The 57,199-nt window shown below is 74.4% G+C and carries 47 protein-coding genes and 1 tRNA gene (2 of these 48 running past the window's edge); 17 read left to right on the top strand and 31 right to left on the bottom strand.

Annotation, left to right across the window (positions count from 1 at the left end):
- Both EV189_RS01075 and clpB read left to right on the top strand, forming a co-directional pair.
- A protein-coding gene (locus EV189_RS01075; protein WP_130491107.1) for an NPCBM/NEW2 domain-containing protein crosses the window boundary here: on the top strand, nucleotides 1-251 show its final stretch. Its footprint begins 1,582 nt before the window's first position; only the last 251 of its 1,833 coding nucleotides appear in the window; its start codon lies off the left edge, out of view; it ends in the stop codon at nucleotides 249-251.
- A gap of 125 nt (nucleotides 252-376) precedes the next feature.
- Nucleotides 377-2,986, top strand: a complete 2,610-nt coding sequence (gene clpB, locus EV189_RS01070) for an ATP-dependent chaperone ClpB (protein ID WP_130491106.1) — start codon at nucleotides 377-379, stop codon at nucleotides 2,984-2,986.
- A gap of 69 nt (nucleotides 2,987-3,055) precedes the next feature.
- Here the strand turns inward: clpB and EV189_RS01065 are convergent, their stop codons facing one another.
- Genes EV189_RS01065 through EV189_RS01050 form a run of 4 tightly spaced genes read right to left on the bottom strand, consistent with a single transcriptional unit; the run spans nucleotide 3,056 to nucleotide 8,322 of the window.
- Nucleotides 3,056-4,648: a methyl-accepting chemotaxis protein gene (locus EV189_RS01065; protein WP_130491105.1), complete on the bottom strand. Its 1,593-nt coding sequence runs from the start codon at nucleotides 4,646-4,648 to the stop codon at nucleotides 3,056-3,058.
- Between the two features lie 46 nt (nucleotides 4,649-4,694).
- Nucleotides 4,695-5,957, bottom strand: a complete 1,263-nt coding sequence (locus tag EV189_RS01060; RefSeq protein ID WP_130491104.1) for an ROK family transcriptional regulator — start codon at nucleotides 5,955-5,957, stop codon at nucleotides 4,695-4,697.
- Between the two features lie 20 nt (nucleotides 5,958-5,977).
- Nucleotides 5,978-6,952: an aldo/keto reductase gene (locus EV189_RS01055; RefSeq protein WP_130491103.1), complete on the bottom strand. Its 975-nt coding sequence runs from the start codon at nucleotides 6,950-6,952 to the stop codon at nucleotides 5,978-5,980.
- A gap of 38 nt (nucleotides 6,953-6,990) precedes the next feature.
- Entirely contained in the window at nucleotides 6,991-8,322 is a 1,332-nt protein-coding gene (locus EV189_RS01050; protein ID WP_130491102.1) for an alpha-L-fucosidase, read from the bottom strand.
- A 60-nt stretch (nucleotides 8,323-8,382) separates the two neighbouring features.
- Between EV189_RS01050 and EV189_RS01045 the strand changes: the two genes are divergently transcribed.
- A complete protein-coding gene (locus EV189_RS01045; protein WP_130491101.1) occupies nucleotides 8,383-8,817 on the top strand; it encodes a VOC family protein in 435 nt (144 codons plus the stop codon).
- 4 nt (nucleotides 8,818-8,821) lie between these two features.
- On the opposite strand, the gene EV189_RS01040 is transcribed toward EV189_RS01045, so the two are convergent.
- Nucleotides 8,822-9,520, bottom strand: coding sequence for an alpha/beta fold hydrolase (locus tag EV189_RS01040; protein ID WP_130491100.1), 699 nt, complete (start codon nucleotides 9,518-9,520; stop codon nucleotides 8,822-8,824).
- 67 nt (nucleotides 9,521-9,587) lie between these two features.
- Here EV189_RS01040 and EV189_RS01035 point away from each other — a divergent pair, with 67 nt between their 5' ends.
- The gene (locus EV189_RS01035; RefSeq protein ID WP_130491099.1) at nucleotides 9,588-10,127 is read left to right on the top strand and encodes a TetR/AcrR family transcriptional regulator; all 540 of its coding nucleotides are present in this window, start codon (nucleotides 9,588-9,590) and stop codon (nucleotides 10,125-10,127) included.
- 64 nt (nucleotides 10,128-10,191) lie between these two features.
- Here the strand turns inward: EV189_RS01035 and EV189_RS01030 are convergent, their stop codons facing one another.
- Entirely contained in the window at nucleotides 10,192-10,983 is a 792-nt protein-coding gene (locus tag EV189_RS01030) for a hypothetical protein (protein WP_130491098.1), read from the bottom strand.
- Nucleotides 10,984-11,141: 158 nt separating this feature from the next.
- The gene (gene fdhD, locus EV189_RS01025) at nucleotides 11,142-11,966 is read right to left on the bottom strand and encodes a formate dehydrogenase accessory sulfurtransferase FdhD (RefSeq protein ID WP_130491097.1); all 825 of its coding nucleotides are present in this window, start codon (nucleotides 11,964-11,966) and stop codon (nucleotides 11,142-11,144) included.
- A 36-nt stretch (nucleotides 11,967-12,002) separates the two neighbouring features.
- On the opposite strand from fdhD, the gene EV189_RS01020 reads away from it, so the two are divergent.
- Both EV189_RS01020 and selD read left to right on the top strand, forming a co-directional pair.
- Entirely contained in the window at nucleotides 12,003-12,455 is a 453-nt protein-coding gene (locus tag EV189_RS01020) for a GatB/YqeY domain-containing protein (RefSeq protein ID WP_130491096.1), read from the top strand.
- Entirely contained in the window at nucleotides 12,452-13,453 is a 1,002-nt protein-coding gene (gene selD, locus EV189_RS01015) for a selenide, water dikinase SelD (RefSeq protein ID WP_130491095.1), read from the top strand. The genes EV189_RS01020 and selD overlap by 4 nt, the downstream gene beginning before the upstream one ends.
- Here the strand turns inward: selD and EV189_RS01010 are convergent.
- From EV189_RS01010 to fdh, 5 genes are read right to left on the bottom strand one after another with little or no spacing between them, the layout of a single operon-like run.
- Nucleotides 13,434-14,333, bottom strand: a complete 900-nt coding sequence (locus tag EV189_RS01010; protein WP_130491094.1) for a formate/nitrite transporter family protein — start codon at nucleotides 14,331-14,333, stop codon at nucleotides 13,434-13,436. The genes selD and EV189_RS01010 overlap by 20 nt on opposite strands.
- A 54-nt stretch (nucleotides 14,334-14,387) precedes the next feature.
- Nucleotides 14,388-15,704 (bottom strand): M15 family metallopeptidase, encoded by a 1,317-nt coding sequence (locus EV189_RS01005; RefSeq protein WP_130491093.1) that lies wholly within the window; start codon nucleotides 15,702-15,704, stop codon nucleotides 14,388-14,390.
- Nucleotides 15,705-15,708: 4 nt separating this feature from the next.
- Nucleotides 15,709-16,848: an NrfD/PsrC family molybdoenzyme membrane anchor subunit gene (nrfD, locus tag EV189_RS01000; RefSeq protein WP_231115955.1), complete on the bottom strand. Its 1,140-nt coding sequence runs from the start codon at nucleotides 16,846-16,848 to the stop codon at nucleotides 15,709-15,711.
- Nucleotides 16,845-17,924, bottom strand: a complete 1,080-nt coding sequence (locus tag EV189_RS00995) for a 4Fe-4S dicluster domain-containing protein (protein WP_130491092.1) — start codon at nucleotides 17,922-17,924, stop codon at nucleotides 16,845-16,847. The genes nrfD and EV189_RS00995 overlap by 4 nt, the downstream gene beginning before the upstream one ends.
- Nucleotide 17,925: 1 nt before the next feature.
- Nucleotides 17,926-21,258 (bottom strand): formate dehydrogenase, encoded by a 3,333-nt coding sequence (gene fdh / locus EV189_RS00990; RefSeq protein WP_269204156.1) that lies wholly within the window; start codon nucleotides 21,256-21,258, stop codon nucleotides 17,926-17,928.
- 158 nt (nucleotides 21,259-21,416) lie between these two features.
- Here fdh and EV189_RS00980 point away from each other — a divergent pair, with 158 nt between their 5' ends.
- The 5 genes from EV189_RS00980 to selB all read left to right on the top strand — a co-directional run bounded on the left by EV189_RS00980 (nucleotide 21,417) and on the right by selB (nucleotide 28,704).
- Entirely contained in the window at nucleotides 21,417-24,422 is a 3,006-nt protein-coding gene (locus tag EV189_RS00980) for an EAL domain-containing protein (RefSeq protein WP_130491089.1), read from the top strand.
- A gap of 58 nt (nucleotides 24,423-24,480) precedes the next feature.
- Entirely contained in the window at nucleotides 24,481-25,566 is a 1,086-nt protein-coding gene (locus EV189_RS00975; RefSeq protein ID WP_130491088.1) for a Gfo/Idh/MocA family protein, read from the top strand.
- 10 nt (nucleotides 25,567-25,576) lie between these two features.
- Nucleotides 25,577-25,670: transfer RNA gene (locus EV189_RS00970), tRNA-Sec, on the top strand.
- 29 nt (nucleotides 25,671-25,699) lie between these two features.
- Nucleotides 25,700-26,983, top strand: coding sequence for an L-seryl-tRNA(Sec) selenium transferase (selA, locus tag EV189_RS00965; protein ID WP_130491087.1), 1,284 nt, complete (start codon nucleotides 25,700-25,702; stop codon nucleotides 26,981-26,983).
- Entirely contained in the window at nucleotides 26,983-28,704 is a 1,722-nt protein-coding gene (gene selB, locus EV189_RS00960; RefSeq protein ID WP_130491086.1) for a selenocysteine-specific translation elongation factor, read from the top strand. Before selA ends, selB begins: the two co-directional genes overlap by 1 nt.
- Nucleotides 28,705-28,947: 243 nt before the next feature.
- On the opposite strand, the gene EV189_RS00955 is transcribed toward selB, so the two are convergent.
- The 4 genes from EV189_RS00955 to EV189_RS00940 form a co-directional block, all read right to left on the bottom strand.
- Entirely contained in the window at nucleotides 28,948-30,552 is a 1,605-nt protein-coding gene (locus tag EV189_RS00955) for a methyl-accepting chemotaxis protein (protein WP_130491085.1), read from the bottom strand.
- A gap of 116 nt (nucleotides 30,553-30,668) precedes the next feature.
- The gene (gene mctP, locus EV189_RS00950; RefSeq protein WP_130491084.1) at nucleotides 30,669-32,267 is read right to left on the bottom strand and encodes a monocarboxylate uptake permease MctP; all 1,599 of its coding nucleotides are present in this window, start codon (nucleotides 32,265-32,267) and stop codon (nucleotides 30,669-30,671) included.
- A complete protein-coding gene (locus EV189_RS00945) occupies nucleotides 32,264-32,488 on the bottom strand; it encodes a DUF3311 domain-containing protein (RefSeq protein ID WP_130491083.1) in 225 nt (74 codons plus the stop codon). Before EV189_RS00945 ends, mctP begins: the two co-directional genes overlap by 4 nt.
- 38 nt (nucleotides 32,489-32,526) lie before the next feature.
- The gene (locus EV189_RS00940) at nucleotides 32,527-33,219 is read right to left on the bottom strand and encodes a DUF2470 domain-containing protein (protein WP_165400064.1); all 693 of its coding nucleotides are present in this window, start codon (nucleotides 33,217-33,219) and stop codon (nucleotides 32,527-32,529) included.
- Between the two features lie 65 nt (nucleotides 33,220-33,284).
- On the opposite strand from EV189_RS00940, the gene rpsD reads away from it, so the two are divergent.
- The gene (rpsD, locus tag EV189_RS00935) at nucleotides 33,285-33,893 is read left to right on the top strand and encodes a 30S ribosomal protein S4 (RefSeq protein WP_130491081.1); all 609 of its coding nucleotides are present in this window, start codon (nucleotides 33,285-33,287) and stop codon (nucleotides 33,891-33,893) included.
- 65 nt (nucleotides 33,894-33,958) lie between these two features.
- Here rpsD and EV189_RS00930 read toward each other — a convergent pair whose 3' ends face one another.
- From EV189_RS00930 to EV189_RS00905, 6 genes are all read right to left on the bottom strand, one after another.
- The gene (locus EV189_RS00930; RefSeq protein ID WP_130491080.1) at nucleotides 33,959-35,116 is read right to left on the bottom strand and encodes a pyridoxal phosphate-dependent aminotransferase; all 1,158 of its coding nucleotides are present in this window, start codon (nucleotides 35,114-35,116) and stop codon (nucleotides 33,959-33,961) included.
- Between the two features lie 17 nt (nucleotides 35,117-35,133).
- Nucleotides 35,134-36,195 carry an ABC transporter ATP-binding protein gene (locus EV189_RS00925; RefSeq protein WP_130491079.1) on the bottom strand — a complete coding sequence of 354 codons (1,062 nt, stop codon included), beginning with the start codon at nucleotides 36,193-36,195 and terminating at the stop codon, nucleotides 35,134-35,136.
- Nucleotides 36,192-36,992 carry a molybdate ABC transporter permease subunit gene (gene modB / locus EV189_RS00920; protein WP_130491078.1) on the bottom strand — a complete coding sequence of 267 codons (801 nt, stop codon included), beginning with the start codon at nucleotides 36,990-36,992 and terminating at the stop codon, nucleotides 36,192-36,194. The genes EV189_RS00925 and modB overlap by 4 nt, the downstream gene beginning before the upstream one ends.
- A gap of 3 nt (nucleotides 36,993-36,995) precedes the next feature.
- Entirely contained in the window at nucleotides 36,996-37,790 is a 795-nt protein-coding gene (gene modA / locus EV189_RS00915) for a molybdate ABC transporter substrate-binding protein (RefSeq protein WP_130491077.1), read from the bottom strand.
- Nucleotides 37,787-38,176, bottom strand: coding sequence for a TOBE domain-containing protein (locus EV189_RS00910; RefSeq protein ID WP_407938101.1), 390 nt, complete (start codon nucleotides 38,174-38,176; stop codon nucleotides 37,787-37,789). Before EV189_RS00910 ends, modA begins: the two co-directional genes overlap by 4 nt.
- Before the next feature lie 136 nt (nucleotides 38,177-38,312).
- Nucleotides 38,313-42,359, bottom strand: a complete 4,047-nt coding sequence (locus EV189_RS00905; protein ID WP_130491075.1) for a bifunctional nitrate reductase/sulfite reductase flavoprotein subunit alpha — start codon at nucleotides 42,357-42,359, stop codon at nucleotides 38,313-38,315.
- A 157-nt stretch (nucleotides 42,360-42,516) separates the two neighbouring features.
- Here EV189_RS00905 and EV189_RS00900 point away from each other — a divergent pair, with 157 nt between their 5' ends.
- Both EV189_RS00900 and EV189_RS00895 read left to right on the top strand, forming a co-directional pair.
- Nucleotides 42,517-43,260 carry an SDR family NAD(P)-dependent oxidoreductase gene (locus EV189_RS00900; RefSeq protein ID WP_130491074.1) on the top strand — a complete coding sequence of 248 codons (744 nt, stop codon included), beginning with the start codon at nucleotides 42,517-42,519 and terminating at the stop codon, nucleotides 43,258-43,260.
- A gap of 139 nt (nucleotides 43,261-43,399) precedes the next feature.
- Entirely contained in the window at nucleotides 43,400-44,329 is a 930-nt protein-coding gene (locus tag EV189_RS00895; RefSeq protein ID WP_130491073.1) for an aldo/keto reductase, read from the top strand.
- A 4-nt stretch (nucleotides 44,330-44,333) separates the two neighbouring features.
- Here the strand turns inward: EV189_RS00895 and EV189_RS00890 are convergent, their stop codons facing one another.
- Nucleotides 44,334-45,680 (bottom strand): cytochrome P450, encoded by a 1,347-nt coding sequence (locus EV189_RS00890; protein ID WP_130491072.1) that lies wholly within the window; start codon nucleotides 45,678-45,680, stop codon nucleotides 44,334-44,336.
- Between the two features lie 113 nt (nucleotides 45,681-45,793).
- On the opposite strand from EV189_RS00890, the gene EV189_RS00885 reads away from it, so the two are divergent.
- Nucleotides 45,794-47,392 (top strand): peptide ABC transporter substrate-binding protein, encoded by a 1,599-nt coding sequence (locus EV189_RS00885; RefSeq protein ID WP_165400063.1) that lies wholly within the window; start codon nucleotides 45,794-45,796, stop codon nucleotides 47,390-47,392.
- Nucleotides 47,393-47,415: 23 nt separating this feature from the next.
- Complete coding sequence (gene pyrE / locus EV189_RS00880; protein ID WP_130491070.1) at nucleotides 47,416-47,949, top strand: orotate phosphoribosyltransferase; 534 nt, start codon at nucleotides 47,416-47,418, stop codon at nucleotides 47,947-47,949.
- A 13-nt stretch (nucleotides 47,950-47,962) separates the two neighbouring features.
- Here the strand turns inward: pyrE and EV189_RS00875 are convergent, their stop codons facing one another.
- The 3 genes from EV189_RS00875 to EV189_RS00865 all read right to left on the bottom strand — a co-directional run bounded on the left by EV189_RS00875 (nucleotide 47,963) and on the right by EV189_RS00865 (nucleotide 52,644).
- Nucleotides 47,963-49,027 (bottom strand): NADH:flavin oxidoreductase/NADH oxidase, encoded by a 1,065-nt coding sequence (locus EV189_RS00875; RefSeq protein WP_130491069.1) that lies wholly within the window; start codon nucleotides 49,025-49,027, stop codon nucleotides 47,963-47,965.
- Between the two features lie 57 nt (nucleotides 49,028-49,084).
- Nucleotides 49,085-51,235 carry a glycoside hydrolase family 15 protein gene (locus EV189_RS00870; RefSeq protein WP_130491890.1) on the bottom strand — a complete coding sequence of 717 codons (2,151 nt, stop codon included), beginning with the start codon at nucleotides 51,233-51,235 and terminating at the stop codon, nucleotides 49,085-49,087.
- 167 nt (nucleotides 51,236-51,402) lie between these two features.
- Complete coding sequence (locus EV189_RS00865; RefSeq protein ID WP_130491068.1) at nucleotides 51,403-52,644, bottom strand: ROK family transcriptional regulator; 1,242 nt, start codon at nucleotides 52,642-52,644, stop codon at nucleotides 51,403-51,405.
- Nucleotides 52,645-52,798: 154 nt separating this feature from the next.
- On the opposite strand from EV189_RS00865, the gene EV189_RS00860 reads away from it, so the two are divergent.
- A complete protein-coding gene (locus EV189_RS00860; protein WP_130491067.1) occupies nucleotides 52,799-53,059 on the top strand; it encodes a hypothetical protein in 261 nt (86 codons plus the stop codon).
- A 370-nt stretch (nucleotides 53,060-53,429) separates the two neighbouring features.
- On the opposite strand, the gene EV189_RS00855 is transcribed toward EV189_RS00860, so the two are convergent.
- The 5 genes in view from EV189_RS00855 to EV189_RS00835 are tightly spaced (at most 29 nt apart) and all read right to left on the bottom strand, a layout consistent with a single transcriptional unit that may run on beyond the window.
- Nucleotides 53,430-54,104, bottom strand: coding sequence for a DedA family protein (locus EV189_RS00855; protein WP_130491066.1), 675 nt, complete (start codon nucleotides 54,102-54,104; stop codon nucleotides 53,430-53,432).
- A 9-nt stretch (nucleotides 54,105-54,113) separates the two neighbouring features.
- Entirely contained in the window at nucleotides 54,114-54,710 is a 597-nt protein-coding gene (locus EV189_RS00850; protein WP_130491065.1) for a DedA family protein, read from the bottom strand.
- 3 nt (nucleotides 54,711-54,713) lie between these two features.
- On the bottom strand, nucleotides 54,714-55,475 hold the full coding sequence (locus tag EV189_RS00845; RefSeq protein WP_130491064.1) for an SDR family NAD(P)-dependent oxidoreductase: 762 nt from the start codon (nucleotides 55,473-55,475) through the stop codon (nucleotides 54,714-54,716).
- Between the two features lie 29 nt (nucleotides 55,476-55,504).
- A complete protein-coding gene (locus EV189_RS00840) occupies nucleotides 55,505-56,764 on the bottom strand; it encodes a glycosyltransferase (protein ID WP_130491063.1) in 1,260 nt (419 codons plus the stop codon).
- Nucleotides 56,751-57,199, bottom strand: partial view of a hypothetical protein gene (locus tag EV189_RS00835; RefSeq protein ID WP_130491062.1) — the final stretch only. Its footprint extends 2,008 nt past the window's final position; only the last 449 of its 2,457 coding nucleotides appear in the window; its start codon lies beyond the right edge, outside the window; the stop codon is at nucleotides 56,751-56,753. Before EV189_RS00835 ends, EV189_RS00840 begins: the two co-directional genes overlap by 14 nt.

The following is a 57,199-nucleotide window of genomic DNA, read 5'->3' as shown; positions in this document are numbered from 1 at the left end:
GCGGGGCGAAGACCTTCACCACCGTCGTCGGCGTCGACGACGAGGTGGGCGCCCACGGCAGCGTCCGCTTCCAGCTGTTCAACGGCAGCACGCTGCTCGCCGACTCCGGCCTGGTCCGCGGCACCGACGGCGGCAAGGTGCTGACCGCCTCGCTGGCGGGCGTCAGCACGCTGCGCCTCGTCGTCAGCACCGGCGGCGACAGCAAGGACTACGACCACGCCGACTGGGCGGGCGCGCAGCTGCTCAAGTAGCGCTCCGGCAGAGTTGAGCGGAATGCACTCAACTCTGGGTACGTTGGGAGTGCCAGGAGGCACGCTCGCCGCCGCCTCCTGGCAGCCCTGACGGACCCTCGAGACGCCGGAGACCCCCCACCACGATGGACACCAGCTCGTTCACCACCCGCAGCGAGGAAGCGCTCGCGGACGCCGTCCGCCGCGCCTCCGCCGCCGGCTCGGCCCAGGTCGAGCCGGTCCACGTCCTCCTCGCGCTGCTGGCGCAGGACGGCACCGTCGTGCCCCCGCTGCTGACCGCGGTGGGCGCGGACCCCGGCACCGTGCGCGCCCGCGCGGAGCAGCTCGCCGCCCGGATCCCGAGCGCCAGCGGCTCCAGCGTGGCCGCCCCGCAGATCAGCCGGCCGACCTACGACGCGCTCTCCAGCGCCGGCGAGGCTGCCCGCCACCTCGGTGACACCTTCGTCTCCACCGAGCACCTGCTCGTCGGCCTGGCCCGCAGCGGCGGGGAGGTCGCGACGCTGCTGACCACGCTCGGCGCGACCCCGGAGGGCCTGCTCGACGGCTTCGCCGGCGTGCGCGGCGCCACCAAGGTGAGCTCGAAGGACCCGGAGGCGACCTACCAGGCCCTGGAGAAGTACGGCGTGGACCTCACCGCCCGCGCGCGCGGCGGCGAGCTCGACCCCGTCATCGGCCGCGACAGCGAGATCCGCCGGGTCGTGCAGGTGCTCTCCCGGCGCACCAAGAACAACCCGGTCCTCATCGGCGAGCCCGGCGTCGGCAAGACCGCCGTCGTCGAGGGGCTCGCGCAGCGGATCGTCGCCGGCGACGTCCCGGAGAGCCTCAAGGGCAAGAAGCTCGTGGCGCTCGACCTCGCGGCGATGGTCGCGGGTGCGAAGTACCGCGGCGAGTTCGAGGAGCGGCTCAAGGCCGTCCTCGCCGAGATCCAGCAGTCCGAGGGCCAGGTCGTCACCTTCATCGACGAGCTGCACACGGTCGTCGGCGCGGGTGCCGGCGGCGAGGGCGCGATGGACGCGGGCAACATGCTCAAGCCGATGCTCGCGCGCGGCGAGCTCCGGCTCGTCGGCGCGACGACGCTCGACGAGTACCGCGAGCACATCGAGAAGGACCCCGCGCTCGAGCGCCGCTTCCAGCAGGTGCTGGTCGGCGAGCCGAGCGTGGAGGACACCATCGGCATCCTCCGCGGCCTGCGCGGGCGCTACGAGGCGCACCACAAGGTGGCCATCAGCGACGCCGCCCTCGTCGCCGCCGCGACGCTGTCCGACCGCTACATCACCTCCCGCTTCCTGCCCGACAAGGCGATCGACCTCGTCGACGAGGCGGGGTCGCGGCTGCGCATGGAGATCGACTCGAAGCCCGTCGAGATCGACGAGCTGCAGCGCGCGGTCGACCGGCTGCGCATGGAGGAGATGGCCCTCGAGCGCGAGGACGACCCGGCGTCGCAGGAGCGGTTGGCTGCCCTGCGCAAGAGGCTGGCCGACGACAACGAGCGGCTGACCGCGCTGAACCTGCGCTGGGAGCAGGAGAAGTCCGGGCTCAACAAGGTCGGCGCGCTGAAGGAGCGGCTCGACGACCTGCGCGGGCAGGCCGAGCGCGCCCAGCGCGACGGGGACTTCGAGTCCGCCTCGCGGCTGATGTACGCCGAGATCCCCGCCCTGGAGCGGGACCTCGCCGCGGCCCAGGACGCCGAGCGCCACACCGACGTCATGGTCAAGGAGGAGGTCGGCCCGGACGACGTCGCCGACGTCGTGGCGGCCTGGACCGGCATCCCCGCCGGCCGGCTGCTCGAGGGCGAGACCGCGAAGCTGCTGCGGATGGAGGAGGAGCTGGGCCGCCGCCTCATCGGCCAGCGCCAGGCGGTGCAGGCCGTCTCCGACGCCGTACGCCGTGCCCGGGCCGGCATCTCCGACCCGAACCGCCCCACCGGGTCGTTCCTCTTCCTCGGCCCGACGGGCGTCGGCAAGACCGAGCTCGCGAAGGCCCTGGCGGACTTCCTCTTCGACGACGAGCGCGCGATGGTGCGCATCGACATGAGCGAGTACGCCGAGAAGCACTCGGTCTCCCGGCTCGTCGGCGCGCCCCCCGGCTACGTCGGCTACGAGGAGGGCGGCCAGCTCACCGAGGCGGTGCGCCGGCGTCCGTACTCCGTCGTGCTGCTCGACGAGGTCGAGAAGGCGCACCCCGAGGTGTTCGACGTCCTCCTGCAGGTGCTCGACGACGGCCGCCTCACCGACGGGCAGGGCCGCACGGTCGACTTCCGCAACGTCATCCTCGTGCTGACCTCGAACCTCGGGTCGGTCTACCTGGTCGACTCGACGATGTCCGAGGAGGCCAAGCGCGAGGCCGTGATGGGGGTCGTGCGCGGGACCTTCCGGCCGGAGTTCCTCAACCGGCTCGACGAGGTCGTGGTCTTCGACGCGCTCGGCACGGAGGAGCTCGGCCGCATCGTCGAGCTGCAGATCGCTGCGCTCCAGCGGCGCCTCGACGGCCGCCGGCTCACGCTCGACGTGACGCCCGCGGCCCGGGACTGGCTGGCGCTGAGCGGGTTCGACCCGGTGTACGGCGCGCGTCCGCTGCGCCGCCTGGTGCAGAAGGAGATCGGCGACAACCTCGCCCGGGCGCTGCTCGGCGGCGACGTGCGCGACGGGGACACCGTGCGCATCGACGTCGACGTGCCGGGCAACCGGCTGACGGTCGCCGCGGAGCGGCCGCTGGCGGTCGAGCGCACCGGCTGAGCACGGCAGAGGGGCCGGTCGTCTGGCGACCGGCCCCTCTGCGTGCCCTGACCTGCTGACCTGCTGCCGCTAGCGGCGGAAGCGGCCCACCGCGGTCTGCAGCTCGTCGCTCATCCGTGCCAGGTCGGCGGCGGCCTGCTCGGTCGCCTCCACCCGGGCGCTCGTCTCCGCGGCGCCGGCGGCGAGGCCGCTGATCTCTGCCGAGATGCTGCGCGAGGCGGAGGCCGCCCCGACGACGTTGCGGTTCATGTCGTTCGTCGTGGCGCTCTGCTCCTCGACAGCCGCGGCGATCGTGGCCTGGAACTGGTTGATCTCGCCGATGACGTCGCTGATGCGGCGGATCGCCGCGACCGCCCCGGCCGTGTCCTCCTGGATGGTGGCGACCCGCTGGGAGATGTCACCCGTGGCGCGGGCGGTCTCCTGCGCGAGCTCCTTGACCTCGTTGGCGACGACCGCGAAGCCCTTGCCGGCCTCCCCGGCGCGCGCGGCCTCGATGGTGGCGTTGAGCGCGAGCAGGTTGGTCTGCTCGGCGATGCCGTTGATGAGCTTGACGACGGCAGCGATCTCCTGCGAGGAGTCGCCGAGCTTGCCGACGGTGCGCGTCGTCTCCTCGGCGATGCCGACGGCGGAGCCGGCGACGTGCGCGGCCTCGGTGGCGTTGTGCGCGATCTCGCGGATCGCGGCCTCCATCTGCTGCGAGCCGTCGGAGACCGTGGCCACGCTGGCCGTCACGTCGTCGGCCGAGGCGACCACGCGGTCGGCGCGCTCGGCGGCACCGCGGGCGTTGTCCGCGATGGCCGCGGCCCCGGTGCTGAGCTCCTGGGAGGCGCCGGCGAGCCGGGTCGCCGAGCCGCCGACGAGGTCGATGACGCCCGCGAGGGTGTCGAGCGTACGGTCCAGCGCCTCCGCGGCAGCGGCGAGCTCGCCGCCGCCGACCCGGCCGACGCGCACGCGCAGGTCGCCGTCGGCAGCGGAGTCGAGCGCGCGGCGGATGGCCTCGACCGGGCGCGTGATGCCGCGGGCGGTGAGCAGCGCGAGGGCGAGGGAGAGGAGCAGGCCGAGGGCGACGGCGCCCCAGGTGAGCAGCCGGGCCGCGGTGTACGCCGCGTGGGCCTGCGTCGAGGTGCGCGCGGCGATGGTGCCCTGGAGCTGGGCGGCCTTCGTGACGCTCGCGATCGCGGCGGCCTCGGCCTGGCCCAGCTGGCCGATGAGCTGCTGCAGCTTCGCCAGGTCCGGCGTGGCGCCGAGCGCCACGAGCTGGTCCATCGTGGCGAAGTACGACTTCTCCGCCGCAGCGAAGGCCGCGACCTGCGTGCGCGCCTCCGGCTCGAGGTCGGCGGCGGCCGCCTGCTCGGTCTGCTGCTGCAGCGCCGTACGCGCGGCCTGCGCCGCCGTGGCGACGGCGGCGAGCTGCTCCTTGGGCAGGGTGGGGATGGCGGAGCGGGCGCTGTCGGCCTGGTACTCCCACCACGCGGCGCGCAGGCCCTGCAGCTGGCCGAGCGGCACGGTGCCACGCGAGTAGACGTTGTGCGCCTGGCCGCTGAGCACCGACATGCGCTCCACGCCGAACGCCCCGACGCCGAGCGTCACCACGGCCACCGCGGCGAGCGCCGCGACGATGCGGGTACGCACGCCGGCGCCCCTGCTCGACACCTTCGCCATCCTGTCCCCCTGGGCTGGGCACGCCGACGGAGGCGTGCCGATCTCCCTAGAGGTCGGCCGCGAGCTGGCGCACCTGAGGGCTCCGGCGCTCCCGCTCCACCCACGGCAGCGGGTCGGCGAGCACCCGGTCGACGACGGAGAGCGCGGCTCCCAGCACCGGCGCCTCGCCGGGCACGCTCGCGACCCCCACCCGGACGGGCGACCAGCGCGCGCCGATGACCCGGCTGCTGAGCTGCTCCTCGAGCGGCGGCGAGACCCAGGGCGCCAGCACGCGGTAGGTGCCCCCGAGCACGACCCGGTCCAGGTCGAGCACGTTGAGCGTGCCGGCGAGGACCACGCCCAGTGCCGAGCCGGCCTGCTGCAGCGCGCGCCGCGTGGCCATGTCGCCGCTGCGGGCGCGGGCGACGATGCGCTCGGTCGTCGACTCCCCGCCGAGCGGGGTGACCAGCGGCTCGGTCGAGCCCGAGGCACGCAGGATCGCGTCGAGCCCGGCGTACTGCTCGAGGCAGCCGCGGCCCCCGCAGCTGCACGACGGGCCCGTGAGGTCGACCGGGTTGTGCCCGATCTCCCCCGCCCACCCGTGCCGGCCGGCCGAGACCCGCCCGTCGATGACGACGGCGGCCCCGACGCCGATCTCGCCGGAGACGTAGACGAAGCTCTCGCGGTCACGGATGGCGGTGCGCTCGGTCAGCGCGGCGAGGTTGGCCTCGTTGCCGACCCTCAGCTCGAGGCCGGCGAGCGCGGGCATCCGCTCGAGGCGGGGGACGAGGTCCACGTCCTCCCAGCCGAGGTTGGGCGCGAGCGTGAGGTGGCCGTCCGAGGGACCCACGAGCCCGGGGACGGCGAGGCAGGCGCCCACCAGCTCGAGGTCCTGGCGCCGGGCCTCCGCCGCGACGTCCTCGACGATCTCCCCGACGTGGCCCAGCACGTCCTCCGGCGAGCTGCCCCGCAGGTCGCGCGCCTCGGAGGCGCGGTGGCGCACGGTGCCCGAGAGGTCGAGCAGCGAGGCGGCGAGGTAGTCGACGTTGACCTCGATGCCGAGGCCCGCGAAGCGGTGGGTGGCGAGCTCCAGCGTGGTGGCCGGACGCCCCGACCCCGTGCGCGACGCCGTGCCCGTCTCCTGCACGAAGCCCGCTCCGACGAGGTCGTCGACCAGCGAGGAGGCGGTGGACCGCGTCATGCCCGTACGCGCCGCGATGTGCGCGCGCGACACCGGCCCGGGCTCCGCGGAGATGACGCGCACCGCCAGCGCGAGGTTGCGACGGCGTACGCCCTCGACCCGCGCGGCCGCGTGATCGTGCGTCGCCACGGAGCCGAGTGTAGTGACCCTCACTCCGCGGGCTGGTAGAAGTTGCGCTCCCAGCGGTGCGCCGCGAGCGCGGCCACCACGTCGTCGCCCAGCCGGGTGCCGTCGCTGAGGGCGGCGTTGCGCTCGACGTTGCGCACCGTGCGCATGCCGGGGATCACCGTGGAGACGGCGGCGGGGGCCAGCGCGTACCGCAGCGCGAGTGCGGGGAGCTCGTCGCGCTCGATGCCGAGGTCGGCCAGCAGCGCGTCGACGTGCTGCGCGACCTGCGCCTTCCGGTCGCCGCCGAAGTAGCCGTTGCGCCAGTCGCCGTCCGGGAACGTCGTCTCCGGCGTGATGCGCCCGGTCAGCCCGCCCTCGTCGAGCGCGACGCGGACGATGACGCCGACGCCGTTCTCCTCGCAGGCGGGGAAGAGCGCCTCGGCGGGCTCCTGGTGGAAGACGTTGTAGATGACCTGCACGGAGTCGACGACGCCGCTGCGGACGAGCTCGATGCCGTTGGACGGCTGGTGGTCGTTGATGGAGATGCCGAAGGCGCGCATCTTGCCCTCGCGCTTGAGCGCCTCGACCGTCTCGAGCCAGTCGCCGCGCCCGACCCACTCGTCGCTCCACACGTGGAACTGCACGAGGTCGAAGGCCTCGAGGCCGCTGGCCCGCAGGCTGGTCTCGAGGCTCTCGCGGATGTGGTCGCCGGGGAACGCCTCGCTCGGGTCGATCCCGGACGGCGCCGGCCACTGGCCGTTCTTCGGCGGCACCTTCGTGGCGACGTGCACGTCGTCGCCGCCGTGCTCGCGCAGCACCCGCCCGACGATGCGCTCGCTCTCACCGTAGCCGCGGGCGGTGTCGATGAAGTCCACGCCGAGCTCGATCGCGCGGTGCAGCGCGCGGACGGACTCGTCCTCCTCGGCGCCGATCCACATGCTGCCGCCGAGCCCCCAGGCGCCGTAGCCGATCTCCGAGACCTGCAGGCCGGTGCGGCCGAGGGGGCGGTGCTGCATGGGGTCCTCCTGCGGGGGGTGAGCGCTCTCCCGGCAACCTACGCCCGTGGGCCGACGGTCCCCGCCAGGGGGAACCCCACGACGGCCGGACCGTCCGCGGGCGGGAGGCGGAGCGCGAGGCCGCCGTCGACGGGCTGCGCCTCGACGGCCGTCCCGGCAGGCGTGCGCGACGCGGCCCAGTCCACAGCGTCGTGGTCCGCGCGGACGGTCACGTCGCCGGCGGCGTCGACCACGGCGTACGCGGTGGTGGGGGTGGCGGTCCAGCGCACCCAGGGCTCGTCGCTCGCGGTCGCCACCGCGGGCGATAGCGGCGCGGCGCCGTGCACCGCGCCGCCGTTGGCCGCGAGCCACGCGCCCAGCCCCTCGAGGGTCCGGCGCTGCAGCTCGGGGATCTCGCCCGCCGCGGTCGGGCCGACGTCGAGCAGGAGGTTGCCGCCGCGGGAGACGACGTCGACCAGGTGGCGCACGGCGGCGTGCGCGTCGAGCGAGTGCTCGGGGCCCTCGACCTGGTTGTAGCCGAACGAGAGCCCGATGCCGCGGTTGTTCTCCCACACCGCGGCGGACTCGTTCTCGCGCGCGTGCTGGTACTCGCTCGTGCGGTAGTCCCAGTGCGTCTCGCCCCAGCGGTCGTTGACCACGCCCTCGGCGACGGCGTCGTAGTAGTGCCGGAACAGCTCGTGCAGGCCGAGCCGGCCGCGGTGCTTGCCCGCGTCGGGCCACTCGATGTCGTTCCACAGCACGTCGGGGGCGTAGCGGTCGACGAGGTCGCGCACGTGGACGGCGGCGTAGGCCGCGTACGCCGCGTCGTTCGGGCGGAGCAGCGGCTGCTCGGGGTCGAGGAAGCCCGTGACGGACCAGTCGAGGCCACCGGAGTAGTAGGTCCCGAAGCGCAGCCCCTCGGCGCGCACCGCCGCAGCGAGCTCGGCGACGAGGTCGCGCTGCGGCCCGCGGTGCACGGTGTTGCGGGTGCCGGTGCCGGGGGCGTCCCAGAGCGCGATGCCGTCGTGGTGCTTGGTCACGAGCACGACGTAGCGCGCACCGGCCTGCCGGAACAGCCGCGCCCAGGCGGCGGCGTCGAACGACTCCGCCTTCCACAGGTCGAGGAAGTCGTCGTAGGGCCGGTCGCCCCAGACCGTGCGGTGGTGCTCGCGGGCCGGTGCGCCGGGCAGCTGGATGGTGTGCCAGTACCACTCGGCGTAGGGGTTGTGCCGGACCCACGTCGCCTCGTCGATGGTGCCGAGCTCGCCCGTCGGCTCCGCCCAGGCGGGCACCGAGTAGGCGCCCCAGTGCACGAAGATCCCGAGCCGGGCCGCGGGGAACCACGCGGGGGTGGGGCGGGTGAGGTCGGTCCAGTCGACGGCGTCGTCCACGGGGCCAGCCTCGCAGAGCGGGACCTCCACGGGGGCTCCGGCCGCCCCTAGGGTGGGGCGGTGGCATCGGTCCGGCAGGTCCAGGTGACGTTCGACTGCGCAGAGCCCGAGCGGGTGGCGCGGTTCTGGTGCGAGGTGCTCGGCTACGTCGTGCCCCCGCCGCCGCCCGGCTCCGCGTCATGGGAGGAGTTCGACCGATCGCTGCCGCCGGAGCGGCAGGGGTCGGCGTTCGCCTGCCAGGACCCCGACGGCGTCGGCCCGCGGCTGTTCTTCCAACGGGTGCCCGAGGGCAAGGTCGTGAAGAACCGCGTCCACCTCGACGTCCGTGTCGGCACGGGCCTGCGCGGCGACGAGCGCGTCGCGGCGCTCGAGGCCGAGTGCGCGCGGCTCGAGGCGCTCGGTGCCCGGCGGGTCCAGCTGCTGCGGGCGGACGGCTTCGACGAGTCCTGCCTCGTCATGCAGGACGTCGAGGGCAACGAGTTCTGCCTCGACTGAGCGGCTAGAGGTCGAGCAGCAGGTCGCGCACCGCCTCCGGCTGGGACAGGAACGGGTGGTGGCCCGCGTCGAGCTCGACGACCGCGCCGGCCCGGCGCGCGAACCCGCGCTGCAGGGAAGCGGGAGTGCCCAGGTCCCGCGCGCAGACGAGGTACGTGCTCGGCACCTCCTGCCAGGCCGCGGCCCGCACCGGCTGGGTGAGGACCGCCACGCCCTGCCGGGCCAGGCGGTCCGGCGCCTCCGCCTGCACCTGCTGGTCGCAGTCCTGGAGGAAGGTGGGCACGAGCAGCTCGGGCCGGACCCCGAAGGTCCCCGCGCCGGCGTCGACGTCGAGGAACGGCGCCGGCCCGTCGGCCGGGCCGAAGTCCGCGAGCGCCTGGCCGACCTCGGGCAGGTAGCTCGAGACCAGCAGGAGGTGGCGTACGGACCGCACCCCCGCCGCGGCCTCGGCGGTGACGATCCCGCCGTAGCTGTGGGCCACGACCACGGTGGGCTCGTCGCCGTCCTCCAGCACCGCGCGCACGGCGGCGACGTCGTCGTCCAGCCCGGGCCCGCCGTGCCCGGCCGGTCGCGGGCCCTCCCCGCAGCTCGGCAGCGCGGGGGTCGCGCTGCTGGTGCCCCGCTCGGCGAGCAGGGCGGCCGTCCGTTGCCACCACCACGCCCCGTCCGCCACGCACGCCCCGTGCACGAACACGACCCGCATGTCCCGCCCCTCCCGTCGACTCCCCCCGACGGTAGACGTAGCGACGATTACGCGAAAGCATCGGGGCATGGGACGCCGGGCGCAGCCGCAGATCAAGGAGCGGCTGCTCGACCTCTGCACCGAGCACGTCCTCGAGCACGGGCTCCCCGATCGGCTCGAGCCGCTCGTCGCGGCCACCGGGACCTCGGCGCGGATGCTGCTCTACCACTTCGGCACCCGCGACGCCCTGCTGCGAGCCGTGCTCCAGCGGGCTCGCGAGCGCCAGCTCGAGGCGTGGGGCGGGCTGCTGCGGGCGCGGGAGGGCGAGGCGTACCCCGTCACGCTGGCACGGGCGTGGGCGGCGATCAGCGGCCCGGACGGCGAGCGCTACCTGCGGCTGTTCGGGCAGTGGCGGGACACGTCCCCGCAGCTGAGGGGTGCGGACTTCGCCCGCCGGGCGACCACCGACTGGCTCGGGCCGCTCGCCGACGGGCTGGGGGCGGACGCCGGCCCGGAGCTCGCGACGCTCGTGCTCGCCGTGGTCCGCGGGCTGCTCCTCGACCTCGATGCGACGGGGGACGCCGCGCGGGTGGACGGGGCCTTCGCCGAGCTGCTCGCCCGCCTGTAGGGCGCTCCCGCGCCGGCCCCCTCCGCCGGTGCCGGAGCGCCCTCCCGAGCAGCAGGCGGCAGCCTCAGCGGAGGACGACCCGCCGCAGCGCCGCCACGTACACCGGCTGCTGCGCGCGCGCGACGCGCTCCGGTGCGCCGAAGGAGAGCACCCAGCTCCCCACCCGGGCGGCCTCGTCGTCGGCCCCGCCGACGTAGTCCGCCGCAGCCCGCGGGCTGGCGAAGCGGATGACGGCCGGGCCGTCGGTCGCGACCATGTCGACCGCGCCGGGGATCTCCGCGGCCGCGCCGAGGCGTACGCCGTCCGGCCCCTCGTCGCGGGCGTGCCGCATCAGCAGGCCCTCCGCGGCGAGCTGGACGGTGATGCGGACGGCGTCGGTCGCGGTGGGCGTCTCGCGCAGCAGGGCCCGCAGCGCCCGCTCGTACGCCGGACGCCGGGAGGGCACCACGCGGGCCGGGCTGCCGTACGACAGCACCACGCGGCCGACCCGGGCGGCGGTGTCGTCCGCGCCCCCGACGTACGCCGCCGCCTGCGCCGTCGTGCGGAAGCCGATGACGGAGGCGTCGAGCGTCGAGACCATCTGCTCGCAGCCGAGGCGCGCGAGCGTCACGCACGTGCCGCCGCGGACGACGGTCCGCGGCCCCTCGTCGCGCGCGTGGCGCACGTCCAGCCCCTGGCGGGCGAGCGCCGCCACCACGGCCCGGGCGGTGGGGGGCGTGCTCGCCGCGTGCGCGGGAGCGAGCGGCGCGGCCACGGCGACGGTCGTGAGGCCGCCCAGCCCGGCGGCGAGGGCGCGGCGGCGGGCCGCGCTGCGGCGGGCGCGGCGGGCAGTGGCGACGGTACGGGTCTCGACCACGGTGCAGGTCCTTCTCGGGAGGCCGTCACCGCAGCGCGGTGAGGGCGGGGTTCGCGTCTGCGCCCACCCTCGTCCGCGCACCGTCCCGGCGGATGAGCAGCCGTTGCTCAACCTCGCCCCGCACTACTCACCGGGGGACCGTGCCGCGCGGCTGACCGTCAGGTCGTGACGCGCTCAGCCCCGGCGTACACGTTCATGGTGGCGCCGCGCACGAAGCCGGCCAGCGTCATGCCCGACTCGACCGCCAGGTCCACGGCCAGCGACGACGGCGCGCTCACCGCAGCCAGCATCGGGATGCCCGCCATCAGCGCCTTCTGCGCCAGCTCGAAGGAGGCCCGACCGCTGACGACGAGCACGGTCTCGCGCAGCGGCAGCAGGCCCTCGCGCAGGGCCCAGCCCACGACCTTGTCGACGGCGTTGTGCCGCCCCACGTCCTCGCGTACGCAGTGCAGCGTCCCGTCCGCGGAGAACAGCCCGGCCGCGTGCAGCCCGCCGGTGCGGTCGAAGACCTTCTGCGCCTCGCGCAGCCGGTCGGGGAGCGTCCCGAGCAGGGACGCCGCCACCCGCAGCGGGTCCTCGGCGACGGAGAACGCCGACGACGTGCGGACGGCGTCGAGGCTGGCCTTGCCGCAGACGCCGCACGAGGAGGTCGTGTAGAAGTTGCGCTCGACCGAGGGGTCCGGCGGCGCGACACCGGGGGCGAGGTCGAGGTCGAGGACGTTGTAGTTGTTCTGCCCGTCGTCGTCGACACCGGCGCAGTAGCGCATGGCCCGCAGCTGCTCCGGTGCCGAGACCACGCCCTCGCTGACGAGGAACCCGCCGGCGAGGTCCATGTCGTCGCCGGGCGTGCGCATGGTGACGGCCAGGGCGCGGCCGCCGACGCGCAGCTCGAGCGGCTCCTCGACCACGAGGGTGTCAGGACGCTGCAGGGGGGTCGCTCCGCCGAGCCGGGTCACCGGTCGGCGTGCCGTCACGCGGGACATACAGTCACCCTAGGCACGTACCCCTGGGAGGGCCGCATGAGTCTCGAGCACCAGCTGCGGGAGGACCTCACCGCCGCGATGCGCGCCCGCGACGAGCTCACCACGGCGACGCTGCGGATGACCCTCACCGCGGTGCAGACCGAGGCGGTCTCCGGCAGGACGGCGCGCGAGCTCTCCGACGCCGAGGTGCTGCAGGTCCTCACCCGCGAGGCCAAGAAGCGGCGCGAGGCGGCCGAGGCGTTCGACGCCGCGTCCCGCACCGAGCTCGCCGAGCGCGAGCGGGCCGAGGGCGGGGTGCTGGCGCGCTACCTGCCGACACCGCTCAGCGACGACGAGGTGGCGGGCCTCGTGCGCGAGGCGATCGCCGAGCTGGGCGTCTCCGGCATGGGCGCGATGGGGCAGGTCATGAAGGCCGTGACGCCGCGGACCACCGGGCGCGCCGACGGCGGCCGCGTCTCGGCCGAGGTGCGCAGGCAGCTGGCGTCGTGACCGCCACCGAGGAGCGCCGGCTCACGGGCTACGCGCACGGCGGCGGCTGCGCCTGCAAGATCCCCCCGGGCGAGCTCGAGTCCGTCGTCGCCGGCCTCCGGCCCAGCGGCACGTTCCCCGACGAGCTCGTCGTCGGCCTCGACACGGGCGACGACGCCGCTGTCGTGCGGATCGGGCCGGGCCAGGGCCTCGTCGTCACCGCGGACTTCTTCACGCCCGTGGTGGACGACGCGTACGACTGGGGGCGGATCGCCGCGACCAATGCGCTCTCCGACGTCTACGCCATGGGCGGGCGCCCCGTCGTCGCGGTCAACCTGCTCAGCTGGCCCCGCGACCTGCTGCCGTTCGAGCTCGCCGCCGAGGTGCTGCGCGGTGGGCTCGACGTCGCGAGCGCTGCGGGGACCCACGTCGGCGGCGGGCACAGCGTCGACGACCCGGAGCCGAAGTACGGCATGGCCGTGACGGGTCTGGTCGACCCGGACCGCCTGCTGCGCAACGACAAGGGCGTCGCGGGCGTCCCGCTCACCCTCACCAAGCCGCTCGGCATCGGGGTGCTCAACTCGCGCCACAAGTCGACGGGGGAGCGCTTCGCCCAGGCGGTCGAGGCGATGACGACCCTCAACGCCGCGGCTTCGGTCGCGGCTGTCGCCGCCGGAGCGGTCTGCGCCACGGACGTCACCGGCTTCGGGCTGCTCGGCCACCTGCACAAGCTCGCTCGCGCGTCGGGCGTCACCGCGGTGGTCGACACCGCCGCCGTGCCCTACCTCGACGGCGCACGGGACGCGCTCCGCGACGGCTACGTGTCCGGGGGTACGCGCCGCAACCTCGCGTGGGTGCAGCCGTTCCTGGACGCCGGGAGCGTCGGCGAGGACGAGCAGCTCCTCCTCGCCGACGCGCAGACCTCCGGCGGCCTGCTCGTCGCGGGCGAGGTCCTGGGCTACCCCGTGGTGGGGGAGCTGGTCCCCGCCCGCGCGGGCGTCACCGTCGCGCTCGCCTGACCGGCGCCTCCTTCGCCGCGGGGGCACCCGCGGTGCCGCTGGGGTCCGACCCCGCGCTCTGCACGGCGCCCTCGGTGCCGCGCAGGTAGACCCACCAGTAGGCGCCGGCGACGAAGACCGCTGCTCCCACGAGGTTCCCGATCCCGGCGAACACCCAGTTGTCGAGGATCTGCCCCCACGTGATGCCCGGGACGCCGGCCCAGTGCGCCGCCGGCAGGAAGAACATGTTGGCGACGACGTGGTCGAAGCCGAGGGCGACGAAGGCCATGATGGGGAAGAAGATCCCGAGGATCTTGCCGCTGATCTCGTCGCTGGCCATCGCGAGCCAGACCGCCAGGCAGACGAGCCAGTTGCACCCCATGGCTCGCAGGAAGATCTGCCAGTTGGACTCCGTGACCGCCTTGCCGGTCGCCGTCGCAGCCAGCCGCTCGTACGCCGCGTGCGCCGTGCTCGCCGCCGGCGACGAGGGCGTGCCGATGACGCCGGTCTTGAGGGCCAGGAAGTAGGCGACGAACAGCGAGCCCAGGAGGTTCGCGACGAGCACGACGCCGAAGTTGATGCCGAGGCGCGCGACCGGGATGCGCTTCTGCAGCAGGGCCAGCGGGACCAGCGCCATGTTGCCGGTGAGCAGCTCCGCGCCGGCCAGCACCACGAGGATGAGGCCGAGGCTGAACACCGCGCCGTTGAACAGCGTGATGAGCCCGCCCCACGTCTCGGCCTTGAGCCCGCTGGTGACCACGATCGCGAGCAGGCCGCCGAAGGCGATGTACGCCCCGGCCAGGAAGCCCCCGACGAGCATCCGGTCCACGGTGAGCAGGGCCTTCTTCTCGCCCGAGGCCACCGCCGCCACAGCTATCTGGTCCGGTGTCTTGAACGGCATCGTTCGCTCCTCAACTGTCCGCAGGTGCCTCAGTCATGCCCCTGCGCACGGGTGTCAGTCATGGCCGCGTGCGGTGTCGAAGTGCTGGTAGTCGCGGAACGATGCGCCCCAGCGCCAGCCGACCGAGGCGAAGGCACGCACCACGGCGTCGCCCGGACGGATCAGCGCGGGGTGGGCGAGGCTGCGGTCGGCGTAGTGCGCGGAGGGCCAGGTGCCGTCGCGGGCCACGTCCGGGTTCTCCAGGGTGTTGACGTCGATCGCGATGCCGTAGGCGTGGGGGCTGCGCACGTGCGGCTGGCCGACCACGCCGCGGCAGTTGAAGCCCGAGGTGTTGTCGGCCGCCATGGACGCGTAGTCGTTGGCACCATGGAGCTTCGCGCTCCAGCCGAACACGTCCTCGCGCACCATCAGCCGGATCGGGTACGCCGCGGCGTAGATCCGCGTGAAAGCACGGACGACCGCCGGCGCGACGCGGGCAGCCACGACCAGCTCACCTCGGTGGCGGTAGCCGTCGAAGCCGTAGTAGTTCATCGTCACCAGCGCGAGCTGCGCGCGGCCCACCGGGCAGCCGGAGTGCCAGGTGCGGCCGACCATCTGCCGCCAGACGTCGTCGGGGATGGGCTCGACCCGGGCGTCGAGCCCCGGCGTCGTCGCGCGCGGCTGCACGAGGACCCGCGTCGGGCGAGGTGCTCCTGCCGGGTCGGGCACCAGGGCGTAGGCAGGTGGCACCGCGAGCGCGAGGGTGCCGCTGACCGTCCCGGTCGCGCTCGGGACGGCGGCGGCGGCGACCCGGAAGGCCCCCGCCTCGACCGCGGGCGTGCGGAGCAGGGCGGTGCCCGCGGCGCTCGTCGTGCCGCGCGAGACCGTCACCCAGCGCGAGCCCTCCTTGCGCTGCAGCAGGACCGGTCCCGTCACGGGCAGTCCGTCGGAGGTGTCCCAGGAGACGCGGACGGACCAGGTGGCGTCGTAGCGCACGGAGCGCGCCGCCCGGACGGTCAGCGTGCTGGGCGCGGCCGTGGTGCGGACGACGAAGGTCGCGCTGACCGCGTCGCCGCTGCGCAGCCGGTAGAGCGCGGAGCCGACCGGGGTGAAGGCCACCGACACCGACCCGTCCGCTGCGCTCGTCGCCAGTCCGGCCTGCTGCCACGCAGGTCTGCCGGTGCCCGGCGTGCGCTCGAGGACGACCTCCGCGCCCGCGAGCGGCGCGCCGGTCGCGTCGTGCAGCACCGCGGTGACCGAGCTCGGCAGCCCGCGGTGCACCTCGGCCGGTGCGGACACGACGGTCAGCTGCGCACCGTCGGCTCGCGCGGGCAGGGCCGGGAGCAGAGCCGCCAGGAGCGCTGCACCCAGCAGCCAGGTCCTCTGGCGCATGCGGCTATCCCGGCGCGTTGGTCTTCGCGCCGCCGTCAGCGCGCCGCTCGAGCCGCTCGCGCTGGGGCACCACGACGTACTTCGGGTCCTTGGAGGACATCACGCCCGCCTCGAAGACGCCGAAGCGCGTGAGCAGCGACCCGGCGAGCAGGCAGCTGCCGGACGCGATCGACAGCAGCCGCGACCGGCGGCTCAGCGCGGCCCCGACCGCACCGACGGCGGTGAGGGCCCGGGCGGCCTTGAGCTGCGTGCCGGGGCGGCCGGTCTCGTACGGCTCGCTCAGCAGCCCGTGGCCCTTCTCGAGGCGCTGCCCGGCGGCGAGCTCCACGGCGGCGCCGGCGACCGCCAGGCGGCGCGCCGACGCGGTCTGCGTCGGCGGGGCGAGCACGAGCCCGGCCCCGGCACCCGCGGCGAGCGCCGAGCCGGAGAACAGGAACGGCAGCTCGCGGTAGCCCTCGTGCCAGCTCGGGACCGCGGTGTCGGCGAAGAGGACGGCGGTGTACGTCGCGAGCGCCGGCGCGACCGCAGCCGCGCCGAGCCCCGCGGCGCGCCCGCCCCACGGGGCGAGCTTGCGCACCAGGCCGAGCACGCCGCGCTCAGGCAGCAGCGGGGCCAGCTCGGCGGTCGCGGCGGCGCCGGCCAGCGGGCCGTACGCGGCGAGGATCCACGTGCCCACCGACATCGGCGAGGTCGGCTTGGCGACGCGCAGCATGTGGTGGAAGCGCGTCTTCACGCCCAGGTCGTTGATGAGGAAGTACGTGCTGGCGAGCAGCGCGCCCATCGAGGTCGCCCGGGCCCCGCGGCGCAGTGCGGGCGCGCCGGTCAGGTCCGCTCCCGCAGCGAGCAGCGAGGAGCCGGCAGCCAGCCCACCGGTGAACAGGTAGAACGCGATGTCGTGCGTCCACACCGGGGGCTTGAGCACGGCGCGGCCGTAGTACGACTGGAACTCGACGTCGGGCACCATCTGGTGCTCGTCGCGCTGCTTGCGCCGCCGCCCCGTGCCGCGGCCGGGCTCGGCGCGCCCCTGCGACCACGACAGCGCGGCCTGGTCTCCGTGCGGGCGCCGACCGGCCCCCTCGTCGTTGGACCGGCCGTCCGCGCGCAGCGGGGTGGCGCCGACCTCGGGCTCTCCGGGGACGCTCACCGGCGCCGGCCCGTGCGCAGGAAGGACGCGGCTGCGCCGAGGACCATGAGCGCGGCGGCGGCACCGGCGTGCTTCCACATGTCCGGCAGGTCCCGGGTGGTGACGACCGGGTCCGGCGGCAGGCCGTAGACCTCCGGCTCGTCGAGCAGGAGGAAGAACGCGCCGTCGCCGCCGACCCCGTCGTCCGGGTCGTTGCCGTAGAGCCGTGCCTCGGGGACGCCGTTGGCGTGCAGCTGCTCGACCCGCGCCTCGGCCCGCTCGCGCAGCTCCTCGAGCTCGCCGAACTGGATCGACTCGGTGGGGCATGCCTTCGCGCACGCCGGGGTCATGTCCGCGCCGAGGCGGTCGTAGCAGAGCGTGCACTTCCACGCCCGGCCGTCGTCCTCGCGCTTGTCGATGACGCCGTAGGGGCACGCGGAGACGCAGTAGCCGCAGCCGTTGCAGATGTCCTGCTGCACGACGACGGTGCCGAACTCCGTGCGGAACAGCGACCCGGTGGGGCAGACGTCGAGGCAGGCCGCGTGGGTGCAGTGCTTGCAGACGTTGCTCATCATGAGCCAGCGGAAGTCGGTCCGCTCCTCGAGGCCCGTCTCGTTGCCGGGAGGCTGGGACCCCGGCATGCCGAGGAACGCCGTGTCCACACCGGCTTCGCGGGCAGCCTGCGCCGCGGTCTCGGCGACGGGGACGGACCCCGGCCCCGCGGTGCCGAGCCGGGAGGCGTCGGCTGCGCGAGAACCCGCTGCCACCACGTCGAAGGTCGGACCCACGCCGGAGGGGCCGGTCGGCGTGTGCTCGAAGGGCGGCGTCCGCGTCCCGATCGGCAGCGGCTGCTCGATGAAGTGCACCGCCCGCCACGAGTCGGCCCCGAGGCCGCCGGTGTTGTCGTAGGAGTAGCCGAGGAGGTTCAGCCCGTCCTCGGGGACGGCGTTCCACTCCTTGCAGGCCACCTCGCACGCCTTGCACCCGATGCAGATGCTCGTGTCGGTGAAGAACCCCAGCCGCTTCGGCGGTTCTTCGTAGCCCGCGTCGGCCGCCGGGTCCTGCAGCGGTCCGTACAGGCTGTTGCTCGAGACCATCTCAGCCCTCCTGGCCGTGGGCTGCTGCGGCGTCGACGGCCGCCTGCGCCTCGTGCGCGTCACCGCGGTGCGCGATCAGCGTCGTCGTCATCGCGACGGTCCCGGTCTCCTCGGTCACGCCGGCCTCGCTGCGGTAGCTCGCCATGAGGTCCAGCACCGCGGGTCCGCGCGGGCGGCGGCCGGGGCGCACGTCGCACGTCCCCGCCTTGCACTCCTGGATGTGCACGTTGGGGTCGAGCGTGAGGTGCGGCAGGTCGTTGACGACGTCACCGGTCGTGAGGCCGCCCGGCCCCCAGTGGTAGGGGAGCCAGACCTGGTGGATGACCTGCCCCTGCACGCGCAGCGGCGTCAGCCTGTCGGTCACCAGCACCCGCGCCTCGACCACCGCGCGGGCGGTGATGACGTGCGCGAACTCCAGGTGCCGGAGCCCCCGCTCCGCCGCCAGCTCCGGCGAGACCTCCATGAAGAGCTCCGGCTGGAGCTCCGCGAGGTAGGGCAGGTAGCGGCTCATGCCGCCGGCGGTGTGGTGCTCGGTGAGCCGGGACGTGGTCCAGACGTACGGGAACAGCGAGGACCCGGGCTCGGGCGGGGACGGGTGCATCTCGTTGAACGGCGCCGTGTAGACCTCGCGCGTGGGGTTCTGCTGCTGGGTGTAGAGCCCGTTGCGCACGGGCGACTCGCCCGGCTCGTAGTGCGTGGGGAGCGGCCCGTCGACGGCGCCCTTCGGCGCGTACAGCCAGGCCTTGCCGTCCGCCTGCATGATGAAGGCGTCGTCGCCGGCGAGGGCGTCGGGACCGCTGGCCCCGGGCTCCGGCCGGAAGTGCGGCGACTTGGTCTTCTGGAAGTCGGGCACGTCGTGCCCTGTCCACTCCTGGGCGTCCTCGTCCCACCACACCAGCGCCTTGCGCTCGCTCCACGGCTTGCCGTCGGGGTCGGCGGAGGCGCGGTTGTAGAGCACGCGGCGGTTGGCCGGCCACGCCCAGCCCCACTCCAGGCCGAGCCAGTTCTGCTCCTTCGCCGGCTTGCGGCGCGCGGCCTGGTTGACCCCGTCGGCGTAGACACCGGTGTAGATCCAGCAGCCCGCGGACGTGGAGCCGTCGGCCTTCAGCTCGGTGAAGGCGGACAGGGTCTTGCCCGTCGTGAGGTCGTAGCCGTTGATCTCCTTGAGCACGGCCTCGCCGTCGGGGTCGCCCTTCTCGCCCTCGAGCGGGTAGTCCCACGCGACCTCCAGCAGCGGGCGGTCGCGCTCGTCGGTGGACGCGGCGAGCTTCTCGCGCATCTTCCGGCCCAGGTGGTAGATGAACCACAGGTCGCTCGTGCAGTCGCCCGGCGGCTCGGTCGCCTGCTCGCGCCACTGCAGCAGCCGCTGGGTCTGGGTGAAGGTGCCCTTCTTCTCCACGTGCGTCGCCGCCGGCATGAAGAAGACCTCCGTGCGGCACTCCTCCGCCACGATCTCGCCCGTCTCGATCTCCGGGGCGTTCTGCCAGAAGGTCGCGCTCTCGATCATCACGAGGTCGCGGACGACCAGCCAGTCGAGGTTGGCCAGCCCGAGCCGCTGGGCCCGGCCGTTGGCCGAGCCGACCGCGGGGTTCTGCCCGAGCAGGAAGTAGCCGAAGATCTTCCCGCCCTCGATCATGTCCATGACCTGGCTGTAGGTGCCGTGGTCGCCGTTGATCCGGGGCAGGTAGTCGAAGCAGTAGTCGTTGTCCGCGGTCGCGTTGTCGCCGAAGTAGGCCTTCAGCAGGCTGACGACGTAGGTGTCGGCCTTGCCCCAGAAGCCCTTCTGGTTGGAGCCCTTGATCTTCTCGATGTAGTCCTGCAGCGTGTCGTGCTCGTCGACGTGCGGCATCTCGAGGTAGCCCGGCAGCAGGTTGTAGAGCGTGGGGATGTCGGTCGACCCCTGGATGCTCGCGTGGCCGCGCAGTGCCATGATGCCGCCGCCCGGGCGCCCCATGTTGCCCAGCAGCAGCTGGAGGATCGCGCCGGTGCGGATGTACTGCACGCCGGTGCCGCGCTGGGTCCAGCCGACGCTGTAGACCAGCGCCGTGGTGCGCTCCCGCCCGCTGTTCTGCGTGAACGCGTCCACGATCTCGTCGAAGAGGTCGCGGCTGATGCCGCACATCTCCTCGACCATCTCCGGGGTGTAGCGCGCGAAGTGGCGCTTGAGGATCTGGAAGACGCAGTGCGGGTGCTGCAGCGTCTCGTCCTTCTCGACCTCGTGGGTCTCGATGCTCGCCCCGGCCGCGCCCGTCCGCTGGCCCTTCTCGGAGCTGCTCGCGCGGTCGCCCTCGTGCGACTCGTCCCCTGAGGCCTCCTCCTGGCCGGCGTACTGCCACGAGGTCGTGTCGTAGGCGCGCTTCTCCTGGTCAAAGCCGGAGAACAGCCCGTCGAGGTCCTCGGTGTCCTCGAAGTCCTCGGACACGATCCACGCCGCGTTGGTGTACGCGCGGACGTAGTCCTCAAACCAGAGGTCCCGCTCGAGGACCTGCTTGATCACCGCGCCGAGCAGGACGATGTCACTGCCCGAGCGGATGGGGACGTAGGTGTCCGCCTGCGCGCTCGTCCGGGTGAAGCGGGGGTCGATGTGCACGACCTTGGCGCCGCGCGCCTTCGCCTCCATCACCCACTGGAACCCGACCGGGTGGCACTCGGCCATGTTCGAGCCCTGGATGACGATGCAGTCGGCGTTCGCCAGGTCCTGCAGCGAGGTGGTCGCGCCTCCGCGTCCGAACGAGGCACCCAGACCGGGCACCGTGGCGCTGTGTCAAATGCGCGCCTGGTTCTCCACCTGGATGGCACCCATCGCGGTGAAGAGCTTCTTGATGAGGTAGTTCTCCTCGTTGTCCAGCGTGGCGCCGCCGAGGCTCGCGATGCCCATCGTGCGGCGCAGCCGGCGGCCCTGCTCGTCCTTGTCTTGCCACCCCTTGCGGCGGGCCTCGATCACCCGGTCGGTGATCATGTCCATCGCCGTGTCGAGGTCGAGCTCCTCCCACTGGGTGGAGTACGGCCTCCGGTACTTCACCCTGGTCTCGCGCAGCGGGCCGTTGACCAGGCCCAGCGAGGCGGAGCCCTTGGGGCAGAGCCGCCCGCGGGAGATCGGGCTGTCCGGGTCGCCCTCGATCTGGACGACCCGCTCGTCCTTGACGTAGACGCGCTGCCCGCAGCCGACCGCGCAGTAGGGGCAGATGGACTTCACGACGCGGTCCGCGGTCTCGGTCCGGGCGACGAGCGCCTTCGAGCCGGCGGACTTCGCGGCGGCACCGCGGCCCAGGGGGTCGTCACCGGTCAGCTGCCGGTAGACCGGCCAGCCCTCGAGGAAGGTGCGCACGCCCACGGGCCCACTCTGCCACTCTCCTGCGCAGGTCAAACACCGGGACGCGCGAACGGCCCACCCGGGCGCGCCGTACGTGTCAGGCTCGGGCCCGCCCTGCCGATGGAGAGGGAGCGGGCGGCACGGCGCCGCCGCACGAGCGGGTGAGGAGGGACCGGGGCATGGGCCGCAGACCCACCGTCGCGTTCTTCACGCCGCTCGTCGCCGGGCCCTTCTTCGGCGTGATCCTGCGCGGCCTCCAGCGCGAGTGCGCTGCGCGCGGCGCCCGGCTGCTGGCGGTGCAGACGCTGCACCCCGCGGTGGGGGACGAGTTCAAGGACTTCCCCGACGTGCCGGGCGGGCTCTCGTCCGACCGCTACGACGCGGTCGTGTCGCTGACCTTCGCCCTGGACGACGAGCACCTGGCGGCGGTGCGCGCCACCGGCAAGCCCGTCGTCATGGTCTCCCGCGAGGTGGCGGGCTTCCCCAGCGTGCTCGCCGACAACACGACCGGCGGCCGGGAGGTCGTCGAGCACCTGCTCCGCCACGGCCACCGCCGGATCGCGTGGGTCGGGAGCCTCGAGAACCAGGACACGCGCGAGCGGCACGCCGCGTACGAGCAGGTCCTCCGCGAGCACGGCATCGAGCCCGACCCGCGCCTGCGCTACGAGGTCGACAACCTCATGGACTGGGGCGGCGAGGCCGCCGGGCGCGCGCTGCTCGCCGACGGGCTCCCGGCCACCGCCGTCGTCTGCGCCAACGACAACACGGCGATCGGGCTGAGCCGTGCGCTGCAGGAGGCGGGCCTCCGCCTGCCCCTGGAGATGGCGGTCGTCGGCTTCGACGACACCGCCCGGGCCGGCGCGCAGAGCCCCGCGCTGGCCTCCGTGGGGCAGCCGTTCGAGCGGCTCGGCGAGCTCGCCGCGCGGCTGGCCCTCGCCGGGCTCGAGGGCCCGCTGGAGCCGGTGACCCACCGGGTGCCCACGTCCTACGTCCCCCGGGCGTCGTGCGGCTGCGACGGCCTCGCGCTCGTGGGTCGCGGCGGCAGCGTCGGGCTGGCCTTCGCCGACCGGCTGGCGGCGCTGTTCCCCGAGGTCGCCCCGGGCAGCCCCGCGCACGCCGAGCTCGGCTCCGCGGGCACCGCGCTCACGACGGCGCTCGCCGTCGCCAGCGAGGGCGCCGCCCCGCTCGAGCCCGCCCAGGTCGAGCAGGCGGTCCGGCACGTCTTCGCGCTGCGCCCCCGCCGCGAGACGATGACCGGGCTGCTGCGCGAGATCCAGGCCGAGCTGCGCGACCGCGGCTGCCCGCGCGACATCGCCGACGAGCTCGTGCGCGAGCTCGCCATGTGCCTCGCCGACGCCCGCACCAGCGACGCGCACGAGGCCACCCGCCACCTGCGCGACGAGCTGCGCAGCGAGTACGACATCAGCATGGAGCTGCTCCGCGCTCCCCACGACGACCCCTCGTCCCTGCGCTGGCTGGCGCGTACGCGGTGCCGGGCCGGCTGCGTCGGGCTGTGGAGCGCGCCGGCCGAGGTCGGGCACACGCTCCACCTCGTCCAGTCGTTCGGCAGCCTCGGCACCGAGGCGCGCGGGCTCCAGCGCGTGGAGGAGTTCCCGCCGCGCACGCTGCTCGACCTCGTCGACCCGGAGGCCGGCGAGCTCGCCTTCGTGCTGCCGGTGCGGACCGCGACGCGCGACTGGGGGCTGCTCGCGCTCGTCGGCAAGCCCGAGCTCGCGACGGCGACGGGGCGCGAGACGTACTTCCAGTGGTCGGCGCTGCTCGCCGTCGCGCTCGAGCAGCGCGAGTCGCAGGCCGAGCGCGTCCGCCTCGAGGAGCAGCTGCGCCGTCGCGCGCTGTTCGACGAGCTGACCGGGCTGCCCAACCGGGCGTACTTCAACGAGCAGCTGCAGGAGGCCGTGGGGCGGGCCGGCGACGAGCCGTTCGCGATGCTCTTCCTCGACCTCGACGGCTTCAAGCTCGTCAACGACGGGCTCGGCCACCTCGCCGGCGACGACCTGCTGACGCAGGTGGCCTCGCGGCTGCTGTCCTGCATCCGCGCCGGGGACGTCGCGGCGCGCTTCGGCGGCGACGAGTTCGCGGTGCTGCTGCGCGACGCCGAGCCCGAGGTCGTCGAGGCCGTGGTCGAGCGCCTGCAGGCCGAGCTCGCCCGGCCGTACGACGTCCAGGGGCACCCGGTGGTCGCCACGGCCGCGATCGGCATCGCGCACGGCGCGCCCGCCTACACCGGGGCGGAGCAGATCGTCCGCGACGCCGACATCGCGATGTACGCCGCGAAGGCCCGCGAGCGCGGCTCCACCGCGGTCTTCCAGGTCGCCATGCACGACCGCGCCGTCGACCGGCTGCGCCTCGAGGGCGAGCTGCGGCGCGCGATCGAGGGCTCCGGCGACGGGTCGGGCATCGAGGTCCACTACCAGCCGATCGTGCGCCTCTCCACGGGGCGGATCGCGGCGCTGGAGGCGCTGGTCCGCTGGCGGAACTCCGCGGGGCGGCTCGTCAGCCCGGCGGACTTCCTGCCGGTCGCCGAGGAGACCGGGCTCATCGTGCCGCTCGGCCAGCTCGTGCTGCGCGAGAGCTGGCGCCAGCTGCTGGCCTGGCGTGCCGCAGGCGTCGCCGACTCCGACCTCTCGCTCTCGGTCAACCTGTCGCACCGGGAGTTCTGGCACCGGGACCTGCTCGACGTGCTCGACGCCGAGCTGGCCCTGCCGGGCGCGGTCGCCTCGCGGCTCTCCCTCGAGATCACCGAGGGCGTCGTCATGGACAACGCCGCCGAGGCCGCCTCGCTGCTCGGCGAGCTCCACGGCCGCGGGGTCAACCTCCACATCGACGACTTCGGGACGGGCTACTCCTCCCTCGAGGCGCTGCACAGCTTCCCCATCGACGCGCTGAAGATCGACCGCTCGTTCGTGGGCCGGCTGCACCTCGCCCGCGGCCGTGAGATCATCCGCGCGATCACGGCGATGGGCCGCAGCCTCGGCATGGAGGTCATCGCCGAGGGCATCGAGACGCCGGAGCAGCCGCTGCGGCTGCGCGCGCTCGGCTGCCCGATGGGCCAGGGCTACCTGTTCGCGCGGCCCGCGCCGGCCGCCGAGCTCGCCGAGCTCCTCGTCACCGGCATCGACACCTCGTCGTGGGCACCGGGCCTGCGGGCGGCGGCGCGTACCTGATCCGCCTGCTGGTCCGCCTGCTCGGGTAGCGTGCGCGCACCGAGTCGAGGAGGACGTCGTGGCTACCCAGGAGCCGGTCCGGTTCGCTGTCGTCGGCAGCGGCTGGCGCTCGCAGTTCTTCCTGCGCCTGGCGCGCATGGCGCCCGAGCAGCTGCAGGTCAGTGCCGTCGTGACGCGCACGGCCGAGCGGGGCGAGCAGGTCACCGCCGAGTGGGGCGTCCCGACCTTCCGCACGCTGGACGAGGTCGCCGCCACCGCCCCGGAGTACGTCGTGCCCTCCGTGCCGTGGGGGGAGACGCCCGCGGTGACCGAGCGCGCCGTGGAGCTGGGGTACGCCGTGCTGGCCGAGACGCCCCCGGCCGCTGACGCCGACGGGCTGCGCGCGCTCTGGTCGCGCGTCGGCGCGAGCGGACGCGTCCAGGTCGCCGAGCAGTACCTCCTCATGCCCGGCCACGCCGCGCGCCTCGCCGTCGCCCGGCGCGGGGTGGTCGGCACGGTCACTGGCGTCCAGGTCTCGAGCACGCACATGTACCACGCGACCTCGCTCATCCGCGGGTTCCTCGGCACCGGCTTCGACCCCGTCACCGTCGTCGGTCAGCGCACGACCGCTCCGCTCGCCGACCCGCTCGGGAAGGACGGCTGGACCGGGTCGCTCGAGCCGCAGCAGGCCGGCACGACGATCGGACTGCTCGACTTCGGCGACGGGCGCACCGCGGTCTACGACTTCACCGACAACCAGTGGTGGAACCCGCTGCGTGCACGCCGGATCGTCGTCCGCGGGTCGCTCGGTGAGATCGTCGACGACAGCGTGGTGCGGCTCGTCGACCCCCGCTCGCCCGTGCAGTCGCACCTCGTGCGCCGCCAGCGCGGCGTGGACCTCGACCTCGAGGGCGTCGACCTCGACTTCATCAGCTTCGACGGCGAGGTCGTCTACCGGAACCCGTTCGCGGGCTCGCGGATGTCCGACGACGACGTCGCGGTGGCCGACATCCTCGCCGCCACCGGCCGGTGGGTACGCGGTGACGGGCCCGCGCCGTACCCCCTCGCGGAGGCGTGCCAGGACCACCTGGTCGCGCTCGCGGTCGAGGAGGCCGCGTCGAGCGGGCGGCCGGTGACCACGGCTCGCGAGGCGTGGGCTGGCTAGAGTGCTCGGCGGAGGCGTACGCGTTCCTGGTGGGCGCCCCGGTCTTCAACACCGGTGAGGGCGAGCACCTCGTCCTGGCGGGTTCGATTCCCGTCCGCCTCCGCTGCCGGTCGCGGGCGGCGCGGGTAGGTTCGTGCTCGTGGACCCGCGCCGCCGCGTACCCAGGACCGACGCGCTGCTCGCCGACCCGCTGCTCGCGCCGGCGCTCGAGCGGCTGGGGCGGGAGGCGGTGAAGGCGGAGGTCGTCCGCCAGCAGGAGCGCGTACGCCGTGGCGAGCTCGCGCCCGAGGCCTGCGCGGCGGCGACCGCGGACGCCCTGCCGGTGTCCGGGACCTCGCTGCAGCAGGTGATCAACGCGACGGGTGTCGTGCTGCACACGAACCTCGGCCGCGCGCCCCTGTCTGCTGCGGCGGTCGAGGCGCTGGCGACGGCAGCGGGCTCCACCGACGTGGAGTTCGACCTGGCGACCGGCACCCGGGCCCGGCGCGGGCGCGGGACGCTGCAGGCGCTGCTCGACAGAGTCCCCGCTGCGGGAGCCGCTCTGGTGCTGAACAACGGTGCCGCCGCGCTGGTCCTCGCGACGACCGCGCTCGCGGCCGGCCGCGAGGTCGTCGTCAGTAGGGGCGAGATGGTGGAGATCGGCGACGGGTTCCGCCTGCCCGACCTCATCGCCTCGACCGGCGCGCGCCTGCGCGAGGTCGGGACGACGAACCGCACGCACCTGGGCGACTACGCGCACGCGGTCGGGCCGGAGACGGGCTGCATCCTCAAGGTGCACCCCAGCAACTTCCGGGTGGAGGGCTTCACCAGCAGCGTCGAGGTGGCCGAGCTCGCCGGGCTCGGCGTGCCGGTGGTCGCCGACGTCGGCAGCGGCCTGCTCGCCCCGGATCCGCTGCTCCCTGATGAGCCGGACGTGCGGACTGCGCTGCTGGCAGGCGCTTCTGTCGTCACGGCGAGTGCGGACAAGCTGCTGGGTGGACCGCAGGCGGGTCTGCTGCTCGGGCCGGCCGACGTGGTCGAGCGGCTGCGGCGGCACCCGCTCGCCCGCGCGCTGCGCGTCGACAAGCTGACGCTCGCCGCGCTCGAGGCGACGCTGCGGGCAGCAGACGTGCCGGTGTGGCAGGCACTCCGGCTGCCTGCGGAGGTGCTGCGTGAGCGCTCGGAGCGGTTGGCTGCGGCCGTGCCGGGCGCCACCGTCGTGCCGAGTGCTGGCGCCGTCGGTGGTGGCGGCGGCCCCGGTGTCGAGCTGCCGGGCTGGGCGGTCGCGCTGCCCCCCGCTGTCGCGGAGCGGCTGCGCCACGGCTCCCCGCCCGTGGTGGCGCGCGTCGAGCGCGACCGTTGCCTGGTCGACCTGCGGTGCGTGCCGGAGACACACGATCCCGCGGTCCTGCAAGCGGTCCTCGCGGCGCTCAGCTGATGCACGTCGTCGCGACCGCGGGTCACGTCGACCACGGGAAGTCCACGCTCGTCCGCGCGCTGACGGGCATGGAGCCGGACCGCTGGGCGGAGGAGCGGCGGCGCGGCATGACGATCGACCTCGGCTACGCGTGGACGCGGCTGCCGAGCGGGGAGACGATCAGCTTCGTCGACGTACCAGGGCATGCGCGGTTCCTCGGCAACATGCTCGCCGGCATCGGCCCGGCGCCCGCGGTGCTCGTCGTCGTCGCCGCGGACGAGGGCTGGCGCCAGCAGTCCACCGAGCACCTGGCGGCGGTGGAGGCGCTGCGGCTGCGGCACGGCCTGCTCGCGGTCACCAGATCGGACCTGGCGGACCCGGGTCCTGCGACGGAGGAAGCCCTGCGGCGCATCGCGTCCTCGTCGCTCGGGCAGGTGCCGGCCGTGCAGGTCAGCGGCGCCACGGGTGCGGGCCTGGACGAGCTGCGCTCCGCCCTGGACGCGCTCGTCGCGCGGCTGCCTGCACCTGATCCTGCTGCTGCTGTGCGGTTGTGGGTGGACCGGGCGTTCACCGTACGCGGTGCCGGGACCGTGGTGACCGGCACCCTCGCAGCAGGAACCCTGCGCGTGGACGACGTGCTCTCGCTCCGCGGACGGGACGTGCGCGTCCGCGGGCTGCAGAGCCTCGGCGAGCCGCACGAGCACGTCACCGCGACCGCACGGGTGGCGGTCAACCTGCGCGGCGTCGAGCTCGACGAGGTCGGGCGCGGGGACGCGCTGCTGTCGCCGGGTTCCTGGCGCCCGAGCGCGCTCGTCGATGTCCGGCTCGACCCGGGGGACCGGCTGCCCGCGGAGCTCACCCTGCACGCGGGGACGGCAGCGGTGCCCACGCGCGTACGCCCGCTGGACGGCGACGTCGCCCGCCTGTCGCTCGCGCACCCGCTGCCCCTCGCCGTGGGAGAGCGGCTCCTGCTGCGCGACCCCGGCGACGGGCGCATCGTCGGGCTGTCGGTGCTCGACACTGCGCCGGAGCGGCTCCGCCGACGCGGGGACGCGCGACGCAGGGCGGAGGCGCTGCGCCAGGGGCCCGAGCAGCCGCAGGACGTGCTCGAGCGCAGGGGTTTCGTGCCCGCGGGCTCGTTGGCGGCCGACGGCGTGGAGGCGGGCGGCTGGCTGGTCGCGCGGTCGCGGTGGGCGCAGTGGCAGGAGGCGCTGCGGGCGGCCTGCCTCGAGCACCAGCGGGCCGAGCCGTTGTCGCCCGGTCTGCCGGAGGGGGCCGCTGCTGCGGCACTGGGACTACCGGACCCCGAGGTCGTGGCGCCGCTCGCGGCGGCCACCGGGCTGGAGCGCGGGTCGGGGCGCGTGCGGACAGCGGGGTGGCGTCCGTCGCTGGGGGCGGCGGAGGAGGCCGTACGCCGGATCGAGGACCGCCTGCGCAACAGCGCCTTCGACGCCCCCGACCTCGACGAGCTGCGGTCAGCGGGCCTCGGTCCCCGCGAGCTCGCGGCAGCCGCGACGGCGGGTCGTCTGCTGCGGCTGCCGGGCGAGGTACTGCTGCTGCCGGACGGCCCGGCCCGGGCGATGCGCGTCCTGGCGGGACTCCCGCAGCCGTTCACGGTCAGCCAGGCGCGGACGGCCCTGGGCAGCAGCCGGCGCGTCGTCGTCCCGCTGCTCGAGCACCTGGACGGCCGCGGCTGGACCAAGCGTGCGCCGGACAGCAGCCGGACCGTACGCCGCCCCTGACGAGTCCGCCGCCCCTCACCCCGTGATCATGCACGTCCTGGCCACCCACACCTGCCCGTGATCATGCACATCCTGGGCCCACCATCTGCATGATCACGAGGAGGGGTTCGGGAGCCGCGGCTCCAGGATCTGCATGATCGCGGGGAGGGGGTCGGCGGCCCCAGCCCCAGGAACTGCATGATCACGGGGAGCCCGGCCCCCGGGTCCCGAGATCTGCATGATCACGTGAGGGGCGAGCGGGAGTCATACCTGGAAGCGGCTCACCACGGACTGCAGGTCGCCCGACATGCGGGCGAGCTCGTCGGCGGCCTGGCGGGCCTGGACCACGCCCTCGGCGGTCACCTGGGCGGCCTGGGCGACCCCACTGATCGTCGAGGCGATCTCGCTCGAGGCGGTCGCGGTGTCGGAGACGTTGCGGCTCATCTCGCCGGTCGTGGCCGACTGCTCCTCGACCGCCGAGGCGATGGTGGTCTGGAAGTCGTTGATGCGGGCGATGATCGCGGCGATCCGGCCGATGGCCTCGACCGCGGACGAGGTGTCGCCCTGGATGCGCTCGACGCGGGTGACGATGTCGCCCGTGGCCCGCGCCGTCTCCTGCGCGAGGTCCTTGACCTCGTTCGCGACCACAGCGAAGCCCTTGCCGGCCTCGCCGGCCCGCGCAGCCTCGATGGTGGCGTTGAGGGCCAGCAGGTTGGTCTGCTCGGCGATCGCAGTGATGGCCTTGACGACGTTGCCGATCTCGTTCGAGGACGCGCCGAGCGCGGCGATCGTGGCGTTCGTCGCCTCGGCCACGCCCACGGCCTCGCCCGCCACGTGCGCGGCCTCGTTGGTGCTGTGCGCGATCTCGCTGATCGACGAGGTCATCTCCTCGGTCGCGGCCGAGACCGTCTGCACGTTGCTCGAGACCTGGTTGGCCGCGGCCGCGACGACGCCCGCCTGCGCCGAGGTCTCCTCGGCCGACGAGGCGATCTGCGCGGAGACGCTGTTGAGCTCCTCCGAAGAGGCGGCCAGCGCCTGCGAGGACGCGGCGATGGTGCGGACGGCGTCCCCGATGCCCTGCTGGGCGGTGCGGACCGCGGCGGCCATGGCGCCGAGCTCGTCGGTGCTGTGCACGTCCACCTCGACCGTCAGGTCGCCCTCAGCCATAGCCTGCAGCGCGCGGGACACGCGGTGGACCGCCGCGACGATCATGCGGGAGACGAAGAGCGCCAGGGCGACGGCGAGCGCGAGGCCGACGACGAGGACGAGGATCACCTGCGTACGTGCGTGGTGGTACGACGACGCGCTCGCCTCCACCGTGGCCTTCGCCTCGGCGGACTCGGCCGACGACACCTTGGCCAGAGCGCCGGCCATCTCCGTGAGGACGGGCAGCATGGTGTTGTCCCGGATGGCGATGTACCCCGCCAGGTCGTTGCGCTTGCTCGCGGGTAGCGCCTGCTCCTGGCGGATCTGCCGGTACTTCGCGAGATCGGTCTTGAAGAGCTGCCACTGCGACGTCGCCGCCGGGTTCACGCCGAGCTTCTCGTACTCGCTCACGGACGTGTCGAGCGCTGCGTCCGAGGTCTGCAGCTTCTGCTCGTACTTCGCCATCGTCGCCGGATCCTGCGAGATCACGTGGTTGGCGAGCATCAGGCGGTTGTTGAACTGCTCAGCGGTGATGGCGTCCAGCGTCACCAGCCCGCGGGTGTTGTTGGAGTAGAGGCTGCCGGTAGCCGCCGCCGTCGAGGACAGCGCGCGCAGGCCGGCGATCCCGACTGCGAGGGCCACGAGCGCGAGGACGGCGACGAGGGCGAGGATGCGCGTGCCCACCTTGCGGTTGGCGACGAAGCGCACGACTGGGGCGAGCATGGCGTACCTCCGGAAGAGCGGCGGCTGGACTCCTACGGGGGATCTATCGGCCGACCGGCAGCGGACTGTGCGCGATCGGCCGAGATACGGCCGTTGCTCCGCCGAACGGCGGAGTCTCAGACCCCCGGCACCGGGGCCACCGGCGCGACACGCGGGTCGCCCGCCTCCACCAGGTAGTCCTCCTCGGTCGTCCGGTCGGCGCCGTCGGCGACCCGCGCCGCGCGCAGGACCGGAGTGAGGACCACCGCCACCAGCAGGTTCACCACCAGCGCCGCCAGGCCGGTGTACACCGTGACCTTCGTGTCGAAGCCGAGGTGGGCAAACGCGTACTGCGAGCCGCCGAAGTGCACCTTCTTCGCGGCGGGGTTCGGCGTCACCCAGAGCATCCACACGCCGACCGCGAGCCCGACGACCAGGCCCGCGGTGAGGGCGAAGCGGTGGAACCAGCGCGTGAGCAGCTCTCCGACGAGGGCGGGGAGCGTCTGCAGGATGAGCACCCCGCCGATGAGCTGCAGGTCGATGGAGAACTGCGGGTCCAGCGCGAGGATCGCGACGACCGCCCCGGCCTTGACCACGAGGGACATCAGCTTGCTGACGCGGGCCTCCTCCGCCGGCGTCGCGTCGGGCCGGACGAACTCCCGGTAGATGTTGCGGGTGAACAGGTTCGCCGCAGCGATCGACATGATGGCGGCGGGGACGAGCGCGCCGATCCCGATCGCGGCGTACGCGATGCCTGCGAACCAGCTCGGGAACTGCTTGTCGAACAGCAGCGGCACGACGGTGTCCGTGTCCTTGCCGAGCGGCTTCACCCCGGCGGCGATCGCCATGAAGCCCAGCAGCGCCAGCAGCCCGAGCACGAAGCTGTACGCCGGCAGCATCGACATGTTGCGCCGGATCACCCGACGGCTGCGGGAGGCGAGCAGCCCGGTGACGGAGTGCGGGTAGATGAACAGCGCCATCGCGGAGCCCAGCGCCAGGGTGGAGTAGCCCAGCTCTCCCGCGTGCGACAGCAGGATCCCGTCCGTCGGCGCCGGCGTCTTCGCGAACTTCGCTTCAGCCGCCGAGAAGATGGAGCCGAAGCCGTGCAGCTGGATCGGGATCGCGATGAACGCGACGATGATGACGAGGTAGATGAGGGCGTCCTTCACGAACGCGATGAGCGCCGGTGCGCGCAGACCCGCCTGGTACGTGTAGGCCGCGAGCACGACGAACGCGACGATGAGCGGCCACTCGCCCTTGACGCCCATGACCTTGAGCACCGCCTCGATGCCGACGAGCTGCAGGGCGATGTACGGCATGGTCGCGACGATCCCCGTGAGCGCGACCAGCAGCGCGAGGAGGGCGGAGCCGTGGCGCCCGCGCACGACGTCCGCGGGCGTCACGTACCCGTGGCGGTGGGCGACGGACCAGAGCCGCGGTGCGACGAGGAAGGCCAGCGGGTAGAGCACGATCGTGTAGGGCAGGGCGAAGAACCCGGTCGCTCCGGCGCCGTACATCAGCGCGGGCACCGCGACGAAGGTGTACGCCGTGTAGAGGTCGCCGCCCAGCAGGAACCACGTGACCCACGGGCCGAAGCTGCGTCCGCCGAGGCCCCACTCGTCGAGGTGCTCGAGCGACTCGGCGCGGTGCCAGCGGGAGGCGACGAAGCCCAGCCCCGTCACGAGGACGAACAGCAGGATGAAGACCGTCAGTGCGACGCCGTCGACGCCGTTCACCGGTCCCCCTCGGGGCGCGGGTCGGTCATGCGCGAGACCAGGACGGTGACCGCCATGCTGATCGGCACCCAGAGCAGCTGCCACCAGTAGAAGAACGGGACGCCGCCGATCTCGGGGTGCCGGACGTCGTAGACCGGCGGGATCAGCACGCCGAGCAGGGGGAGCACGAGGAGCCAGTGGGGCCAGGAGCGAGTACGGGTGGTGCGGGGCGACTCTGCCATGCGGCCGCGCGTTCCCCGGTCCTCGCGGGCTGAAACGCTCAGCCGCCCCGGCGCGTCCGCGGTGCTGCCGCCCGACCGAGGCAGCGGACCGCCTCGCCGACCTCGGCCACGGTGCGGACCGGTGCCGGGAACGCGAGGCGCACGTCGCACTCGCCGCTCGCCCGCTCGACGCGGACGGTGAGCCCGTGCCGGTCGAGCCGCAGCGGACGGGTGCGCCGGCCGCCGTCGAGCGCGGGATCGCAGCTGCTGAGCAGGGCGTCGAGCTCCGCGCGGTGCTCGGCGTCGAGGTGGGTGAGGACCTCCGCCTCCACGCCGGTGAGCGGGTCGGGGTCGGCCACGGCGTACTCCTCCGGGTCGATCTCGTGGCGCCGGCCGCAGGTGTCGAGGTCGACGCTCCCCGGCACGAGGTACGCGGTGGTGTCCGTCCCGTCGTCGTCCAGCAGCTCGAGCCAGCCGGTAAGCGCGAGCCGCGCGCGCACGCGGTCGCGGACGGCCACGGGCGCCACGTCGGTCAGCTCGACGGTGGCGACGAGGTCCTCCTCGAGGCGCAGCGCGGTCGCGACGGCGCTGTCCGCGGGCAGGCTGAGCCGCAGCCCGCCGCGCGCGTCGACGAGGTGGCGGCCCTCGAGGTGCGCCCGGTGGTGGGAGGTGACCAGCGTGAGGCTGGCGGCGGAGGCGACGACGCTGCGGGCCGCCTCGGCGACGGTCGGGTGGGGGAGCGAGCGGGTCACGCGGGTCCTCCGGAGGTCGAGGAGCAGTTAGGTTAGGCTGACCTTAGTCGCTCCTCGGAGGTCCTGTGAACACCCCTCGTCCCAAGGCCAAGCTCTCCCGCGCGCTCGGCATCGCGCTGACGCCGAAGTGCCAGAAGTACCTGGAGGCCCGGCCGTACCCACCCGGCCAGCACGGCCGCAGCCGCAAGCAGCAGTCGGACTACAAGCGCCGGCTGCTCGAGAAGCAGCGGCTGCGCGCGCAGTACGACGTCAGCGAGGCGCAACTGCGGCGGGCGTTCCAGGACGCGACGCGCCGCCCCGGCAAGACCGGGGAGCTGCTCGTGGCCGACCTCGAGAGCCGGCTCGACGCCGTGGTGCTGCGCGCGGGCTTCGCCCGGACGATCTACCAGGCGCGCCAGGCCGTGGTGCACCGCCACGTCGTCGTCAACGGGCGCCGCGTGGACCGGCCGTCGTACCGCGTACGCCCGGGTGACGTCGTCGCCGTGGCCCCGCGCAGCCGGACCAAGTCGCCCTTCCTCGAGGCCGCGGCGGGGGCGCACCGGGCGGCGGAGGACCGCGCGTACCTCGCCGTCGAGCTCGCGGACCTGCGCGCGCAGCTGCTCCGGCTGCCCGAGCGGCGCGAGGTGCCCGTCGTGTGCGAGGAGCAGCTGGTGGTGGAGTTCTACAGCCGCTGACCCTCCCACCCCTCCCCGTGATCATGCACATCCCGGGCACCCAGGACGTGCATGATCACGGGGGTTCAGGGGGCGAGCGGGGCCAACCGCCGCAGCGCCTCCTCGAGCACCTCGTCGCGCTTGCAGAACGCCCAGCGCACCAGCGTGCGCCCGCGCTCCGGCTCGGCGTAGAAGACGCTGCTGGGGATCGCGACGACGCCGAGCTTGCGCGGGAGCGTGCGGCAGAACTCCACACCGTCGCCGAGCGCGAGACCCGCGATGTCGGTCGTGGCGAAGTAGGTGCCCTGAGGGCGGAACGTCTGCAGCCCCAGCGCTTCCAGCCCGTCGCAGAGCAGGTCGCGCTTGCGCTGCAGGTCCAGCCGCACCTGCTCCAGCGGAGCGCTGCCGAGCCTGAGCCCGGTCGCGACGGCGGGCTGGAAGGGCGCGCCGGAGACGTAGGTGAGGAACTGCTTCGCGGACCGGACCGCCGCGACGAGCTCGGGGGCCGCGGTCACCCAGCCGATCTTCCAGCCGGTGAAGGAGAACGTCTTGCCCGCGCTGGAGATCGACACCGTTCGCTCGCGCATGCCGGGCAGCGTCGCCAGCGGCACGTGCTCCGCGTCGTCGTAGACGAGGTGCTCGTAGACCTCGTCGGTGACGACGAGCAGGTCGCGCTCCACGGCCAGCGCGGCGACCGCCTCGAGCTCCGCGCGCGTCAGCACCGTGCCCGTGGGGTTGTGCGGGGAGTTCACCAGCAGCAGCTTGGTCTTCTCGGTCACCGCCGTCCGGAGTGCGTCGACATCGAGCCGGAAGTCCGGCGCCCGCAGCGTCACGGGGACGAGCCGGCCGCCGGCCAGCTGGACGCAGGCCGCGTAGGAGTCGTAGAACGGCTCGAGCGCGACCACCTCGTCACCCGGCTCGACGAAGGCCAGCAGCGCGGCCGCCACCGCCTCCGTCGCCCCGGTGGTGATGAGCACCTCGTCGGCGGGGTCCCAGACCAGCCCGTAGCAGCGCTGCTGGTGCTCGGCCACGGCCTCGCGCAGGGGCAGGATCCCGGGCCCGGGCGGGTACTGGTTCTGGCCGCCCTGCAGCGCTTCCGCCGCGGCCGCCACCATCTCCACCGGTCCGTCGGTGTCGGGGAAGCCCTGCCCGAGGTTGACCGAGCCGGTCTCGACCGCCAGCGCGGTCATCTCGGCGAAGATCGTCGTGCCGAGCCCCTGGACGCGGCGCGCGGGTGCGTGCATGCCGCCACTGTGGCACGTCACCCGCGGGGGTACGCCTCGACCTCGGTCGCCTTCGCTGACAGCCACACCTCCGCACCCGGCCGGAGTCCCAGCTCGGCGACCGCGCCCGGCGTCAGGTCGACGAGCGCGCTCGGCGCGCCCTCGGCGGAGAGCCGGACCCGGTCGTGCAGCAGCTCCATCCCGGCGACGACCGCGGGCCAGACGTTGCGCGTGCTCGTGCCGCTCGGCCGCTCCGTCGACACGGTCACCGAGCTGGGCCGCAGCGCGACGAGCGCGGGCGTACCGGGGTCGGGGGAGCCGGCGGCGTGCAGGACCCCGCCGCCGTCGAGCTCGACGCCGTCCGCGGTCACGGTGCCCGCGTAGAGGTTGAGCCCCAGCAGCCGAGCGACGTACGCGGTGGCGGGCCGCCGCGCGACCTCCGCCGGGCGCCCGGTCTGCGTGGCCCGGCCGCCCTCGAGCACGAGCAGCCGGTCGCCGAGCACCATGGCCTCGAGCGGGTCGTGGGTGACGAGCAGAGCGGGGCGCGCCGGGTCCCGCAGGTGCGCGGCCAGCTGACCGCGTACGCCGTGGCGGGTCTCGGCGTCGAGCGCGGCGAGCGGCTCGTCGAGCAGGAGCAGGTCGGGTGCGCCGGCCAGCGCGCGGGCGAGCGCGACGCGCTGGGCCTGCCCGCCCGACAGCGCCCCGGGCCGCCGGTCCGCGAGGTCGGCGATGCCGAGGCGCTCCAGCCAGTGCTGCGCGCTGTGGGCAGCCTCGTGACGTGACGAACCGCTGCTGCGCCGGCCGAACGCCACGTTGTCGCGGACCGAGAGGTGCGGGAAGAGCCGGTAGTCCTGGAAGACGACGCCCACCCGCCGGTGCTCGGGGGCGAGCGACGTGCGCCCATCGTCGAGCAGTCGGCCGCGCAGCTCGATCCGCCCTGCTCGCAGGGGGTCGAGGCCGCAGAGCGTGCGCAGCAGCGTGGTCTTGCCCGCGCCGTTGGGGCCGAGCACCGCGAGCACCTCGCCCGGTGCGACGGACAGGTCGACGTCGAGGCGGAACTCCCCGCGCTCCGCGGAGACCTTGGCGGCGAGGCCCTTCACGTCGCGCCCGGCCGCAGCCAGCGGTCGCGCAGCAGCGCGAGCACGGCGACGGAGACGGCGAGCAGCACGAGGCTCAGCGCGACGGCCGCGTCGGGGTCGCTCTCCAGCGCGAGGTAGACCGCGAGCGGCATCGTCTGGGTGCGCCCCGGGAAGTTGCCGGCGAACGTGATGGTCGCGCCGAACTCCCCCAGTGCCCGCGCCCAGCACAGCACCGTGCCGGCGACGACGGACGGGGCGACGAGGGGCAGGGTCACCCGGCGCAGGACGGTGAGGCGCGAGGCGCCGAGCGTACGGGCCGCCTCCTCGAGCCGCTGGTCGCTGCTCCGCAGCGCTCCCTCGACCGTGACCACGAGGAACGGCAGGGCCACGAAGGCCTCGGCGAGGACGGCTCCCGCCGTGGTGAAGGGCAGGGTCAGCCCGAACCACGCGTCGAGCCCGCGGCCCACGACCCCCCGGCGGCCGAAGGCCAGCAGCAGGGCGACGCCCCCGACCACCGGCGGGAGCACGAGCGGCAGCAGCACGAGCGCGCGCAGCACCCGCAGGCCGGGGACGCGGACGCGAGCGAGCACCCAGGCGAGCGGCACGCCGAGCACGAGGCAGACGGCGGTGGCGAGCGTCGCCGTCTCGAGGGAGAGCCGCAGCGCGGGGAGGGCCTGCGCGTCGGTGAGCGCCGGGCCGAGCCGCGTCCACGGTGCTCGGACGACCAGCCCCACCAGCGGCAGCAGGAGGAACGCGACGGCTACCAGCGCCAGCAGCCCGACGGGCCACGGCGTACCCGCGCTGGAGCGCCGGCGCACCGGCTAGGGCTTCTCGAACCCCGCCGCCGCCAGCACCTGCTGCCCGGCGTCGGAGAGCACGAAGTCCTCGAAGGCCTTGGCCGTGCCGGGGTTCTTCGCGCCCTTCAGCACGGCGAGGGGGTACGCCGTGCTCGCGTTGGTCGCGGCCGGGATCGGCACGCCGAGCACCTTGGTGCCCGCGGCCTTGACGTCGGTGACGTAGACGACGCCGGCATCGACCTCGCCGAGCGAGACCTTCGTCAGCGTCGCCTTGACGTCCGCCTCGAGCGTCACCGGCTCCACCGTCACCTTGGCGTTGGTGAAGACCTTCGCAGCCGTCGCGCCGCACGGCACCTGGGCCTGGCAGAGGGCGACCTTCACTCCGGCCCTGGCCAGGTCAGCGACGGTCTTCACGTGCGCAGGATTGTCCCTCGGCACGGCGATCTCCATCGAGTTGGTCGCGAAGTCCTCCGGTGACGTCGCCTTCCCGGCCTTGACCACGGTGTCCATGGTCTTGGCACTGGCCGAGGCGAAGACGTCGGCGGGGGCGCCGTTCGTGACCTGCGCGGCGAGGTCCGAGCTCGCGCCGAAGGAGAAGACGACCTTCGTGCCGGGGTTGGCGGCCTCGAACTGCTTGCCCAGTGCGGTGAACGACTCCTTGAGGGAGGCCGCAGCGAGCACCGTGATGCGGCCGGCCACCTTCCCCGACGCCGCGCTGCCCGCTCCGGTGGGCGCGGGGGCGGACGACGGGGAGCCCGAGGACGAGCCGCAGCCCGCGAGCACCGCGGCCGAGGCGAGGACGAGGACGGCGCGCTTCATCTGGCGGGGATCTCCACGACGACGTTGGTGGACTTGACGGCGGCGACGGCCAGCACGCCGGGCTCGAGCCCGAGCTCGTCGGCGGCCTCGCGGCTCATCAGCGAGACGAGCCGGTGCGGTCCGCTCTGGATCTCGACCTGGGCCATGACCGTGTCGCGGACGACGCGGGTCACGAGGCCGGTGAAGCGGTTGCGCGCCGACTCGGCGACGATCGGCCGCGGCGCGCCCGACTCGGAGCCCCCGCCCAGCTCCGAGGCGACGCGCGCCAGCTCCGTGCCCTCGACGACGCGGCGGCCGCCCTCGTCATGGGTGGGCAGCCGCCCCGAGTCGGCCCAGCGGCGCACGGTGTCGTCGGACACGCCGAGCAGCTCGGCGGCCTCCCTCATCCGGTACGTCGGCACGCGCCGATCCTAGCCGCACCTGCGGCCTCTGTCCGAAGGATCAGCCGCACCTGCGCCCCAGTACCCAACGTTGTGGCCCTGGTTCGCGCCATGGTCCCGAACCAGGGCCACAACGTTGGGGTCAGTAGACGTCGCGGACGTACCGCTTCTCCGCCGCCAGCCCCTTGACGTACGCGGTGGCCGCCTCCTCGTCGAGCCGGCCGTGCAGCCGGGCGATCTCGACCAGCGCGCGGTCCACGTCGCGGGCCATGCGGGACGCGTCGCCGCAGACGAAGAAGGACGCGCCCTCCTGCAGCCACGACCAGACCTGCGAGCCGTGCTCGCGCAGCCGGTCCTGCACGTAGACCTTGTCGCGCTGGTCCCGCGAGAAGGCGAGGTCCAGCCGCGACAGCGTCCCGTCGCGGTGCAGCTCGTCGAGCTCGTCGCGGTAGTAGTGGTCGGTCGACGCGTGCTGCTCGCCGAAGAACAGCCAGTTCGGCGCCGTGTGCGCCAGGGCACGCCTGTGCTGGAGGAAGCCGAGGAACGGCGCGACACCGGTGCCGGGCCCGACCATGATCGCGGGCGTGGAGGCGTCGGCCGGCGGGCGGAAGTGCTGCGTACGCTGCACGAAGACCCGGACCTCGGCGTCGGGCGCCGCGTCCGCGAGGAACGTCGAGGCGACGCCCTTGCGTACCGCTCCTGCCGGGCTCTCGTAGCGCACGACCGAGACCGTGAGCCGCACCTGGCCCGGGTCGCTCAGCGGGGTGGACGAGATCGAGAACAGCCGAGGCTGCAGCCGCTTCAGCAGCTCGGTCCACTCCTGCGCGCTCATCCGGACCGGGAACTCCGCGAGGAGGTCCGCGCTCTGCCGTCCCCACAGCCACTTCTCGAGCTCGTTGCGGTTGTCCGGGCGCAGCAGCCGCTTCAGCTCGCGGTCCTCGGTGGCCGCCGCGACGGCCCGCAGCAGGTCGGGCGAGATGCGGGTGATGTCGAGGTGGTGTCGCAGCGCCTCGGCGAACGGCAGCGGGTCCAGCCCGTCGAGCAGGACCTCCGCGTCCGCGCGTAGCCCGGTCACGCGAAGCCACTCGTCGACGAGCGACGGGCAGTTCGTCGGCCACACGCCGAGCGCGTCCCCCGGCTCGTAGGCCAGCTCGGCCGGGTCCACGGCGAAGGTGAACTCGCGCACCTCCTTCCCGGAGCCGGGAGCGCTGAGCAGCCGGTTGCCGGCGAGGCGGGCGAGGTGCGGGTGCGCCTTGGTCGGGCCGCTGCGCCGCGGAGCCGGGACGGCCGCGGTCGTCCGCAGGGCCGCCGTGACGGACTCGAGCCAGCCGAGGGCGCTCTCCTCGTAGTCCGGCTCGCAGTCGACCCTCGGCACGAGCCGGGTCGCACCGAGGGCGCCGAGCCGCTCGTCGACGCGGCGGCCGAAGCCGCAGAAGTCCGCGTAGGACGAGTCGCCGAGGGCGAGCACGCCGTACCTCAGCGCCGGGAGGCTCTCGACGCCGGCCAACGCGTCGAGGAAGCGGCCCCCGTTGTCGGGGGCGTCCCCGTCGCCGAAGGTGCTGGTGACGAGCAGGAGATCACCCCGCAGCGTCGCGGGCGTCACCGCGTCGAGCTCGACCAGTGCGACGTCGTGGCCGTCCTCCGCCAGGCGGGCGCGGACCTTCTGGGCGACCTCCTCGGCGTTGCCGGTCTGCGACGCCCAGGCCAGCGTGAGCGTACGCGCCGGCGCCGCCTCGACGATCTCCGCGCCGGAGCGCGAGAACATCCCTGCCAGCAGGCCGTTCACCCAGGCGAGCCGAGCGGGAGCGAGTGGTGCTGAGGCCGGCAGCACCGGAACGGAGGTACGCGGCGGAACCGCCGCCAGCCCCGCCAGCACTCCTGCCACGTAGAGCTTCTCGTGGTCCTCGAGCTCCGGCGTGGACACCTGGGCGAGGCCGAGCAGCTGGGTGAGGGCGTCGACCTCCGGGAGCGCGCGCTGCGCAGGGACGGCGGAGGCAGGAGCAGGAGCGGGAGCGGCCGCCGACACCTTGGTCAGCGTCACCGCGCACGCCTTGAGCTCGGGCTGGAAGGAGATCGGGTCCACGGCGTCGTTCGTCACGGCGTTGACCGCGAGCTCCTCCCCGAACAGGTCGCTCCAGTGGAACGGCGCGAAGCACGTGCCGGGCCGCACCCGGTCCGTCACGACGGCGGGAAGGACGGCGCGACCGCGCCGAGAGGCGATCTCGACGCCGTCACCCGCGGAGACGCCCAGCCTCAGCGCGTCCTCCGGGTTGACCTCGACGAACGGTCCCGGCTCCAGCCGGTTCAGCTTCGCCACCTTGCCCGTCTTCGTCATCGTGTGCCACTGGTGCTGCACGCGCCCGGTCGTGAGCACGAACGGGAAGTCGTCGTCCGGGAGCTCGGAGGCCGGGAGATGGGGGCGCGCGAAGAACACAGCGCGTCCGCTCGGGGTCGGGAACGCGAGGCGCGGGACCGTACCGTCGTCGGCGGTGCGCACCGTCGCGCTGACCCCGTCGTTCACGTAGCGGACGGGGTTGCGGTCCGGGCCGTCCGGCGCCGCCGGCCACTGCACCGGCCCGCGCCGCAGCCGCTCGTAGTCCACGCCGCGCAGGTCCCAGCCGGTGACCGGGTTCCAGAACTGCTTGATCTCCGCGAAGACCTCCTCCGCCGAGGCGTACGAGAAGGCGTCGGCGAAGCCCAGCTCCGCCGCGACCAGGCAGATGAGCTTCCAGTCGGGCGTCGCCTCGCCCGGCGCGTCGAGGACGCCGGGAACGAGGGTGAGCGTCCGCTCCGAGCTCACCATGACCCCGTCGGACTCCGACCAGAGCGTCGCCGGCAGCACCACATCGGCGTACGCGGTGGTCTCCGTCTCGGCGAAGACGTCCTGGACGACCACGACCTCGGCCCGGGTCAGCGCCTCGATGACGGTCGAGCGGTTCGCCACCGAGGCCACCGGGTTGGTGCAGATGATCCACGCGGCCTTGATGTCCCCTGCGGCCATGCGCTCGAACATGTCGATCGTGCCGCGCCCGAACTCCTGCCGGATCGTCCCGGGCGCCACGCCCCAGGCCCGCTCGACGAACGAGCGGTCCGCCTCGGAGAGGACCGCGCGCTGCCCCGGGAGGCCGGGGCCCATGTAGCCCATCTCCCGGCCGCCCATGGCGTTCGGCTGTCCTGTCAGCGAGAACGGCCCGGAGCCGGGGCGGCAGATCGCGCCGGTCGCAAGGTGGAGGTTGACGATGGCGTTGGTGTTCCACGTGCCGTGCGTCGACTGGTTGAGCCCCATGGTCCAGCAGCTCATCCACTCGCCGGCCTCGCCGATCCACTGCGCTGCCAGCCGGATGTCGTCCTCCGCGAGCCCCGTCACCTCGGCCACGACGGCCGGTGCGTAGTCCGCGAGGAACTCCGGCATCGCCGCGAAGCCCTCGGTGTGCGCCGCGATGAACTCCTCGTCGATGTCGCCGTTGACGACGAGCAGGTGGAGGATCCCGTTGAGCAGCGCGAGGTCCGTACCCGGCCGGATCTGCAGGAAGAGGTCGGCCTTGTCGGCGGTGGCCGTCCGGCGCGGGTCGACGACGATGAGCCTCGCGCCCGCCTTGACCCGGTCGAGCATGCGGAGGAAGAGGATCGGGTGGCAGTCGGCCATGTTGGCGCCGGCGACGAGGAACAGGTCGGCTGTGTCGAAGTCGTCGTAGGACCCGGGCGGCCCGTCTGCGCCGAGGGAGAGCTTGTAGCCGCTTCCCGCGCTCGCCATGCACAGCCGGGAGTTCGACTCGAGGAACTGCGTGCGGAGGAAGCCCTTCGCGAGCTTCGTCACGAGGTACTGCGCCTCCAGGGACATCTGCCCCGAGACGTAGATGCCGAGGGCGTCCGCGCCGTGCGTCTCGATGACGTCCCGGATCCGCGCGGCCGCCTCGCGGACCGCGTCACGGACGGGAGCCGGGACGGGTACGGCCCCGCGGGACCCCCGCACCAGCGCGGACGCCAGCCGCCCCGGTGCGGCGAGCAGGTCGACGTGCGTCGCGCCCTTCGTGCACAGCCGCCCGGCGTTGGCGGGGTGCGCCTTGTCGCCGACGGCCTTGAGCGCTCGGCGGGTGCCGTCGCCACCCCGGCCGACCTCGAGGACGATGCCGCAGCCGACGCCGCAGTAGGAGCAGGCCGTGCGGACCTGCTCGACCGCGCCGCTCATCCCGCCTCCTCCGCTGCCGGCCCGTCGGGCAGGCGTCCTCCGTCCGTCCCGACGGTAGGCAGGCGCTGTTGCGCGGCCGCGTCGCCGAGGTGGACGGCGGCGTTACACGTGCCGCACGCGCCGGGGCGGTGGCCTGTGAGCCCGTACGCTCCGGTCCGTGCCCACCGCTCTCGTCACCGGCGCCACGTCCGGCATCGGCTGGGCCTACGCCCGGCGCCTCGCCCACCAGGGCTTCGACCTCGTCCTCGTGGCGCGCGACGGGCCGCGGCTGGAGGGACGCGCGGAGGAGCTCGCGGTGTACGGCGTCGGCACCGAGGTGCTCGTCGCCGACCTCGCCGACCGCGAGCAGCTGCGCTCGGTCGAGGTCCGGCTGTCCGACCCGGCGCGCCCGGTCGACTGGCTGGTGAGCGGTGCGGGGTTCGGGCTGGCGACGCCGTTCGGCGAGACCGACGTGCGCGACGAGGAGCGCCTGCTCGACGTGCTCGTGCGCGCGGTCGTCGTGCTGACCAAGGCGGCGCTGCCGGGGATGGTCGAGCGCGGCGGAGGGACGGTCGTGACCGTGTCGAGCGTGGCCGGCTTCCTGCGGCGCGGCACGTACTCCGCGGCGAAGGCGTACGCGACGGCCTTCACCGAGGGGCTCGTGGAGGAGCTGCGCGGCACCGGCGTCCGCGTGCAGGCGCTCTGCCCGGGACTGACGCGCACGGAGTTCCACGCCCGCTCCGGCGACGACGTCGACCGCATCCCCGGCTGGGTCTGGCTCGACGTCGACCAGGTCGTCGAGGGCTCGCTGCGCGACCTTGGTCGCGGCCGCGTCGTCAGCGTCCCCGGCTGGCAGTACGCCGCCCTCCCCGCGTTCACCCGCGCCGTCCCCCCGAGCCTGCTGCGCCGCATCCGCCGCTGACCCTGCTCCCCGTGATCATGCAGATCCTGAGGTCCCGAGATGTGCATGATCACGGGGAGGTGGGAGGCAGGGGGTCCGAGGTGTGAGACGTCCGCCACTCGACGCGACAGCCCGGCCGTCGGTGGGAAGGATGGTTGCCATGGCGAACATCCCTGGAACTGACCTCGAGGTCGGCGCGCTCGTGCTCGGCGGCAACGTCTTCGGCTGGAGCGCCGACGAGCAGCAGTCGCACGCCGTGCTCGACGCCTTCGTCGCGGCGGGCGGCCGCTTCGTCGACACGGCCGACGCGTACAGCCGCTGGGCGCCGGGCCACGTCGGCGGCGAGTCCGAGACGGTGATCGGCACCTGGCTCGCGAAGCGCGGCCGGCGTGACGACGTCGTCATCGCGACCAAGGTCGCCAAGCTCGACACACGCCGCGGGCTCTCCGCCGCGAACGTCCGCGCCGCGGCCGAGGACTCGCTGCGCCGCCTGCAGACCGACCACATCGACGTCTACTACGCGCACGAGGACGACCAGTCCGTGCCGCTCGAGGAGACGCTCGGCGCGTTCGACGAGCTCGTCCGCGCGGGCAAGGTCCGCGTCGTCGCGGCGTCCAACTACTCCGCCCCCCGGCTCGCCGAGGCGCTGCGCACCTCGGAGGAGCACGGCCTCGCGCGGTACGCCGCGGTGCAGGACCACTACAACCTCGTCGAGCGCGACGGCTACGAGGGGGCCTACGCCGACCTCGTCGCCCGTGAGGGCCTCGCGAGCTTCCCGTACTTCGGGCTGGCGGCAGGCTTCCTCACCGGCAAGTACCGCGACGGCCAGGCCTCGGGCGCCCGCGCCGGCAACGTCGCGCGCTACCTCGAGGACCCGCGCACGCCCGGCCTGTACGCCGCGCTCGACGCCGTCGCCGACGCGCACGGCACGACCGTCCCCGCCGTCGCCCTCGCGTGGCTGCGCGCCCAGCCGACGGTCACCGCGCCGATCGCCAGCGCGCGTACGCCGGAGCAGCTCGCCGACATCCTCCCGGCGCTGACGCTGGAGCTGAAGGAGGACGAGACGGCCGCGCTGCGCGCCGCCTGGTGAGCAGCTAGCCCCGCGGCACCAGCTGCACCGGCAGCGGAGCCGCGGGGCGCAGCGTGATCCCCGCCTCGAGCGGGATGCCGGGCAGCGCGGTCCTCAGCTCGTACGCGCCCAGCAGCACCGCGAGCACGAGCGAGGCCTCGAGCATCGCGAACTGCGCACCGATGCAGGCCCGGGGCCCGGCGCTGAAGGGCAGCCACGCCTGCTTGCCACCCTGCAGCGGCTGCCCGGACCCGGGCCGGAAGCGGCCCGGGTCGAAGCGGTCCGGGTCCGGCCACAGCTCAGCGCGGCGGTGCAGCGCCCACGGCGAGGTCACGAGGTTCGCGCGGGCCGGCAGCGCGTATCCGTCGACCTCGGTCGCCACGGACGAGAGCCGCGCCACGGAGTGCGCGGCCGGGTACAGGCGCAGCGCCTCGCGCACGACGGCGTCGACCGTCGGCAGCCGCGGGAGATCGGCCGCGGTGGGCGGACCAGGGAGCTCCGCGAGCTCCGCGCGCGCCGCCTCCTGCCACTGCGGCGCGCGGGCGAGCTCGACGAGCGCGCACGCCAGCGTCGAGGCGGTCGTCTCGTGGCCGGCGAGCAGGAAGACGAGCACCTGGTCGACGACCTCCGCGTCGGTCAGCCGCTCCTCGCCCTCGCCGCGCAGCAGCAGGCCGAGCAGGTCCTCACCACCGTCGTCACCCGTGCGCCGCCGCGCCGCGACCAGGTCGTCGACGATCTCGCGCAGGACCTGGTTGTGCCGGTGGAACTCGCGGTTCGCCGGCGTCGGCAGCCACGGCGGGATCGGGCGCGGAGACACGGCGCGGCGCAGCAGCCGGGTGCTCAGCGGCGCAAAGGTCTCCATGATCCGGGGGAGCGCCGCCTCGACGTCGGACCCGAGCAGCACCCGGCCCACGACCCGCGCGGTCAGCCGGGTCATCTCGGCGTGCACGTCGACCGTGCCCCTGCCGGCCCAGCGCCGTGCGACGGCCGACGCCTCCTCCACCATCACGGCGGCGTAGCTCGTCGTCATCCGCCTGCGGGTGAAGACCGGGGCGACGTACCTGCGCTGGCGCAGCCAGTCCTCGTCCTGGCTCGTCAGCAGGCCGTTGCCGAGCGTCAGCCGCACCTCGTCGTAGGAGCGCGTCTCCTTGCGGTAGGCCACCGGGTCGCTCATCACCCGCTCGCAGCCCTCCGGACCGGTGATCGAGTAGAGGGCCATGCGCAGACCCGGCACCCCGACGTCGAACCGGACGACCGGCCCGAGCTCGCGGGACGCGCGCAGGATCGTGCCGAGGTAGTCGCGGCGCAGGTCGAGCGTCGAGCCGATCACCGGCAGGCCGCCGGCGCGTACGGGCGTGCGGGTGGCGGTCATCCACGCCTCCTGGGGAAACGTCTGTGGTCGTGCAGATGACGAGTCGAGCATCGCACGGACCGCGGACGAGCGGGCCCGCTACGGTGACGGGCCATCCAGTCCTCGGGGGGATCATGCCGCTGCTCCGCCGTCCCGCACACCACGTCGTGCTGGCCGTGTCCGCGCTCGCCCTGGCGGCGCCCGCCGCCGTCGTGACGGCACAGGGCAGCGCCGCCGCAGCCGTGCCGACGGTGTCGATCGCCGTCCCGCGGCCGGAGATCGATCTCGCTCCGGGCAACGTCCGGGACGACGAGAGCGACCTCGTGGCGAGCCTGTTCACGGGGCTCGTGCGCTACGACGCCGCCGGTCGGCCCGTGAAGACCGACCTGGCGCAGAGCATCACCACGACTGACGAGCGGACATGGACCATCCGCCTGCGGCCGGGGTGGACCTTCAGCAACGGCGAGCCGGTGACGGCGCAGTCCTTCATCGACGGCTGGAACTACGTCGCGTTCGGACCGCACGAGCAGCAGGACGCGTACGAGTTCGCTGAGATCGTCGGCGCGGACCGCCTGATGAGCGCGCACCCGGCGAGCGCGATGTCCGGGCTGCGGCGTACGGGACCGCTGAGCTTCACGGTCACGCTGACCCGTCCCGACAGCTCGTTCGTCTCGGCCCTCGGCGCCGCCGCGTTCGACCCCATGCCGCAGGTCGCGCTCGCGCACCCGGCGCAGTGGGCGGTGGCCCCGGTCGGCGACGGACCGTTCCAGCTGCAGGGCCACCTGACCGGGACGAGCACCAGCCTGACCGTGGTGCGGAACCCGCACTACCGCGGGAAGGCGAAGCCGACGATCGCCCGCATCGTGTTCACCTTCCCGAGCTCAGGGCGCTTCACGGACCTCTCGGCCGACGTCGTCAGCAGCGGGGTGACCAGTGCCGTCGCCGACATCAGCACGACGTTCGACGCCCGCCACCGCACGACCCGCAGCGGGACCTACGGGTTCCTCGCGTTCCCGGCGTTCGACCCCGCCTACGCCGATGTCCATGTCCGCCGTGCGATCGGGATGGCGATCGACCGGCAGGCGCTCGTGCGCGACATCTTCGGCACCGACCGGGCCCGGCCGGCCGACGACTTCGTCACGGCGGCCGTCCCGGGCTACCGCTCCGGCGGGTGCGGGAGCGCGTGCACCCACGACCCGGCGTCCGCGGCCGCCGAGTGGGCCGCAGCGGCGAGCCGCCCGAGCACGGTCGTGCTGAACTACAACGCCGACGGCGGCCACAAGCCGTGGATCGCTGCCGTGTGCGGACAGGTCACGCAGGCTCTCGGAGTGCCGTGCACCGGGCGGGCGACGCCCGACTTCCCGACGCTGGTGAACGATGCCGACGCCGCCAGGAAGTCGGGCAGCGGCTTCGGCCCACTGCGGCTGGGCTGGTTGATGGACTACCCCTCAGCCCTCGACTTCCTCGAGCCGCTGTACTCCTCGACCGGGCTCTCGAACTACGGCGGGTACTCCGACCCCGGTTTCGATGCGCTCCTCGCCCAGGGTCGTGCCGCCCGGGCTCCTGCTGCACAGCTGCGCGCGTACCGCGCCGCCGACGACGTCCTCGCGACCGACGTGCCGGTCCTGCCGGTCTACGTGCGCCAGGAGGTCACCGTCTGGCACCCGCGCGTCCGGACCGTTCCCGTCGACGTGTTCGGCCGCATCGACACCGTGGGCCTGCGGCTGAGCTGAGCACCGCCCCGTACGCTGCCCCCGTGACCGACCGCGACGAACTCCGCCAGCAGATCCTCGACAAGGCCGTGGTGCACGGCAAGGTCGTCCTCAGCAGCGGCAAGGAGGCCGACTACTACGTCGACCTGCGCCGGGTCACCCTGGACGCGCAGGCCGCGCCCCTGGTCGGTCGCGTGATGCTGGACCTGACGCAGGACCTGGAGTTCGACGCGGTCGGCGGGCTGACGCTCGGCGCCGACCCGGTCGCGACCGCGATGCTCCACGCGGCCGGCCAGCAGGGGCGCACGCTGGACGCCTTCGTCGTGCGCAAGGCCGAGAAGCAGCACGGGCTGCAGCGGCGCATCGAGGGGCCCGACGTCGCCGGCCGGCGCGTGCTCGCGGTGGAGGACACCTCGACGACCGGCGGCTCGGTCCTCACGGCGGTCGAGGCGCTGCGCGAGGCGGGCGCCGAGGTCGTGGGCGTCGCTGTCATCGTCGAGCGCGGCGCGCGCCCGAAGGTGACCGAGGCCGGCCTGCCCTACCTCGCGGCGTACGAGCTGTCCGACCTCGGCCTCTGAGACCTGCCGGTCCCTAGCGCCACGCGGCGCGCTGGTACTGCACCGGCCAGTCCACGCTGTCGCCGAGCTCGAAGGCCGCGCGCAGCGGCCAGTGCGGCTCGCGGAGCAGCGCGCGGGCGAGCAGCACGGCGTCCGCGGAGCCGTCGGCCAGCACCTCCTCGGCCTGCTTCGGGTCGTTGATGAGGCCGACCGCAGCGGTCGGGACGCCGCTGGCCTCGCGGACCGCGCGGGCGAACGGGACCTGGTAGCCCGGGCCGACCTCGATCTTCGCGTCGGGCACCAGACCGCCGCTCGACACGTCGACGAGGTCCACCCCGTGGGCCTTGAGGATGCGCGTGAGCTCGCCGGTCTCCTCGACGGTCCAGCCGCCCTCGACCCAGTCCGTCGCCGAGAAGCGGACGAACAGCGGCTTGTGCTCCGGCCACACCGCGCGCACCGCGTCCACGACCTCGACCGTGAGCCGGGTGCGCCCCGCGAAGTCGCCGCCGTACGCGTCGGTGCGCTGGTTGGTCAGCGGCGAGAGGAACTGGTGCAGCAGGTAGCCGTGCGCCGCGTGCAGCTCGACGACGTCGTAGCCGGCCGCATCAGCGCGCACCGCAGCGTCAGCGAACGCGCGGACGACGTCGCCGATCTCCGGGACCGTCAGCTCGCGCGGGGCGGGCCAGTCGGCGAAGCCCAGCGGGGAGGCTCCCACCGTCTGCCACCCGCCGTCGGCGGGCTCGACGTAGCCATCGCCGTCCCACGGCCGCTTGGTCGACGCCTTGCGCCCGGCGTGCGCGAGCTGGATGCCCGCGGCCGCGCCCTGGCTGTGCACGAAGTCGACGATGGGCGCGTACGCCGCTGCCTGCTCGTCGCTCCAGATGCCCGCGTCCGCCGGCGTGATCCGGCCCTCGGGCGTCACCGCGGTGGCCTCGGCGATGACGAGGCCGGCCCCGCCGCGCGCCAGCGACCCCAGGTGCACGAGGTGCCAGTCGGTCGGGAACCCGTCGACGGAGGTGTACTGGCACATCGGCGCGACCCACGCGCGGTTGCGGAAGGTCGTGCCGCGCAGGGTCAACGGGGAGAACAGACGGCTCATGCGGGCGGCAACCCGAGCCGCCCGGGGCTTCTTCCCGTGCGGGGAGTGACGCGTGCCTCAGCAGCCCTGCTGCAGGAAGGTGCACGACACGACGGACGGTCGCTCCACCGGCGTACCGGCCTGCAGGGAGACGGCGAGCCGGACGAACTGCGCGTGCGACCAGACGAGCGGCGTCGCTGACGTCGTGCCCTCACCGGTCCGCCGACCGCCCGTGCCCGAGGGGGCGCGCCCGTCCCAGACCTGCTCGGCGATGAGGCCACCGTCGTTCGCGGTGTCGGCCATGGTCCGCAGCCGCTGCGCCGCGCGCTTGGGGTCGCCCGCCAGCAGCTCGTACTCGCCGCGCTCGCCGGCGAAGATCGGCCACGCGCGGCCGGACGTCGTGCCCGTCCGCGGCTTCGTGATCGTCCACGGGCCGCCGGTCCGCGTCTCGCCGTAGCCGTCCCCGGTGAAGCGGTGCCACAGCAGGCCGTACGGCGTCGAGACCGCGAGCCGGTCGTCGACGACCTTGACGGTGTTCTGCACGACGGGGTCGCTCGCGCTGACGAGGCCGAGGCGGACCACGTCGAGGAAGCTCGGGTCGACGACCGCGCGCTGGTCGAGCGTGGGGCCACCGTCACCGACGTTGTAGGTCGTGCCGGCGTCGGGCTTGCCGTCCTTGGTGAGCCGCAGGAAGTACGCCTGCGAGGAGTACGGGCCGGTCGTCGTCACGGTCCAGCCCGCGAGCGCGGCCTGCCAGGACTTCGCCGTCGCCATCCAGCGGTCCGCGTCGGCGGTGTCGCCCGCGCGACGGGCGAGGTCCGCCGCGCAGACCAGCCCCGCGACCTCCGCGGCGATCGTCGCGGGCGAGTACCCGGCCTGGTTCTCCCAGCGCTCCTGCGGCGACCAGGGAGCGGCGAGGCCGGTGTCCTTGTCCTTGTAGGACAGCAGGAAGTCCGCCGCCGCCTTGACCTTCGCCATCGTGCGCGCGTCGGTGCGGCCGAGCTGCCAGGCCAGCACGAGCGGGAGCCCGATCTCGTCGAGCTGCAGGCCGCCCCACTCCGGAGTGCCGTCCACGCGGGAGTTCTGCGGGAACGACCCGTCGCTCTTCTGCTGCGTGGACAGCAGGAAGTCCAGTGCCCGACCGGCCGCTGCCTTGTCGCCGGCCGCGAGCAGCGCGGTCGCGATCTGGTAGAGGTCGCGCGACCAGACGAGGTGGTACGCCTCGGACGGCTGCGACAGCCCCTTGATGCCGAGCCCCCACGCCCACGGCGCGGTCGGCGAGGCCACGAACGCGCCGGGGTGCTCCTTGTCCTCGCTGGCCGCGAGCACCATCACCGAGGTGAGGTACTCGTTGCGCAGGCTGCTCGCCGCAGCCGGGACGCCGGACAGGCCCGAGAGGTACGCGTGCCAGCCCCGGTCGTACGCCGTGGCCGCCGCGGCGAAGCCCTGGGCCAGCGAGCGTCCGGCCACCGCGAGGGCGGCACTGCGGGTCGCGCCGAAGCCGAGCGCGAGCGTCGCCGTACGCCGGCTGCGCCCGTCGACGTGCAGCCGGCCGGTGACGGCGACGTCGCCCTTCCCCGCCGTCGCGTACGCCGAGTCGAGCCGTCCGTCGGCGAGGTCGAGCGCTCCGTCGCTGCGGGTCCCGGCGTAGCCGGCGGTGCGCGCGGAGAAGCCGCCGCTCGCCTCGAGCGCGAGCGCCGACGAGGAGTCGTACGCCGTCAGGCTCCCGCCGCCGACGCGCGCGCTGTCGTCGTCCCCATCGTCGCCCAGGGCGGGATCGGCCACCGCGAAGACCGAGTACGTCCGCCGGTCCAGGGAGTCGAGGCGCAGCGAGACGACGACCGAGGCGCGGGCGGCGTCCGTCACGTACTGCGTCGTCAGGCGCCAGTGGCCGGCCGAGGTCGAGACCTGGGTGTAGCGCAGGCTGCGGCTGTCGGCCTGCCGCGTCGTCGTCGGCACGGCGGTGCTGGCGGTGCCGGTGCGCGCGTCGGTCACCACGAAGTGGAGCGAGCGGAGCGCGGGCGTGCCGAGGTCGGGGTAGAAGACCTCGGACAGGCCGCCCTGGCGCAGGGTGAACCACACCGGGCTGTGGGTGCCGGTGCCGATCGCGGTGCCGAAGCCGTGCTTGTCGGCCGGCTCCCACGTCGCGTGGGTGCCGGGGCCGCCGGGCGCGGCTCCGCTCGACGCCGCGACTGCGGGGGCGCTGGGCCCGACGACCGCGGCGCCCAGGGCGAGCGGGACACCGGCGGCGAGAGCGCGGCGCAGGACCGCGTCGCCGGCTGGGCGACTGGATGGACGGCTGGACACGCGCGCCTCCCCGTTGGCAGCGGCTCCGCCCGGGCCGTCGCCGGGCCGGCTGGCGGCCAGGGGCCGGGGCTACGTGCGCGCTACCCGCTCTAGCGCCGTCCAACCGCGTCGCTCGGGCGGCGGGCCGAGCGCGGGGGCTGCTGCGGCATCGCGCCCGAGGTCAGCAGCCGCTCCACGGGCTGCGTCGCCGCGCCCAGGGCGATGGCGTCGCGGCCGAGCTCGGCCAGGACGAGCGAGGTCTGGCTGAACGGCAGCGCCAGCGCGTGCGACGCGACCTGCTCGCGCAGCACCGGCAGGAACGCCTCGCCGAGCAGCCGCCCGACCCACCCGCCGACGACGATGCGCTCCGGGTTGAACAGGTTGACCAGGCTGCCGACGCCCGCGCCGAGGTACTCCGCGGTCTCGGCGCGCACCTGGCGGGCCGCCGCGTCGTCGCTGGCGAGCAGGTCCGCCGTCCGCTCCTCGAGGCTGCCGCTGCCGGAGGTGCCGGTGAGCTCCTCGTAGCGCCGCAGCAGCGCGCCCGCCCCGACGTACGCCTCGAGGCAGCCGGTCGCCCCGCACCGGCACAGCCGACCCCCGGTGACGACGGTCGTGTGCCCCCACTCGCCGGCGCTGCTCCCCGCACCGCGGTACAGCGCGCCACCGAGCACGATGCTCGTCCCGACACCCGTGCCCAGCAGGAGGATGACGGCGTTGTCCGCCCCGCGGCCCGCGCCGAACCACATCTCGGCCTGGCCCAGGGTCTTGGCGCCGTTCTCCACGAGCAGGGGGAGGTCCGTACCGGCTGCGAGCAGGCGCCCCAGGGGGACGGCGTCCCACCCGACGGTGGGCCCGTGCACGACGCCGTCCCCGCCGTGCTCGACGAGGCCGGGTACGCCGACCCCGACCCCGAGCACCCGCTCCTGCGCGACACCGGACTCCGCGAGCACCGCGGCCATGCCGTCGAGGACGACGCGGACGACCTCGTCGACGTCGAGGCGGCGCTCGGAGGGGGTGACCGTGCGCGCCGCCAGGACCCGCATGGAGAGGTCGAACAGCTCCACGCCGATCGAGGTCTCACCGATGTCGACGCCGATGACGTAGCCGTAGCCGGAGGCCACCTGGAGCAGGCCCCGCGGGCGTCCGCCGTCGGAGTCCTCCTGGCCGGCCTCGACGACGACGCCCTGGTCCACGAGCTCGGTGACGACGTTGCTGACCGTGCCGGCGCTGACGCCGGCGGCCACGGCGATCTCCTGCCGGCTCAGCGTGCCCTGGTGGTAGAGCTCCCAGAGGACCCGAGCCCGGTTGCTGCGGCGCAGGTCGCGGACCGTGCTGGACTCCCGCCCCCGCATGCTGCCCGCCCTCGTCGCGCCCCCGCCGTTCCGCCTCATCCAACCACAGCGGAGCGCGCGCGGAGGGCGCCCGTGCGTACGCGCTGGTGGGGGAGGCGGTAGCGTCGCGCGCGGCTCCGGGTGCGCGCCCGGGAGCCTCGGAGGAGGAAGCGGAATGTCCACCTGGGTCACGACCGCCCGCGGCAACCTGGTCAACCTCGACCTGTGCGTCAGCGTCTACCTCGAGCAGGTCGGCGGCGACGCGCCCTGGGGCGTGCGTGCCGAGGTCGTCGCCGGCCCGGCCAACACCGTGCTGGGCCTGGGCCGCTACGCCAGCGAGGACGCCGCCCGCCAGGCGCTCGACGCCATCCGCCGCCGGGCCGCGGGGCTCACCGGCCAGCACCTGGACCTGCGGGACGACCCGACGACCTGGTAGGCGCGCCGCGCCCGACCGGACCGACCGGCCGGGAAGTTGATCAGGTCGCCCGATCGACTTCGCGCCCAGCAGCACGGACTGGGCGCCGGCAGTACGGGATCTCGTGCGTACGGCGCACACCTGGTGCGGTCGGGCCCGTGCGGGCTCCGTCCAGCGCACGGCCTGGCCCCGACGGCGTCCGCGGCCTGGCCCCGACGGCGGTCCACACGCCGCTAGCCGCCCGGCCGCAGTGCCCCAGCGCCCGGCAGCACGAACTGGCTGCCGGCAGCACGAGAACTCGTCCGTACGGCGTGCACCTCGTGCGGTCTGGCGCGCACATGATCAGGCAACCTGATCAACTTCCCGGCGCCACCGCGCCGCGCGCCACCGCTCACCCCGCCGAGCCGACCGACCCGCTCTCCCGCCGCGCCCGGAGCCACTCGAGGCCGATGGGGATCACGCTCAGCAGCACGATCCCGACGAGCGCGAGCTCGATGTTGTCCTTGACCGCGTCCACGCCGCCCAGCGCGTGGCCGAGCAGCACGACGCCGGCGCCCCAGACGATGCCGCCGATGGTCGACGCGGTGAAGTACGCGCGCCGGTCCATCCGGCCCACGCCCGCCATGACGGTGATGAAGGTCCGCACGATCGGCACGAAGCGCGCGAGGAAGATGGCGCGGGTGCCGTACTTCTCGAAGAACTCGTGCGTGCGCGCCACGTGCTTCGGGCGGAACAGCCGCGACTCCGGCTTGTCGAACACCGAGGGACCGAGCCGCCAGCCGATCGCGTACCCGACGGCGTTGCCGAGCACCGCGGCCGCGGCGACCAGGACGCACGCCAGCCACAGCGGCGTGCGGATCGAACCGTCGGCGATGAACAGCCCGGTCATGAACAGCAGCGAGTCGCCCGGCAGGAAGAACCCGACGAGCAGGCCGCACTCGGCGAAGACGATGACGAGCACGGCGACGAGCGCGTACGCCCCGAACGTCGAGACGAGCTCGGTCGGGTGCATCCAGGAGGGGCCGAGGGCGGTCGTGGTGGCGGCAGCTGCTGTCGCGAGGGGCACGCAGCGAGGCTACCGGCGCCGTCTGTGCAGGACCGCACCCGCGCACAGCGAGCCGACCACCGCGACCGCCCCCACGACGAGGGCGGCGGTGCGCAGCCGCGGGTCGCCCGCCGCGGCGTACCCGGCGAGCACGAGCACCCCGCCCCAGCTCGCCGCCCCGACGACGTTGGCGGTCGTGAAGCTGCGCTGCCCCATCCCCGAGACGCCGGCCAGCAGCGGCACGAACGTCCGCATCCACGGCACCCAGCGCGCCGCCACCACCGCCCACCAGCCGAAGCGCTGCGTGAAGGCCTCGGCGCGGGCGAGGTGGCGCGGGTCGAGCCGGCCCGACTGCATGCGCCGCTCGAGCCAGGGTCGCCCGAGCCTGCGCCCGATCGCGTAGCCGAGCGCCTCGCCGGCCACCGCGGTGACCAGCACGAGCGGCAGCAGCACCCCCAGCTCGACGCCGGAGCCCGGGTCCCCGGCGAGCAGGCCGGCCCCGAACAGCACGGTGTCGCCCGGGAGCAGGAAGCCCAGCAGCAGCCCCGACTCGACGAACACGAGTGCGCCGACCAGCGCGTACGCGCCGAGGGTCCCGACCGAGCCCAGGTCGGGCAGCAGGTCCACGGGCTACGCGGCCGGGGCGACGCCGCTGAGCCGCGCGCAGAGCTCGACCAGCCTGTCCTGCAGCCGCTCGTCGCGCGCGGCGGGGTTCGGCTGCTGCTCGCGCCGGCCCTTCAGGTAGCGCCCGCTGGCGACCGCGGCGGGCTCGTCGCTCGTCGCGAGCCAGACCTGGGTGTCCGCGCCCTCCTCGGGGCTGCCCGGGGCGCCGCGCCCGCCCATCGCCGTCCTGATCCAGCCCGGGTCGACCGCGTTGCTCACCGTGCCGGGCGACCGGCGGGCGACCCACAGGGCCAGCAGGACGTCGGCGAGCTTCGAGTCGCAGTACGCCTGCATCCCGTCCCAGCGCCGCCGCTCCCACTGCGGGTCGTCGAGGTCCAGCCGGCCGCTGGCCTGCAGCCCGCTCGAGAGGTAGATCGCGCGCTGCGGTGCCGGCAGCAGGGCGGTGAGGACGTACGGCGCCAGCACGTTGACCTGGAAGATCCGCGACAGCCCGTCGACCGTCGTCTCGCGCTTCCCGTCGCCTCCGACCCCGGCGTTGTGCACGACGACGTCGTACGCGCCGGCGCTCTGCGCGAGCGCGCGCGTCGAGGCCAGCGAGGAGAGGTCGCCCACGACCACGCCGGCCGCGCCGGGCACGGCGTCGAGCGCTGCGCGGCCCCGTGCGTCGTCCCGCCCGTGCACGACGACCTCGTGCCCCAGGCCGACGAGGTCCGCGGCCGTCTGCCGCCCGATGCCCTGCGCCGAGCCGGTGACGAGGATGCGCGCCATGCTCCGACCCTACGGCGCAGCCCGGGAGGCTACCCGCGCAGCCGCGGCAGCGGCGGCACCAGCGCGTACCACTCCTCGGGGGTGGTCGGCGCCTGGCCGGCCCCGACCACCACGTCGACCGTCGCGGCGAGGTCCGCCTGCACGTCGGTCGGGAGGACGGGCAGCGCCCGCGCGCCCGGCACCTCGCCGAGCGGGCCGGTCGCCGGCAGGAGCAGCAGCTCGACGCAGTCCGTCGGCACGTACGCCGCGGCGAAGCCCGCCGCGACGGCCTCGGCCTGGGCGCGGTCGGTCACGGTGACGAGGACCTGCTGGCCCAGCGACCCGGCGACGCCGTGGGGGGCGACCGGGACCCCGCCCTCGCGCACGGGAGTGCGCTGCTCGAGGGCGGAGAGCCGCGCGGCGCGCAGGCGGTCCGCGCGCTCGCTCGAGAGGTCGCGGACGGCGCGGGCGCGCAGCCACGTCCGCAGCTGCTCGGAGCCGGTGCCCTCCGCCTCGCGCAGCGCCGCCACCAGCTCGCTGACGTCCGGCTCGCCCCAGGTGAACGGCCGGTGCAGCGGCTGGACGCCCGAGAGCCGGACGGCCTCCGTGCGCGCGGCGGCCGCGGGTGACGCGGCGCCGAGCAGCTCGGCCGCCACGGCGCCGGCGCCGACGACGGGGACGCCCGCCGCCATGGCCTGGGCCACGCGGGTGCCGCTCGCCGAGGCGCGGGTCGGCAGCAGCACGACGTCGCAGGACCGGAGCAGGCGGGCGAGGCCGGCCTCGTCGGCCGGGGTGCGCAGGACCACGACGCGGGGGCCGCCGCCCGAAGCGGCGCGCGACAGCTCGTCCTGGACGTCCGGGGTGAGCGCGTCGTGCTCCTCCGCGCTGCCGCCGAGCAGGACCAGGGCGACGTCGCTGCGGCCGGGGAAGGCCTCGCGCACCGCGCGGAGCGCGAGGTCGGGACCTGCGGCCAGGCTGGTGCCGCCCGCGGCGAGGACCACGAACGAGCCGAGCCCCCGCACCGTGCGGTCGGAGCGGCCCTCGGGGGTGACGAGCGACGTGTCCACCCCGGCGGGCAGCACGCGGACGCGTGCCCGCGGCAGCCCCGCGTCGGTCCAGCCGGCGGCCGCGCTGGTGCTGGGCGCCCATACCTCGTCGGCCAGCCGCGCCCGCAGCGCCCACGTCGAGGGCACCTCGCCGTACGGCCAGGTGGCCGTCACGACCCAGGGACCGGACTCGGGGGCGCCGAAGGGCGGCGCGGCGAAGGCGGCTCCGGGGTTGCGCAGCGGCTCGAGGTCACACGCGGGCATAGCGGGCTCCGGTGGTCGGGGCGGCCAGGGCGAGGGGCACGGTGAGCGGCGCCGCCGCGGCCGCAACAGGAGCGGGAGCGGCAGGCACGGTCGGCGCGCTCTGCGCAGGCACGGCCCGGAGCGGAGCGGGGGCGGGAGCAGGGGCCTGCGTCCGCAGCGGCGCGAGCGCGCCGCTCGGCTGCACGGCCATCGGCAGCACGACCGCGGGGTCGAGCTGGTAGCCCAGCAGCAGCCGCGTCACCCGCAGCTCGCGGGCCAGCGCCCCGAGCAGCGAGACGTCGCGCACGGCGGCGAGGTCGACGACGCACGCGTCCCACTCGGCGTCGTCGAGCGAGGTCGCGAGGCGGCGGGAGTCGAGCACCAGGCGCCCGGGCAGCTGCAGGCTGCTGCGCGGCTCGGGCTCGGCGCCCACGACGACGAGCTGCTCGCACCACG

This window comes from Motilibacter rhizosphaerae (assembly GCF_004216915.1).
Classification (GTDB): domain Bacteria; phylum Actinomycetota; class Actinomycetes; order Motilibacterales; family Motilibacteraceae; genus Motilibacter; species Motilibacter rhizosphaerae.
The sequence above is the reverse complement of the archived record's forward strand: the minus strand, read 5'-3'. Positions and strand labels throughout refer to the sequence as shown.

What these genes read in the sequence shown, in the direction of transcription:
- EV189_RS01055 (WP_130491103.1), bottom strand. Translation starts at nt 6,952, where the DNA reads ATGCAGCACCGCCCCCTCGGCCGCACCGGCCTGCAGGTCTCGGAGATC.
- EV189_RS01040 (WP_130491100.1), bottom strand. Translation starts at nt 9,520, where the DNA reads ATGCGGGTCGTGTTCGTGCACGGGGCGTGCGTGGCGGACGGGGCGTGG.
- clpB (WP_130491106.1), top strand. Translation starts at nt 377, where the DNA reads ATGGACACCAGCTCGTTCACCACCCGCAGCGAGGAAGCGCTCGCGGAC.
- EV189_RS00930 (WP_130491080.1), bottom strand. Translation starts at nt 35,116, where the DNA reads ATGCACGCACCCGCGCGCCGCGTCCAGGGGCTCGGCACGACGATCTTC.
- EV189_RS00980 (WP_130491089.1), top strand. Translation starts at nt 21,417, where the DNA reads ATGGGCCGCAGACCCACCGTCGCGTTCTTCACGCCGCTCGTCGCCGGG.
- EV189_RS00905 (WP_130491075.1), bottom strand. Translation starts at nt 42,359, where the DNA reads ATGAGCGGCGCGGTCGAGCAGGTCCGCACGGCCTGCTCCTACTGCGGC.
- EV189_RS00885 (WP_165400063.1), top strand. Translation starts at nt 45,794, where the DNA reads ATGCCGCTGCTCCGCCGTCCCGCACACCACGTCGTGCTGGCCGTGTCC.
- EV189_RS00845 (WP_130491064.1), bottom strand. Translation starts at nt 55,475, where the DNA reads ATGGCGCGCATCCTCGTCACCGGCTCGGCGCAGGGCATCGGGCGGCAG.
- EV189_RS00875 (WP_130491069.1), bottom strand. Translation starts at nt 49,027, where the DNA reads ATGAGCCGTCTGTTCTCCCCGTTGACCCTGCGCGGCACGACCTTCCGC.
- EV189_RS01010 (WP_130491094.1), bottom strand. Translation starts at nt 14,333, where the DNA reads ATGCCGTTCAAGACACCGGACCAGATAGCTGTGGCGGCGGTGGCCTCG.
- modA (WP_130491077.1), bottom strand. Translation starts at nt 37,790, where the DNA reads ATGAAGCGCGCCGTCCTCGTCCTCGCCTCGGCCGCGGTGCTCGCGGGC.
- EV189_RS00865 (WP_130491068.1), bottom strand. Translation starts at nt 52,644, where the DNA reads ATGCGGGGGCGGGAGTCCAGCACGGTCCGCGACCTGCGCCGCAGCAAC.
- EV189_RS00890 (WP_130491072.1), bottom strand. Translation starts at nt 45,680, where the DNA reads ATGACCGCCACCCGCACGCCCGTACGCGCCGGCGGCCTGCCGGTGATC.
- EV189_RS00945 (WP_130491083.1), bottom strand. Translation starts at nt 32,488, where the DNA reads ATGGCAGAGTCGCCCCGCACCACCCGTACTCGCTCCTGGCCCCACTGG.
- EV189_RS00860 (WP_130491067.1), top strand. Translation starts at nt 52,799, where the DNA reads ATGTCCACCTGGGTCACGACCGCCCGCGGCAACCTGGTCAACCTCGAC.
- EV189_RS00895 (WP_130491073.1), top strand. Translation starts at nt 43,400, where the DNA reads ATGGCGAACATCCCTGGAACTGACCTCGAGGTCGGCGCGCTCGTGCTC.
- EV189_RS01005 (WP_130491093.1), bottom strand. Translation starts at nt 15,704, where the DNA reads ATGCGCCAGAGGACCTGGCTGCTGGGTGCAGCGCTCCTGGCGGCTCTG.
- EV189_RS01020 (WP_130491096.1), top strand. Translation starts at nt 12,003, where the DNA reads ATGAGTCTCGAGCACCAGCTGCGGGAGGACCTCACCGCCGCGATGCGC.
- EV189_RS00840 (WP_130491063.1), bottom strand. Translation starts at nt 56,764, where the DNA reads ATGCCCGCGTGTGACCTCGAGCCGCTGCGCAACCCCGGAGCCGCCTTC.
- EV189_RS01035 (WP_130491099.1), top strand. Translation starts at nt 9,588, where the DNA reads ATGGGACGCCGGGCGCAGCCGCAGATCAAGGAGCGGCTGCTCGACCTC.
- EV189_RS00995 (WP_130491092.1), bottom strand. Translation starts at nt 17,924, where the DNA reads ATGGTCTCGAGCAACAGCCTGTACGGACCGCTGCAGGACCCGGCGGCC.
- EV189_RS01065 (WP_130491105.1), bottom strand. Translation starts at nt 4,648, where the DNA reads ATGGCGAAGGTGTCGAGCAGGGGCGCCGGCGTGCGTACCCGCATCGTC.
- EV189_RS00955 (WP_130491085.1), bottom strand. Translation starts at nt 30,552, where the DNA reads ATGCTCGCCCCAGTCGTGCGCTTCGTCGCCAACCGCAAGGTGGGCACG.
- selB (WP_130491086.1), top strand. Translation starts at nt 26,983, where the DNA reads ATGCACGTCGTCGCGACCGCGGGTCACGTCGACCACGGGAAGTCCACG.
- EV189_RS00910 (WP_407938101.1), bottom strand. Translation starts at nt 38,176, where the DNA reads ATGAGGGAGGCCGCCGAGCTGCTCGGCGTGTCCGACGACACCGTGCGC.
- fdhD (WP_130491097.1), bottom strand. Translation starts at nt 11,966, where the DNA reads ATGTCCCGCGTGACGGCACGCCGACCGGTGACCCGGCTCGGCGGAGCG.